The following is a 57,671-nucleotide window of genomic DNA, read 5'->3' as shown; positions in this document are numbered from 1 at the left end:
TTGTTTATATTCGAAAATCAACACGCTATGATAAGCAACGAAGCGTAGTGATCATGGGAGAAGTAAATTATCCCGGTACATATGCCATCCAAAATAACAGCGAACGAATCACTCAGCTTTTGGAACGTGCAGGTGGTCCAAAATTGAACGGGTATCTTCCTAATGCTATATTTAGAAGAGCAGGGGAACGAATTGCGCTTGATATTCAACAGGTTGTAGCAAACCCATCTCTTGAAAGCAATATTATTCTGGAAGAGGGTGATACCATATATATTCCTGAACGTTCGGAATTGGTTCGTATCGAAGGTGCTGTTCTTAATCCCTCTATTGTAAATTTCTCAAAAGGATTTAGCTATTCAGATTATTTGTCACAGGCAGGAGGCTACGGTGATCGCGCCAGAAAAAGCCAAGTTTACATTACGTATGCTAATGGTTATACAGAACGTACCCGTAAATTTTTGTTTTTTAATATACGACCCAAGGTACAACCCGGCAGTGTCATAACAGTACCTTATAAGCCTAAGGATGATCGGCGTTCCGATCTCACCGGCCCCGTGATCATGTCTTTCTTCGGAACCGTAGTTATTGCCCTCGCCACTTTGTTAAGAAATTAATAAAATTTGTGACCAAAATCAAAATTGAAAGTCACTATTAATAATCATTGATTTCTAAAATCAATTTATGCAAGATTCAACGCCAAATAGAACCCCTGTTATTAAAAGAGATGAAATTGAGATCAATATTCATGATATAATCTCATTCTTTAGAAGCAACATTCGCAGGATTATACTTTGGGGAGCAGGTTTTGGAGTTTTGGGAGCCATTTATGCTTTTACTGCCCAAAATGAGTTTGAATCAAAAGCCGTTGTTTTACCCGAAATTGCTTCAAGCAGTGCATTAGGGAAGATGGGAGGTCTGGGTGCATTGGCAGGGTTGGCCGGAATAGATATTTCCCAGATGAGCAGTACAGAAGCCATACGGCCCGATCTTTATCCCAGTATTACCCAAAGCCTGCCGTTTGCCTTATTTATGCTTGAGCAAAAAGTTTATGTCTCAAACTTACAAAAAACGATTGCTTTACATACCTATTTTGAGATACTGGAGGAAAGTTGGTTAAACAAGTTCCTCGGTTCAAAGGAGAAAGACAAACCTAAATTAGATCCCCGCCAATTTAGCCAAGCGGTAGAAATCACTAAAAAACAGGAAATATGGGTTAAGCAGATTCAGCAACGAGTTATGACCTCCTTTGATAGAAAAACAGGCATCATTACGATTAATACCAAAATGCCCGACCCGGTCGTAGCTGCCACAGTAGCTCGTTTATCTGTTGAATATATAAAAGAGTACGTCACTAACTATCGAACAGATAAAGCACGAAAACAGCTCGTGTTCCTACAAAAGCAAGTCAATGAAGCTAAATCAAGGTATCAAAATAGTGAGGCCGCTCTGGCAGGCTATCGCGATCGTAACAGCTTTTTGGTTATGAACTCTGCAAAAGTGGCCGAACAACGTTTACAATCAGAGTTTATGTTGGCCCAAAATGTATATAATGGGCTGGTACAGCAATATGAACAGGCTAAGATACGGGTGGAAGAAGAAACACCTGTTTTTAAAATGTTGGAACCTCCTAAAATTCCTTTGAAAAAGAGTGAACCGAGAAGAGGCGTAATTGTTGCAGTGTTTAGTATTATAGGTTTTTTTCTGAGTATTTTGATAAAAGTTGTCCAACAACTTACAGGTTCAATAAAAAAACAGTAATCAGGGCAAGAATCATCACATAAATGTTTGTCTTTGTGAAGTTTGAACTAAAATAACACTTAATATTTATTACTTCTGCAAACAGATCTCTTTGTTTCAGAAAATATATTAAAGTCGATTTATAGAAATAAGTTATTCACACAACGCATGGATATAGTTGAGAAAAAAAAAGTAAATTTATTTATCGTTGGGGCGGCTAAATGCGGTACTACATCATTATATAATTACCTAAGCGAGCATCCATCAGTCTTTATGAGTCCGGTAAAGGAGCCGCATTTCTTTTCTGAAGTATATCAGGAAAAACCCATTAAAATAATAAAAGAGAAGAGATACCATTCAGTGGTAATCAATGATTTAGATCAATACAATAGCCTATTTGATGATTGCATAAATGAGTCAGTTATAGGAGAAGCAAGTACTTCTTATTTATGGGATACAAATGCCGCTCAACGAATTTATAATTATAATCCTGGCGCTAGGATTATAATTATGTTAAGAAACCCTATAGAACGCGCTTTTTCTCATTATGTAATGCAAAAGTTTACAGGCATGGAAAATTTAAGCTTTTATGATGCATTACAAAAAGATATTTCAACAAGCAATAAAAAATGGGGGGTTGATAATATTTATATTGATTTAGGAATGTACCAAAAACAAGTAGAGAAATATACAAGCATTTTTCCTAAAAAAAATATAAAACTTGTTTCATTCCAAAAGTTCAAAATGTATACTAAAGATGAGTTTGATAATATTTGTGATTTTTTAGGAATTGAAAGGGGGTTCGTTACTCAATTTACAGTTTACAATGAAAGTAAAAAAGACAAAAATTTGCTAATCACCAGTATTAAGTCGTTTTTAAGAAATAAAATCAGTTATGACTGGATTCCTGATTCAATAAAAGTAAAAATTAAAAAAAATATAACTAACAAAAATAACGAAAATATAGATAAGGCTGCTTTCAAACTACTGAGTGAAGTTTATGCATCTGAGATCAGGTATTTATCAAGTGAAGGGCTCATTTTTTAAAAACATTGGCGCGTATGAAAATTTCTTATGCATTTTTTTTTCAAAAAGCTCTTCAAATTCAGTCAAATAAGAGGTCTTTTTCAGCATTAACTACAGGCGTTGCAGGGATTTTATCTAAGGCGTCCAGTTTATTAGTACAGATAATTACAATACCATTATTAACAAGCTATTTAGGCAAAGAACAGTTTGGAATTTTATTAACATTTATTTCTGTTACTTTATTTTTGGGAGTAAGCGATTTAGGATTAGGCATAAATCTCCAAAATAAATTACCGGTTTTGGAAGCCAACCAACAAAACGATGAAGCTCGTGATTTAATTTCTGCATCGTTCTTAATCATGTCTGTTTTTTGCGTATTTATAATTATAATTTTTCTGGGATTATATTATTTTATAGATTTTTTTGATTTTTTAAAATTTCGAAAGGACGCTACAAATTATACAATTGTACCAATTATTGTTGTTTGTTTTTCATTAACAATGCCTTTTTTATTAATTAACAAAGCGTATGCTGCTAAATTCAAAGGCTATATTAATGAAGTATTCAGTTCTATATCATTTATTTTAATACTATTTTTATTATGGTGTGCCGTAAATTACAAATGGGAGATAATTTTCATTGCTTTAATTTATCAGGGAATACCTTTAATAATGGCTATCATAAGTTTTATTTATTTTTTCGCATTATATAAAGAATTAAGCATAAATTTTAAAAATGTATCTAAAAAGTTTTTTGCAAATACATTTCGAGAGAGCGTAAAGTATTTGCTTATTCCTTTCTCAATAATGCTTATCAATGCTCCGGACAGTTTTTTTATTGCCAAATTTATTGGAGTTGAAGAAGTAGTTACATACAATATAGTTTTGAGGTTTGTATACTTATTTACATTCCCAGTCATTTTATTAGTAAACCCTTATTTATATAGTTACAATGATGCTTTTGCTAAAAATGATATTTTATGGATCAAAAAAATGAATAAAAACATCATATTGACTCTTTCCGGAATTTGTATTCTTTTTTTTACAATATTATTTTTCTTTGGTATTGATATAATTAGGCTATGGGTTGGTAAAGCCACAATTATAAGCCATGAACTATTGTTAGTAGCCGGTATGTATATTATATTTACTATTTTCAATTCTTTTTTTTCTATAATTGCCAACACTTCTCCTTATTTATCATTGTTCATTCGAATACTTCCTTTTTCAGCCATAACATCTCTTATTTTCAAATTCATACTATTACAATTTTATCCTACCATTGAATCAATTTTTCTTGGAACGATGATTTCAATGATTTGTATCTTTTTTATACCGCTTAGTATTCGAATTAAAATACAGCTATATGGTTAATCATCTTTCAATTGAAAAAGGCAATGAGCATTTAATACAGTGTCCATCATGTAAAAGTGAAGACATTTTAAAGATTGGAAAAGTTCCGGAGGCTTTTTATTTTGGCACGAACATATTTCAGGTGCCAATTAATAGCGGTTACCTTTGTAAATGTAATCATTGTTCTTTATATTTTAAGAATCCTTTATTACAAAAAGATTACATTGATTATCTATACTCCATTCAACCGGAAACTCTATGGTTGTATAAAGAAGAAAGAGTAGACTTTGAGCTTTTAGTTAACTATATTACCAGCAAAAAACCAAATAGTAGTATTGGCAAAATACTTGATATTGGTTGTTTTGACGGTGCATTCTTAATTAAGCTAAAGAATCGCTTAAACAATAGTTCTAACGAGTATTACGGAATTGAACCTTCAGAAAAGGCTGCTACAGTAGCTAAAGAACATGGAATTAAAATTATTGGCAAATTCATAAGTGATTTAAAAGAGTACAACAGTTATTTTGACACAATTGTATTAATAGATGTTTTTGAACACATAACCGATACTGTAGAGTTATTTCAAGCTTTAAATGATGCACTGCTTCCCAATGGAAATATTATAATTTTAACCGGATGGGTTGACAGTATCCCTTTTAAAGAATATCAAAATGAATACTACTATGTTTCTATGCCTGAACATATTTTATTTTTAAGCAATGCACATGCTGAATTTTTATCACAGAAATTCAGTTTCAGTGTTTCTTCCAAAAAACTATTTAGCCATATTGAGCTTCAAAAAAGCAAATTATATAGCATCAAGATTTTGATTAAAAATTCAATATTTTTATTTTTAAATTCAATCCCTGCTATTTTCTTTATTTCAAAAAAGAATAAATTCATAAGAAAATTACTTCAACTGCGTGGGTATGGACTTATTGATAAAAAGCAGAGGCCTGATCATATAATGATTGATTTTGTCAAAATAGGCAAAAAGCAATCAGCTTCAAATTCTTAAAAGCCTTATTTATTTTAAAAATTTACAAAAAAATCAAGCAAACTACTAAAACAAAAATAGTAATTTCATGTTAAATTATTTATTTCAGACAATAGTGTTTTATAGATTTCAAGATATTTTTTTATGAAAAACAAAATCAAATATTTTTTAAGGTCAATTAAGAATTATACTACTTCAAAGGTTTGCCCTTATTGTGGAAGTACTGTTTATTCAATTATTGATAGGAAATATTTAATAACAACCCTTAATGAATGCAAGAATTGCAAACTCTATTATCGACACCCTACCGATACTATATCTTTTAACAAAAAATTCTATCAAGACGATTATGAGCAGAAAGATGGTGTAACAACTGATTTACCTTCAGATAAAGAACTAGAAGTATTATTAGAACAAAATTTTGTAGGTATCGAAAAAGATTCATCATCAAAAATAGAAATAATAAATAGTTTTTTCCCTAAAAGCCCAATAAATATAGTTGACTTTGGAGCTAATTGGGGATATACGAGCTATCAATTCAAAAAAAAAGGTTGGAATGTGCAATCATATGAAATTTCTGTACCGCGTGCGCAATTTGGAAATAAATTGGGACTTGATATATTTACCTCTGTTTCAGAATTAAAAGCTCCTGTAGATGTATTTTTCAGTTCCCATGTAATTGAGCATTTACCTGACATTAAGAGCATGTTTCTTTTAGCTAAACAACTGGTAAAGTCAGACGGCTTATTTATTTGCTATTGCCCAAATGGCTCTAATGAATTCAAAGAAAAAGAGCCTGAGAACTTTCATAGGCTATGGGGAGAAGTTCATCCTAACTATTTGAATGTAGTTTTTTTTAAGAATGTATTTAAAGATGTTCCTTATTTAATTGGAAGCAATTCTTCATCTATTGAAGAAATTAAAAAATGGGATATGAAGAGCCAAAACATTCTTGATGTTTCGGGAATTGAACTTTTTATTTACGCTCAAATCAACAATTATTCTTTTTAATGAAACTTATTATCTCGCAAGGCCTTACTAAAATTCATTTAATTGAAACAAGCATCGCTTTAAAGAGGCAAGGCGAAGTTAAAATAAAATACTTAACGGGTTGGGTACCTCGATATATTCCCGCTAAAGTTGTAAATTTTATTGGGAATATGGTTGGTAGGCCACAACTTTCAAAGCGTTTACTTGTACGAACTCCTAAAGAATTATCAAGCAATGAAATAATAACCAATGCACTACCTGAATTCTTATATTGGGGGCTATTGCCTTTCCGGCATATTTCTTTTTTTTTCAAAGATCAACTGGAGTCGTTTTGTTGGCGATTTTGGGGGTATTGCACCATAAATCATTTAACTGATGCAGATATTTTTCACGTACGAAGCGGTGCCGGACAAGGGGGAGCTATTCAAAAAGCTAAAAAGAATGGCATAAAGGTAATTGTTGATCACAGTATTGCACATCCTAAAGCCATCCGATTAAGCCTCCAGCAAGAGTACAAAAAGTTCAATAAAAAAGCCTTGGTTTCAGAAAATCATCAGTTTTGGAAATTAGTGCTCAAAGATTGTCAGGAAGCCGATTATGTTTTAGTAAATTCAGACTATGTGAAAGAAACATTCCTTTTAGAGAATTTCCCATCTTCAAAAATTAAAGTTATTTATTGGGGTGTTCGGAAGGATTTTTTTAAGCTTAAAAAAGATTATACAATAAAGGATAAAATAATTAAATTACTGTTTACCGGTACGTTCGATTTACGAAAGGGAGCAGCTACACTTGTTGATGCTCTTAATATATTAACATCAAGAGGATTGATTTTTCTATTAGATGTAGTGGGGCCTTATGCTGAAGAAGCAACTTCTGTCCTAAAAAATTTACGCCATCCCAAAAATGTTATTTTGCACGGTGCACTTCTACAGGATGATATAAAATCCTTTTTGACCAATGCAGACATCTATGTATTCCCTACTTTTGCTGAGGGTTCAGCTCGCTCTGCAATGGAAGCAATGGCGGCAGGATTGCCTGTCATTACAACTAATAATTGTGGTGTACCTATTATTGATGGTGACAATGGGCTACTTATCCCCATTGATGCTCCTGAAATTTTGGCTAACAAGATTGAAAGCCTGGCCTTGGATTCACATTTGCGTGAGAAATTGGGTACAAATGCTGCTAAGACTATTCAGGACAATTATACATGGGAACACTATGCCAAAAATTTAAAACAATTCTACCAAGAAGTAATAAATGAAAAAATACTTTGATATGGAAACATATACTCCTAAAGTTTCGATTATTACTGCTGTGTTTAATGGTTTTCCATTTCTTGAAAAAACAATTAAGAGTATTCTTTCACAAAGTTATTCCTCAATAGAGTACATTATCATTGATGGTAACTCATCAGACGGTACGCTGGATATTATAAAGAAATACAGTTCTCAACTAACCTATTGGGTAAGTGAGCCTGATAAAGGCATTTACGATGCCTGGAATAAAGGCCTTGCTAAAGCCGGGGGAGATTGGATTGCATTCGTTGGTGCCGGCGATATTTTGCATCAGCAGGCAATTGAAACTTATATAAATGAATTGGCGCTAAGTCGAAAAAAAGTAAATTATATTTCATCCGTTGTCGAAGTTGTGGATTCTCAATATCGACCCAGACAAAGTATTGGTTCAGCGTGGGAGTGGTTAAAAATGAAAAAATTCATGAATATTGCTCACGTAGGCTCTTTGCATTCTAAAGAATTATTTTTGCAGTATGGACTATTTGACATTTCATATAAAATTGCCGGTGATTATGCATTTTTTCTAAAAATAGGATGCAGATTAAATGCTCTTTTTATTGAGAAAACATTGGCACAAATGGTGGACGGGGGCGCAAGTACGGATCAAAGAGTTTTTGCAGAAGTTTTAAAAGCAAAAATCATTAACAAAATTGCGCCAAAATATATTTTATATTTTCAGTATTACATTCAACTTATTCGGTATAGTGTTAAGTCTATTGTTTACAAAACGACAGGAATTGCCATTCAACTAAAAAAATAAATGTTACACCCAATTACCGGCATACTGGTTAGTATTATTTCCTTTGTTATTGGCATTGGTATACTTTATTTTTATTACACAAAAAAAATTACAGTCATTGAAGCAGTTGTATTTGCTTTTGCGACTGAGACATTTAATATTGAATTTATTGGCCCTACCATTGGCCCATCTTTCTTTGTTTCTTATGCTTTTTTTTTCGAAGCAATATATCTTTTTTTGATAAAAAAAATAACTTTTTCCAAAGAATTTATTATTCTTTTAATACTTCCTTTGATTGCAAGTTTATTTGGTTTGCTTTGGCATATGTACAATCCTCAAATTTTTGCTGCTCCCTATACTAACAGTATACAATTTTACACCAAACCTATTTATTTTTATATAAAGAATTACTTGCCTTTTTTTAGTATGGGGTATAAGATTTATCTTGACCGATCTAATCTGAGCTTTGCACTTTTTAATCGCGTCATTACCAGAGTTGCAATAGCATCATGCGTGATAGGTTTATTACAGATATTATTTGTGAAATTTATTGATGAACCCAACCTTTCAAGGCTTATAGGGTCCCTCCCACGTTACAGGAATGCCAGCAATGAAATGTGGTCTATTCCAAGAGTTTCTGCGTTATTTAATGAACCCAAAAATTTTTCAGCGTTTATTGGAATTGCTCTTCCCATTATTTTTTTTGAAAAGCGATATACCTCATTCATATTTGTCCTAACTGTTGCTGTTTTGAGTTTATCTCAAACCTTTTGGGTTATTTTTATATCTGCCGTTTTTGTTTTCTTTATTTTCAAAAATTTATTCAGTATTCGAAAAATCATTTTAAGCTGTATTTCGTTGATTATTGCTTTTTTTTTGATCATATCTTCTGCAAAATCATTACTTGTTGAGAGTTATTTAAATAACAGAGAAAACCTATTATTATATTTAATAGCAGAACGTGCTGTTTCAAGATTGGAAGTTGATGATATTACTCAAGACAATGAATTCTTAGGAATGCCTTTACAAAGAGACATGGAGTATCCGATCTATAAATTTATTTCAGATTACCCAATATTATTGCTTACCGGTTATGGCCCCGGCAATTTTTCGTTTGTTGACCCTAACTACTTTTCAGGGATTATGGGAGATTATATTTATAATGAAAGGGCAGAAAAATTTATTACTTACAATGTAAACATGCGTTGGTACTATTGGATAGTTGAAACAGGCATTATTTCTTTTCTTATCTATTTTATGGCTCTGACTAAGGCAAATTCAAAGGTTAAATTTCAAAATCAATATTATTCATTTTTATGGCTTGCGTTTTTTTTTACAAATATTGATGCTTTCATTATCATGTATTATCTTTTAATCAGATACGAGGAATGAAAGTATTACATATAATAGAGGGATTAGATAAACGATTGGGAGGGTTGCCTTACAGTGTTTCAAATATTATTCGGGTAGAAAAAGAATTAGGATACTGCAGTTTTGTCCTCTCTATAGAGGAACATTCCTATGAGTTGGATACTGTAGAATTCAATGAGGAAAATTTATTTTTATTCTCTTCTTCTTTTCCTAAAAGATTTTATCGAAGTAAAAACGCAATTGAATGGCTTAAAAAAAATATTTCTAATTTTGAATTGTTAGTATTCCACAGTACTTGGAATGTTTTATGTCTTGAAAGTTCTATGGTAGCCCGAAAGGCCGGTGTACCTTATATTGTATGGCCTCATGGATCTTTAGATCCGTTTGATCTGCAAAAAAAGCAGCTTTTCAAAAAAATACTTGGCCCGCTTATTGTCAAACCCTATCTGGAACATTCAAAATTTATCTGTTGCACTTCTGACAAAGAAGCGCAAATGCTTGTAACCTATAGCGCATCCTGTCAAATTCACTCTATTCCTTTGCCCGTTTTCAGCATTTCTCCGTCCAGCCCCTCCAGTTTAAGTGTGTCATTTAGAGAAAAATATCAGTATAGTGACGATGATTTTGTATTTTTATTTTTATCTCGAATCAATTACAAAAAAGGGTTGGAGGATTTACTAAACGCCATTTCTCTTCTGCCTGACCTCTATAAGCAAAAAGTTAAATTGGCAATTGCGGGTACAGGGGAACCTCTGTATGTTGAGAAAATTAAAGAACTTGTAGTTAAATTAAAGCTTCAGGAAGTTGTTTCATTTTTAGGGCAACTATCCGGGTATGATAAAATAGCTGCTTTTTACGGATCCGATACTTTTGTGCTAACCTCTCAAAACGAGAATTTCGGCATTGTCATTGTAGAAGCTATGCAGGCAGGGTTACCTGCCTTAGTTTCAAATAATGTGTATATTTGCAGTTCAATAGAGGCTCACAAGGCTGGTTGGGTGTGCGAATTGAATGAAATTTCCATAGTACATGCCCTAACAACCATCATTGAAAGTGTTCCACTTATGATTGATTTTCAAAAGAATGCATTTCAGCTTGGTCAATCATTTAGTGTTCCACAATTAAAAGTAAAATATAAAAATTTGTATGAGTCTGCTGTTAAATCGTCTAATTAGAGCGCTGGAATTGATACGGGTCAAAGGTGTCTCCAAGTACTTTTTAAAGTCTAAAGTCTTTTCTATTTCCTCTACTAAACTTGTTGAGAGTATTGCCAAATATACCCCTGACTTTAACAGTATTCTGGATATCGGCGCAAATCATGGACAGTTTCTGTTTGCAGCCAGAACTCGCTTCCCCAATGCTGTTATTCATTCCTTTGAGCCATTACCGGAACTGTTTGATAACCTTCAAAAAAAGACCGCCGGCTTGGAAGGTATCTATATCAATAATACAGCCCTCTCAAATGTAGAAGAAGAAATTGCTTTTTATGAAAGCGAGTATTCTCATATAAGTTCTGCATTAAAGGTAAGCGACAATAATACTAATCCTAAATACAAAGAAAGCAAAACCAAAGAAATAAAGGTTGCCTGTACTACCCTGAATACCTACGTAGGTTCTATTTCTTTAAAACGGCCAACTCTATTGAAGATAGACGCTCAAGGGCTTGAAAAGACTATCTTGGAGGGCGCTAATAAAGTACTGGGAAAAATAGATTATATTGTTCTTGAACTGGCATTTGAAAAGTTATATGATTCTCAACCTATTTTTGAAGAAATTCATGATTTATTATCAAAACAGGGATTTGCCCTTGTTGCCCCTATGGATTTTCATACCGGGAGTGATAATAAAATAATAGAAATGGATGCGCTTTACAAACGAATCACCCATGGATAAACTTTTAGTAACCGGCGGCTCAGGTTTTATCGGCACAAACCTCATAGACTATTACCTTGGCAAGAACTTTGAGGTTTACAATTTGGATATCAAAAAGAATATGAATCCAAAGCATGATTCATTATGGCTTCAGGTTGATCTATTGGATTTAAATAGTCTAAGGAAAATTATCGCGGAGATCAATCCCGATTATGTCATTCATCTTGCAGCACGAACAGATTTGGGCGGCACCCACTTAGATGATTACAGAGTAAATTTTGATGGAACCGAAAATTTAATCAAAGCACTCCGTTACTCAAAGAATGTAAAGAAAGCAGTGTTTGCCTCAACGATGTATGTCTGCAAAGTGGGCTACCAACCTGTTCACAATGAAGATTATTGCCCGCATACCATCTATGGTGAGAGTAAAGTAGTGATGGAAAAAATGATACGCAGCAATAATCTTCCCTTTGAATGGTCAATTGTAAGACCAACTTCAATCTGGGGTCCTTGGTTTGGAGAGCCTTATCGAAGGTTTTTTGATATTGTATTAAATCAAAATTACCTGGATATCGGGAAACATTCCTGTACCAAGACCTATGGTTACGTTGAAAATACTATATTTCAAATTGACGCCATTTTAAACAATAAAAGTACGCTTCAAAAAACCTACTACTTAGGTGATTATGAACCTATATTTATAAGTGATTGGGCATACGAGATTGCTGAGATTGCGAAAGTCAGAAAACCTTATAAGGTTTCGTATGGATTAATGAAAGGGCTTGCGATGACCGGTGATTTCATTAAATTAGTGTATAAAAATTTCCCAATGACTCGGTTCAGATTAAATAATATGACCACTGATAACATATTCGATCTTACTCCTACCCGAGAAATTGTTGGAGAATTACCGTTTATACGCATAGATGGTATTAGGAAAACAATTCAGTGGATTAAAAATTATAATTAACACCCTGCCTTATAACTTGTTATTTTTTATTCTGATAAAGAAATAGAGCACAAAAAGTACAAGATTCTTTATTATTTACTCGCATAATATTCATGATTAGCTTATGTAGAAGTAGGGATTAAATAACTAAATCAATTCTAACTATTCTGATGTGCACTAATTTATCCGGCTTTCTACTATGACCTACTTTAATATCGTTACTATACTTGGAGTAAAATTTGTTAATGGAAGTGTGGACAAAGTTTTTGATTATTTAAATGAAAATGGAGGTCTTTTAACTGCACCGGCAGCTCCTTCTATGCTATCTTTAACAACTGATCATGTATATTATAATGCCTTGAAAAATTCAGACGTTGTCATTCCTGACAGTGGATTTATGGTTCTTTCATGGAACCTCATTTCCAAGGAAAAAATTGAAAAGATTTCAGGTTTAAAGTTTATTAATTATTTTATCAGTCATTTAAACAAACTTAGATTTAATTCCCTTTTTTTGGTTAATCCGACAGAGTTGGATACAATGATTAATAAACAATTCTTTATTCAAAGAGGATTGGCCATTCCATCAGATAATTTATATACTGCTCCTTTTTACAATGGAAATATTGAAGATGATATCTTGTTATCAAAAATAGAAGCTAAAAAACCGTTCTGGGTTCTAATTAATATAGGAGGGGGGACTCAAGAGCAATTGGGACATTATCTACGCCGAAATTTGAGCTATCGTCCGGCAATAATTTGCACAGGAGCCGCTATTGCATTTAAAACAGGGCGCCAGACTCATATTCCGAAATGGGTAGATAAATTATATTTAGGATGGCTTGCCCGTTGTATTTCTAATCCTAAAGTATATATACCAAGATACATGAAAGGATTTAAATTACTGCATCTTATTTTAAAATACGGCTCTAAACCCATCAATTGATCTGGATTTGATAATAATACTTTTTCAATCTAAGAACACTACACTAAATCATACTAAAAAGGGTGATAGCCGATAAAGCCATCACCCTTTTTAGTATGATACTGCAATTAGAGGGTTATTTCTTCGCCTCTAACTCTTTAATTTTTTTATCCAATTCAATGATATGCAGTGTTAGTTCCTCTATTTTCTCCATAAACATTTTACTTACCTTAGCAACATCAATACCTTCTTTGGTTATTTCATCAGCCGAAGGCACATTTGGCAAATGCTTATGAGCTTTGGTATACTTTTCAACTTCGTCCAAAGGCATCAGCTTATAGCTTGGCTCAAAAACATAATCCGCCCAGTTTGCTCCATCCGTTCTGAGTGCAACTTTAAGTTTCTCGGTCAAAATACCATCCTGAACGATTAGACGATATCCGGCCGGAGTTGGCATTGGCGTACCTGCATCAAAATCACCAACCGCTAAATAACCGGTTGTTTTTGAATTAACTTTTACCCAGTTAGTACTAAAGTCTCCTTTAATTAAAGGATTGGCTGTATTACTATTAGCAATGTATAATTTATTACTACCCGTTTCATTAAACCCAGCTTGGGTTCCGATAGCAATATTACCACTACCTGTTGTAGTTTCTAAAGCCCTTGCTCCAATGGCAACGTTATTGCTGCCATTACCGGTATATAAAGCTCTTCTACCTAAAGCAATATTTCCACTTCCTGTGGTATTTGTAAAAAGGGCAAAAGCACCTAGACCAAAGTTTTCAGAACCTGACGTATTTACCTTTAAAGCCCCTGCTCCAAATGCGATATTATCAATACCACTTGTATTTTGATAAAGCGCTTCTGATCCAAAAGCTGTATTGTTAACACCGGTTGATTGATATAAAGCGGCATAACCAAATCCTGTATTGTTCCCCCCGGTATTATTGGCTCCGGCATAGTAACCTAAAAAAGTATTCTGTCCCGGCTCAATTCTACCTGAAGGTGCGCCATTAACCTTAAATTTCAATGCAAAGTTATTGGTAGTACCGATAAAATCAGTAGCGTCCACGGCGTTTCCCTGCTTATCCCAAGCCCCTACTGAACTTGCTTCTCCTGTACGTGCACTGGAAGGTTGCCAAGCAGTACCATCAAAAGTGTAAGTACCTACTACCTGATCTGTTTGGAAAATAATCAAACCCGCCGCAGGATTTTTGATGGCATCGCGTTGTGCTTGGCTCATCCGAGGTAACAATAGACCTTTCGAGTTAGAATTCAAGTCTAACAGGGCAGAAGGATCAGGCTTTGTAGTGCCAATCCCTACGTTGTCTGCTTTCTGTGCCAAAACAGCCCCGCAACTAAAGGCCAAAGCAAGAGTAAGAATTTTTTTCATGTTTAAATATAGTTTTGTTTTCGTTTCTATTTCACACATCGAAAATAAGGGATAAAATCAGAACCAAAAAATGGTTTACTCTAAAATTATCTAACGGTAGCATTTTGTGCCGATGTGCAGCGTTAGATATTGGTATTCTCTTTCTATTTTTGCAAATGAAATTTTCATTCCCAATGATACGCTCACAGAATCGGCAGTTTCTACCTTATATTATTTCATTATGTGCTATATACTTATGTGGAATGGGTTGGGGAGGAGTTGTTTTTGGGCAATGCCCTTTTCCATCTCAATTTGGTCCTCAATGGGTTGACGGAAGTTTTAGTATAGCAGGTACCGAAGTAGGTACTCAATGTACAGGTCGTGCAGTACAGGTTACCACCCCTGCCAATGTAACAAAGGCCCGCTATATCTACGACTACAAAAGTAAAGCGGATACTTCTAAGGCAACTCCCCAGACTTCTTTTACCTATACTCAACCCGGTTCATATGCCATTGTTCAAATGGGAGTTATTAATGGAAAACCTTCATTATGGTGCAACTCAGTACAGGTATATTCTTCCTCCAAGCCTACTTTTACTTTATCGGATGGATGTGGAAATTCAACCAAATTAATGATCAATACTACAGGGCTCGCATTCGGGCAATATCTTATAGATTGGGGAGATGGTAAGCCTGCCCAGCTTTTCGCCCCGGGCCAACCCTCTCCTACTTACACCTATACAGGTCCGGGTGCTTACCAAATTAAAGTAACAGGTGAAGGTACCTTGGCTTTGGCAGGTTGTAAAGCCGTAAGCGACCCTCAAACGTTTGAAGTACTGCAAGATCCGGTTTCCATTACAAATGCAGTTACTACAGTAGTAGATAATATATATGGAAAGATAACTATAACACTCCCCAATACTGTTAAAACAAAAAATTATTCTTTCAATAGGAATGGCTCAGAAATACTACGAATAAGTAACACTTTAATAGATTCTACGACAAATACCTCTCAGGGGTCAGTTTGCTACCAAGTGTCCTATACCGATATTTGTGACCGTAGACCCACCAATCAACCTACTGTCTGCACTATTTATTTAGAAGTAGACGGAGAAACATTGAAGTGGACTTCACAATCGCCTTTTATTTCAGCAGTAGCTACTTATACTATTGAAAAAATTGGCGACAACGGACAAGTTTTGGCTACTTATCCAAATAATAATGCAGCAGAATGGCCTATAGATATCAATGATAATGACCCCACAGTAATATATCGCGTTCGGGCCACTTCTACCGATGGACAAAGCAGTATTTCCAATACCATTGTCTATGCGCGCGTCCCTAAGTTATTTGTCCCTGATACTTTTTCACCTAATAACGATTCAGTCAACGACACATTTGAAATAAAAGGACAAGCCATAACCATAGGGCAAATAACCATTTATGATCGTTGGGGAAATGTCCTCTATTCTACCGATAGTTGGACAAAAGCATGGGATGGCAGCGACGCCAATGGGCGAAAAGTCACCCAAGGCGCTTATACGTATAGAATAGATTATACCGATGTTCAAAACAAATCATATTCCAAACTTGGTACTGTTTATTTGGTTAGGTAGCTCGTAAAGGGAATCGTTAAACTTAAGGTGCTGCATGATCGAACAAATTTCAGCTATTGTATCGGGTGGAAATTAAGCATTTCAAACATACCGTTAGATAATTTATGGTTCTTTTTGTTGTTGGTAATTCAAAAAAAGTCTTAGCTTTACTCATCGAAACATCAAAAGCACTATATAATCTTTTTTGTATGAAAAAGCAATTACTTATATTATCAGGAATTATCTGCGCCCATGCCGGTCATGCACAATTCTTCTCCTCGGCTGAAGTATATATCGGTTCCGGAGCAGTAGTTGCTATAAACAGTGAAGTCATTAACCATGGCAGCCTGAAGTCAGAAGGTACGCTTCATCTTCGTAAAGGAATGGCCAACCAAGGTGAAATGGCACTGAATGGACAAGTAGTTTTAGATGGCGAAGGAACTCAATTGCTTCAAAGCAAGAATGCAATAAACGTAGGTTCACTCCTTTTATCGCAGGCAGGCAAGGTAAATTTACAAGCTCCATTGATTGTACAAAATCAACTCAGTTTTGGTAAAGGGATCATAGAAAACAATGAAATGTTTCCACTTGGCTTAGCAGACAACGCTCAAATTACAGGAGCTTCCAATCGCTCACACGTAAAAGGATTTGTTCAAAAATCAGGCGACGATGCATTTAGTTTCCCCGTTGGAGATGGGAGCGAATTACATTCATTTGCCATTTCCAAACCAACAACTTCAGATAACATTTTAGTAGGCTTCGTAGCTCAAAGTCCACGTCGGCTTTCAACTAAACAGGCAGATGAGGTAGAAGAAATAACCGGAGGCACTTATTGGTCTGTTCAGAACAGCAATAACTATAGTAATCTGCAGGTTAGTGTCGCCGCGGAGCAAGCCAACAGTCAAATCCTTCAATTACGTGACAATCAATGGAATATAACTGCCGGAAGTGTTGAGAACAGTGTTGTTTCAGGGCAGGCAGTATTGACTGGAGCGTCCTATTTTACAGTTGGCACGCAAATTGCGGAAGTATCTGAAAAGGCAGAAGTAAGTGTCTATCCAAATCCAAGCAACGGCGCATTCGATATTCGTCTGAAAGGATTTGCACCTAACGAAAACATTTCAGTTGACATTACAGATTTGAACGGACGATCATTGGTAAGACAGGAAGGAAAAGTAAAAGATTTTACAACCAAATATTCACTTGGTGACAGAGCCACGAATGGCAGTTATTTTTTACGAGTTCTTCGTACTGAGAAAAATCAAAGCTTTATCCAAAACCTGCTGATTACTAAGTAAATTCTCTTGGCTGTCTAAGAATATATCAGCAAATAAGCAAGCCCAAGAGCAACTCTTGGGCTTGCTTATTTGCTGATAGGGCATTTAGCCTTGTATTTTCTCCAAACGATTCGCATCTTCTTTTTTGTAAGCATCGTTTTTAATATATGCGATAATGAAGCACCGTTACTCTGTTTTATTTTTACCAATCCATTTGTTGATAGATTTTATCTGTCTCAATGCCTCGTTTTGGTTATCTTATCAATTTATACTTAAGGGAGCAAGCATAAACGTTCACCCTGAATATATATTACTACAAGGATTATATAATCTAATTTGGCTTTTGATGATTTTATTTATCAAGCCGTATCGGTATTCCCGTGTTCGCTTCCATGTTTTTAATCTGATTGAGCAATATGCTACGCTGGTTACTATCCATGCCGCACTCTTTGCTATTTGTTGGATACTTTTGAAAGACCAAAATTATTCTCGGCTGCAACTGCTCTATTTTTATCTCATTTTCTTTGTGGGCGGCAGCCTATGGCGAGTATTTGGCGTAGTTACTTTAAAAATATATAGGGCTACCGGGCACAATACCCGCAACTATGTCATTGTAGGCCACGGAAAATTATCTATTGCCATTAAGCAATTTTATGAAAATCATCCCGAAATGGGGTATCAGTTCTATGGATTTTTTGATAGTCTTACACAAGATAATCGCCTTTATTTGAGGGGGGATTATGAACGTCTGGACACATTGCTTTCGTCCGGGAAAATAGATTGTGTATATTGCTGTGTACCTTACATAAAAAGCGATGAGCTTGATAAGTTGGTTAATAAATCATCTACAAAAGATTATCAGGTAAAGTTAGTAATTGATTTTGTAAGTTTTCTTGGCCGAAAGTCCGTTATTGAGTATCACGATATGATGCCCATCATAAGTCTTTCCAATCAAATGTGGGAAGATGTTAAAATAAAGTGGCTTAAGCGAGTTTTTGATGTTAGTTTTTCTTTATCAGTATTACTTTTTGGTTCTCCTATATTTTTGATGGTTGCAATTATCACAAAGTTTACATCAAAAGGTCCCATCTTTTTTTCTCAGGCACGAACGGGTAAGTTGGGGAGGCGATTTATGATATATAAATTTAGGAGCATGCATGTAGGGGCATGGCAAGGGCACGCCAATGATGATTTTGATGCTCGAATCACTCCTTGGGGAAAATTTATGCGAAAAACACGTTTAGATGAAATTCCACAATTTTATAATGTTTTGAAAGGAGATATGTCAATTGTGGGTCCTCGCCCTTTGGCTGACTATGATGTGAAGACTTTAATGGAAGTAGCTTCTGAGGAATTTAAGCAAATTTTATTAGTCAAGCCCGGTATTACTTCAATTGGTCAGGTAAAATTTGGCTACGCAAGAACAGCAGATGAGATGAAAAAACGCTTACGTTATGACTTGATTTACCTAAAAAAAATATCTTTCTTTTTTGACTTATGGCTTATTATTCACACAGTAGTTGATATGGCAAAAGGAAAAGGCAAATAAGCGTCGACGTTGGGACTATTGCTCAATACATAACCTTGATTTAATAAATTGACAACCTTTTACTGTCTTTATTTTATTAGGATTTTCGCGTGGGTTACTTGGGCAGAAAAGGCCTGTTTTTCAGACAGAAGCAATATCTCAGCAGGGCTTTACGGGTAGTTTTTTTAGGGTAGCTTGATTTCAATTCTTTTCATTAATCACTGCTGAAAAAAAATTTCTCAGTTTAAAAATGTGGTTGGAAAACTAAGCATTGCTACCGATTTGGGAGGGATGTTTAGAAATCAATTTTTTTTTGCCGGCATTCAAAAAACATGGTAATAATTTTGTTTTAACTCCTCATTTTGTATCGAAATACTATTTTTTGGCTAATCCACTGCCCAAGCCGGTATGAATTTGAGGCATTTTTAATAAACAAATAATAAGTCAGTATGTTTCTTGCAACACCAATCACTGCAAATGACAGTAAATTTTCAGGTTTCTTTATAGACAACTTCAAATACAGTTTTTGGGTCTTGCTTTGGTTATTTAATTCGGGTACAATAAAATCAAAACCAAATTGATTGGAAAGAAAAAGCAATCCAACGTGCAGAGCAAATTGAACATTACGCTCTTCTGCATATTTAATAATCGCTTTAAAATCTATTGAGTTGCTCGTTTTGAGAATTGTAAATGCGTCGGGTATCCATCGAATAGAAGGTATCCCTCCAATAGTGCCATGAATTATGGTATGAAAAAGCTGAAAAGAATCTGATAAAATAAAAGTTTGATCGCTCCCCGTCAAGGCAAATGTCTGTCGAAATTCCGATTTTTTTAAAACGCATTCATCCGTATAATATTGAAAAAAGAATGCGTGCCAATGTAAGTCTATATCTATGCCTCCTTCATCAAAACAATGCACTGCATGTATGAGATGTTTGTATTTGAACTCAATCGGGTCAGGGTTATTACCGAATTTTTTTAATATTTCAATGGCAGGCTCTAACTCTTCCCAAGGCACTAATATATCAACGTCGCCCATGGGTCTTACACCAATATCTTTATAATAATGCAATGACATGGGAATTCCTTTGAGCAGCATAGTAGAAATTCCCGCCTCATTACAGGTCTGAATTACCTTTTGGGCTCTGTGCAATAATTTTTGGTTCCGCATCCAAGTGTTTCGGTAAGCATCTCGTAAAGCAGGTAAGAGTGGGTCTTGCGTATGTTCTAAATTTCTGTATATTAATGGAAGTATTCTCTGAGAATCGCCGTCTATATTTATAAAAACTGTATATTTTGCCTCTTCTTTGGTTACGTTTTCAAGTTGCCAGTGTCTTTTCCAAAGCATCCAATAGTGATGTGCTTCCGGCGGCGCAAATAATGCAGCTTTTAAAAGCCAAATTTGATCTTCACGGATTCCAAGCATTTTTTTTGCTTCTACGATAGTCATACTCGTTGTTTAAGGGACAATATAACCAAGATACTTTTTGAGAGACGTTTTTTTTTGATTTTATTTGTTGGCAATTCTTAACTTTCAATGTTATCCGTTAAATGATATTCGAATAACTTTTTCCAAATTAACTGATAACCCACCAAATGGGCTACAACTGAGTGAAAAAATATTTATTAGTATTTACCCTGCTCCTTCTCGGATTTGTGTTTTTTTCGTTTGGTGCATTTTCGCAGGATTCGACGAAAAAGAATTATATCCAACAACAAGTATCAATTTCAGGATACGGTACAACTGCCAATATGCCATTTTGGATGCGCGCCAATCAATATGCTACAGCACCAATATCATCCGGGATTACAATTCAGGCAAGCAAAAAAGACCTTATTAACTTACCTAATAAAACTCATTGGCGAGTTGGGTATGGAATTGATATTTTGGCTAATATTTCTGCCAAAAACCAACTGATTTTACCGGAGTTATATGGGCAATTAAGGTATAAGAAGTGGGAGCTGTATGTAGGTCGAAAACGTGAAATTTTCGGTTTATGTGATACCCTGCTTGGCACCGGCTCTTATATTTGGTCCGGCAATGCTCTGCCAATGCCAAAAATTCAACTTAGCGTTGTTGATTATATACCACTTAAGTTTACCAATAACTCTATTGCTTTAAAAGGAACCTACGCACATGGTTGGTTTGGTGCAAGCGACTATGCTTATAGATACTATCTGCATCAGAAATCCTTTTATGCTCGTATAGGTAAGCTTTCATCACGACTGAAACTTTACGGTGGCCTTAATCATCAGGTACAGTGGGGTGGCAAAACGTATGATAATATCGGGACAGTTAATAACCAAACCCTTCCAAGCAGTTTTAATGATTATCTATTAGTGATAACAGGGTCTTTATTAGGTAAGAGGGGAGGAGCAAATGCTTTTGACTCCACAAACAGAGTGGGAAACCATTTGGGTTCTCTTGATATTGGAGCAGAATTTGAATTTCGTCGAATGAGCCTTTTCGTATATCGACAAAACTTATATGAAGATGGCTCTTTAGCAAGATCACAAAATACAAATATTGGGGATGGGCTTCAGGGGGTTTCTTTAAATATTCTCTATCCTGAACGAACAAAAGGGAAAATCAGCCTAAAAAAAGCGTTGTTTGAATTACTGGTCACTACAAGTCAAGGTGGAAAAATATTCGATATAGATCAGGGAATTTTGGGCCGTGACAACTACTTCAATCACCAACAATATTACGACGGTTGGTCTTATAAACGAAAAATTATCGGTACTCCTTTCATTACCAATTACAAAGACACAAAAGTTCAGGAACCCTTTAACAGCAACGAAATTGCCAGTAATAATAGGGTCATTGTCTATCATTTAGGTTTTGAAGGCTACTATGGAGAAAATCTGCATTTTCTGAGCAAACTTTCTTACAGTTTGAATTATGGCACATACGGTTTTCCTTATCCAACGGTTCCTAAGCAATTCTCGGGTTTATTTCAAGTAGATGGCCAACTCAATTTGTGGGATGGCCTTGAATGGACTGCTGCCGTTGCTTTAGATCAAGGAGAGCTTTATAAAAATACATTTGGCGGAAAAATAGGCATTCGAAAGTCTTGGTCAGGTAAAAAGTAGTATTCTCTTTCTATGAAAATTTCTGTGGAAGACCAAATGAACAATGAGGTAACATTACTTCATTTACCTCAACGCATTGTTTCACTCGTGCCTTCACAAACCGAATTATTATTTGATCTGGGGCTGGAGTCGGAAATTGTTGGAATTACGAATTATTGTATTCATCCTGCCGATAAAGTAAAATATAAAACCAGAATCGGGGGAACAAAGAACATTGTTATTGAGGCAATTAAAACACTGAAGCCGGATCTGATTATCGGTAATAAAGAAGAAAATCAGCAGGAAAGCATCGAAAATCTAAAAAAGCATTTTCCCGTATGGATGTCAGATATCTTCTGCCTTGATGATGCTGTTGATATGATTTTGACAGTTGGTGTCCTCGTTGGAAAAACATCAGAGGCTGAGACTATTGCTTCAAGTATTCAAGCATCCTTTTCCGGACTTCAGTCTGTTACTACTCAATTTAAAACCGCAGCCTACTTCATTTGGCGTAAACCGTATATGGTTGCTGCTTCTCATACGTTTATCGACGATATGCTTTACAGGGCGGGCTTTCAAAATGTTTTCAGCACATGGGATCGTTATCCTGAAATAACTGCTGCACAGCTGAAAGAAGCTCAGCCTGAGTACATTTTTTTATCTTCCGAGCCTTACCCATTTAAAGAGAAGCACATCACCGAATTTCAGGATATATGCCCCAAGGCTCGCATTTCGGTGGTAGATGGAGAACTCTTCAGTTGGTATGGGAGTAGATTGCAGCATTCCGCTGCTTACTTTTCAAAGCTTGTTCAATTAGGTTAAAATCATTCAGCTCTCTATTTTGTACAAGTTATTCTCAATTAAGTTATTATTATTGCAAGAACTAACTGTACCAAGTTAGTTACCCAATCCTAACTTCTTAACTCTTACTCTTTATGCTCTTATTGTACGTCCTGCTGGGCATTTTAGCACTTATCCTTTTAGTAGCTTATTTTCATTTGGATACCTTTATTTCCTTTGTGATTGTCAGTATCGGGCTTGGCTTGGCGTGTGGCATGAGCGTCACCGCGATCAGTCAATCCCTCGAAAAAGGCATTGGAGGCACTCTTGGATCATTGGTAATTATTATCGGTTTTGGCTCCATGCTTGGAAAGCTCGTGGCCGATAGTGGCGCCGCTCAACGGATCACCACCACCCTGATGAATATTTTTGGATTAAAATACCTGCCTTGGGGATTGGCATTGGCCGGCTTTATCATTGGCCTTCCGCTGTTTTACAATGCAGGGTTTGTGATTGTCATTCCTCTTATTTTTACCATTGCGGCATCTACCCGATTACCCATGTTGTATGTAGCAGTTCCTATGCTGTCGGCATTATCGGTAGCGCACGGTTATTTGCCTCCACACCCCTCTCCTACGGCCATTGCGGCGCAGTTCCATGCCAATGTGGGTCAAACGCTTTTTTATGGCATGATCGTAGCGATTCCGGCCATTATACTTGCCGGGCCCGTTTTTGCAACAACACTCAAAAAATACAACCCAAAACCTGATGCGTCTTTGTTTCAAAACAAGCAATTCAGCGAGTCAGAAATGCCGAGTCTGGGTGTCAGTTTGGGTGTATCCCTGTTACCGTTGTTCTTATTGACCTTAATGCCTTGGTTGAAGGGATATTTTGCGGAAGACAGCATTCTCTATAAAACCTTTGCCTTTTTGGGAGACCCTTCTATCTCAATGCTCTTTTCTGTACTTGTTGCCATCTATTTTTTGGGGATAAAACGCGGCAGGACCACCAAAAACGTCATGAAATCGCTTGAAGAAGCTTTCAAGGGTGTTTCTATTATTTTGTTGATCGTGGCAGGTGCAGGAGGATTTAAACAAATATTGACCGACGGCGGGGTCAGCAAATACATTGGCGAATTGTTAGCAGGAGTTGATGTATCACCACTTATTTTAGGATGGGCAATTGCCGGGGTGATTCGGATCTGTGTGGGGTCAGCAACAGTAGCAGGCCTGACAGCGGTAGGTATCATAGCACCCTTGGTTCAAAGTCAGGGAGTAAAACCTGAATTGATGGTATTAGCCATTGGCTCAGGTAGCTTAATCTGTTCACACCTTAACGACGGAGGATTTTGGTTGTTTAAAGAATATTTCAACCTTTCCATTAAAGAAACGTTACAAACCTGGACGGTCATGGAAACCATCGTGTCAATCGTAGGTTTAGCAGGAGTTTTGATACTGGACCGGTTTGTGTGACAATAAAAGTGCCCCGGTTTTCATTAACTTGTGTACCACATAGAATACAAATAAAAAAGCCTCGCAATTGCGAGGCTTTTTCGTTGGCGGACAAGGACTCGAACCCTGAATAAAAGAACCAAAATCTTCTGTGTTACCATTACACCATCCACCAATTCTGTTTTGGTGGTGCAAAAGTAGCCCTTTATCGGTTACGTGTCAAGTCGTTTTCAAAAAAAGTCGGAACAAAAAACAACAACTTTACCTTTGGAATTGATAATCAGGGAGTTTATAGCAAATAAAAAATTAAACTTTTTTAGTCTGTTTTACACTCCTGCCGTATTTACCTCAGAGGCTATTTTTTTTACCAAGCCCTGTAACACCTTTCCCGGACCGCATTCTACAAATTCTGTAGCACCGTCAGCCACCATAGCACGTACCGATTGTGTCCAACGAACGGGTGCAGTAAGTTGTGCGATCAAATTTTCTTTGATGGTTTCTATCTCCGTCGCCGCCTGTGCATTTACGTTTTGGTAAATAGGGCAACGCGGCGTTGAGAAGGCGGTAGATGCAATGGCAGCAGCTAATTCTTCGCGGGCAGGCTCCATAAGCGGCGAATGGAATGCTCCTCCAACCGGCAATGGCAATACACGTTTAGCACCGGCTTCTTTCAATTTCTCGCCGGCTAAGCGTACGCCTTCGTGCGTACCTGAAATAACCACTTGACCGGGACAGTTAAAATTGGCCGCTACTACAACCTCGCCTTCGATTGACGCGCAAATCTCTTCGATTTTAGCATCGTCCAAGCCTAATACCGCCGCCATCGTTGAAGGGCTTATGACACAGGCGCGTTGCATGGCATCCGCACGTTTGGCTACCAAACGTAACGCATCTTCAAACGCTAAGGCTCCTGCGGCTACCAATGCCGAAAATTCGCCCAATGAATGGCCTGCGACCATGTCAGGCTGGAAATTTTCAATCGTGGAGGCTAAAATAACCGAATGCAGGAAGATGGCAGGTTGAGTTACATCCGTTTGTTTGAGTTCTTCGTCAGTACCTTCAAACATTACTTTTGTTATTTCAAAACCCAAAATTTCATTCGCTTTATCAAACAGCGCACGAGCTTGGGCATTATTTTCGTATAAATCTTTGCCCATACCGCTGAATTGGGAGCCCTGGCCGGGGAAAACGTATGCTTTCATTAAGTTGGTCATTGAGTGAATTATGAATTAATGACTGCAAACTTACTCACTCACTCCATCACAAACAATTTTTTCTCTTCAGGTGTCGGGATACGACATGCCTCTGTTTTGCCAAAGAGACGATACCTGTTTTTGGCAATAAGATCGTAAAAGAAATCACGAATAAAACGGGGTACAAATCGAAAAACAGCCAACCAAGCCCATCCTTTCAGATAACGTGCGATCTCCAGCGCAGCGGCCGATTTCTCGTATAATTTCCCGTCTCTCAGTAAAAGTACAGAGTCAAAATCACTCGTTTGACGATTACTTTCTTTTAATATTCGCTGTCCGAACGATGATTGAAGCGAGGCAAATCGAAAACGATGTGCAGGATCGTGGTCAATGACGAAGTTGATGGTGGAATTGCAAAAATTGCAAACACCGTCAAAAAGGATTACATCTGACATGGCTAATGAATGATTACGGCGTGGCCCTTTGATTACTCATAACACACCCGAAATCCTACCGTAGGCTTTTTAGAAGCAGGTGCTAAGCCATAACGAAACGTTAGGGGTTTGGGTTCGTCGCCAAAAGAACGCCCTCTTACTACTCTTCCACTGCCCTGAGCAGGGCCGGCGGGGTTATTGGGGGGGCTACCGGCGTAATATCCTTTGTCGTACCAGTCGGCGCACCATTCGGCGGCATTGCCGCCAATATCAAAAATCCCTTGTTTATTGGCTTTTTTAGTCCCTACGGGCTTCGTACCACCTCCATCGGTGTTGCCCATATACCAACCCGTTTCTTCCGTAGCAGCGGCATTTTTATTAGCTCCTCCGCACGCTGCGTATTCCCATTCGGCTTCGGTTAAAAGGCGTATTTTCTTTCCTTCCTGTTTTGAAAGCCATTCGCAATAAGCTACAGCTTCATTCCAGGATACTCCTACAATAGGATGTTCCTCTTGCCATCCCCAACTGGGCACCGGCGGCATTGCTCCTCCTGTGGCCTTCGTAAATGCTTTATATTGGGCTACCGTTACTTCATGCTTTGCTACATAAAAGTCTTTTATCGTTACAGCATGTACCGGACGTTCATCAATAGCCCCTTTGTCATCGCCCATCGAAAATGTGCCGCCTTTTACCAACACAAAATCAGGCACTTTAGTAGCGGTTTCCGATTTTAAGGGTGTAGCATTGGAATTTGTGTTCTTTTTAGTGATCGGCGTGGGATCAGGGGTTACTGTAGTATTATTTTTTTTCAGCGCTTTCTCCGTTTTTTGAAGTTGGCTCTTACAATAAGGCTCTTCATTTCGGATGCGCAGCGCCCGTTGGTAATTTTCTTTGGCACATTGATAATCCTGCTTATTAAAACACGCATCTGCCCGTTTTTTATAATCATCAAACGTTACTTTTTGGGCAAAACCAACGCTCACCAAAAGTATACAGCTCAAAAGAAGGAGTAAACGAGTCATTTTTGCTTTTGCCGATTAAATAAATTTCACTCAAAAACGTGATCTATTGTTGAGCGCGTTGCTGTTGAAGCTGTTGGAGTTGCAGGTCAAGTTGTTGTTTTTCCTGAACCAACTGGCTGTATTTGGCCGTAAGTTGTTTCCATTCATCGTCCTGTATCGTTCGGGCATTTCCCAGATCTTTTACAAAAGCCTCATAACTTTTCAACACCGCACTAAACAGCGGTTTGTTATAATGCAATTGAAGTTGGGTAATAAACCCAAATATGGTTTGCAATTGACCCGCCGAAAGGTTTTGTGATTTGGTAAGCCCTCGGATATAGTCGTCTAAACGGCCGGTTTCGACCAGGAAATTTTTAATCTCCGTTTCGGTCGACTGGTTTCGTTCAAGCGCCAGTTCAGGAATTTTACGCAAATTGAGGTAAATTGAAATGCCCAACAAAGCAACAACTCCTGCGTAACAAACCCAGAAGTATAAGATGCGGGAACTTCGTATTTCACTATTGAGGGATTTCATATTTTTTAAAAAAGTGGGATTTCAGAAGCAGAAAGTCATAAATGAGAAAATTAATTGTATTTCATGAACAACTGCTTTACACTCTTAACCTTTATTCATTCAACTTTTATTTGGTTGGAGCAACGGGCGGAGGTGGTGGAGGTTGGGAAGAGATGATCATGATCTGCTGACGAATGAGCTGATTCGACTGCGTCAATTGCTCAATTTGGTCTTTATACGCCTGCTTTTTTGTCACAAGGTCTTTTTGATTGGTTACCGCTTCTTCGTTTACTTTGATCAACGAATAATAATTCCGGATCACTCGTCTAAAAACCGTATCCAACGACGTAGCCGCCGCAGGACGTTTTTGCATTTCGCTCAACCGCCCTTGCAAATTACCTTTTGTTTGTGCCAAAATACTTTGATCTGTTCCTTTGATCGCCAATTTGAATGAACGATAAAGTGTATCCAGCAACTGAGCGTCGGTCGTAAACTGCGCTTCTGTTTGGGAAGAAAGCGCCGTTTTTCCCGCCGAGCGCGGCTTTAGGAAACGATAGCTTATGGCTGTCAACAATACAAAAAACAGCAAACTAACCAGAAGATATTTTAAGAAAGGACTCATGCTTTAGTCAATAGTTGGCAATTTACAGGCACTGAAAACTCTTTGTTAAACGATTTACTAACGATATTGCTCACGGCCTCGGTAGCCGCCGTCGCTGTCGCCCTTGTAAACGTATTCCAATCCGCTCAATTCGTTAAAGATGGCATTTAGATTATCCAGAAAATCCTTGATCAATGTAAACGTAGGAACCACATCGTTGTGATTGTATTGGATCTTGACCAACAAGTTAAGCTTTGCTTCAAACGATGCCTGAGTTACCCCAAATCGTTGCCCAAAATAGTTGTACATGTATTCTTTGTTGCGCTGAGGTAAACACCGCAAGGTGCCCATAAATACCCGGGCAAAGCGCGCAAAATACTCCACAAAATACGCAGGCGATGATTCATTGAGGATCAACCGATACTGGTCGTAGGAATCAGCAATGTGCAAAATTACCTTCTGGGCCAATATCCCTACATTTTTTGACCAATCATCCTGCGCTTTTAGATAGACGTTCTGCACGGTGGTTTCGGCATTTTTGTCAATCTGCCCGATCAAGGCGTCAAAATGGTCATAATACCACATCAATGTTGGATGTGAGCCGATATTCATGCACGGCGGCACATATTCCCACTCCGACAGCAAATTAAATTGTTGGTTTACTTTTTTAAGCTTTCCTACCACTAAATGATGAATACCGGAGGTGTTGTGCCTGATATGCTCCGCCGTAGCCACCGCCAATCGAATTGACGGCATCCAATAAGGCAACCGCAAAGGGGATTCTCTGGGATCAGGTTCGCCAAACGGCACCACACCGGTAGGGTCTATAATAAGTAATACATAAAACTCCGTGCTGCGCTCATTGAGCAATTCGTTCTGAATGCTTGATAAAGAACACGTTAGTGAGGGCTGGCCGGCATACGCAGGAAATTCAATGCGGACACCGCCGGGGGTTACAGCTCTGCAAAACGGAAGCGTGAGCTCATTACCGTTTTGACTCAGTTGACAAACCTTGCCGTCGTCGGAAGGCAAGAGGCCATACGTATGCGCGTTTAAGTGCGTACGGGCAACATCGCACATTGCGTCGATTGCTGCCAAATCACTGCCCAACAGGTGATCTTTCGTGATCTTCATCCCGTCCACCCAGTTGATCGGTAAATGCTTAGAAGTTGGAGTTGCCATACGTACGTTTAATCAGTATAACTACGTGCATTGATCGGTGTGCTCGTGGTTACGTTGTTTTGTATAAATGTTTTTTCAGGATCAAGGTATTTTTTAAACAATCCCCAAAACGAGGACGTGTAAAAAACCCAACCAACGGCCCGCCCCGTTTGAACATCTTCAAACAGAATAGGATTGTTGGGGTCAACTTTGGTGTTGTATAAATTCATCATATAATGGAGCCATTCGCCCAAGGTTCGGTCTTTGGGCGCTTCAAACTCGTGTCCTTCCCACGTAGGGTCATTGGGTTTTTTACTGATTCTGACTTTTACCCGCATAGTATTACGCAATTCTATCCCCGGCACTCTTGACGTGACCGGATAATACCACTTTTTATATACATTGGGCGGAATGGCTGTCCAAAAATCATACGATTTTATAAATAAATAGGGCAATAAATACCGTAAAGCCCCCAACGAAAGATACGGGCTCAACATTCCTGTTTGTTTGGAAATGAGAGAGTAAGAAAGAATAAACCCTGCCATTCCGAAAAACATGAGCGAGACACACAACCAAAATCCCGGCGCAAACTCTTTGCGCAAAAGCCAAGACGAAAAGGTTTTGTAGGCCGTCAGTAAAAAGACAACTCCTAAGATCAATGCTCCCGTTTCAAATACAATAAAGCCCAATGAAAGCGATGATATTTGACTGACAATAGCGCCTAATGCAGTAAACAACGCAAAAACGATGAGCGCATGCATCAACAATTTTTTGGAAAAAATGGCTGTTGATTTCAGATAAGCAACAATTCCTAAATTGGCTATTCCAAAGACAATGTTTCCAATTAAAAGTGTAAGTATTGTTGACGACATTCCTGCTATTGATTGATTCTTTAAAACTTAATTTACACTGACAAACCTAAACGTTGATGATGAGTCATTGGCGCATTTTTCACTAAAAATACTCATAAAACCGTAGTAAATCCTAATAGAGCACCCTGACCCTGTGGATTTAATTGAAATCCTTCCGTTGATCTTGGGGTCAATAATTCCAAGCGCCAATCCAGCTCAATCGGAATCAGTAAGCTCGCCAGAAAATCAACGATTTCTCTACTTTTACCGTTAGGTACATACTCTTTCATTTTGAATGCGTCCAACGGTCCTATCGTAACTTTCAAACAAAGCGGTTGATCGCCCAACGAAGGAGTTGCAATAACGGTATCTACTCCCAACGACGCTTCTCCCAAAGGCATGAACGATGTTTCTACGGGCAACCATTGAAATAGGGATTCGTAAGTAAGTTCAACGGGTTCGCCCAACATTTGCTCAAAACAATCCTGCATCCAAACCAAATTACCGGCCGCTTTGTGGGCAATGGTTGTTATTTGAAACAACGAGGCCTCTTGGTTGTCGGTCAGTGCCAAATCTGCACTTTCAGGCCAAAAAATGGCCAAAAACTCCTTCAAAAATCCCTTATCCTGACCCGCTAACGCTTGTTTTTCAAACTGCTCGATCCGTACCCGCTGATGCGTGATGGCATTGTCGAACGGTAAAAAAAACTGTCGGGCTTCGTCTTCCTGCTGTTCTTCTTCGGCGCGGATCTCATCCCATTGCTCATCTGTTTTGTTACGCCCCGTGGGGCGGTGGAAAAGGCGTTCGGGCAATGTATCGTACAATCCATCGCGGGGTGTATTGACCCGATACCAGGAAGTACCGCTCAGTTCGTTGAAAACTTCTTCTATATCTGCAACATCCCGTTCGTAAAAATACGCCGACGAACGTTCGGGATAAATAACGATTTCTTCTTTCCGACAAAACCCACTCTCAATCAATTCATCAACGATTGCTTCCACCCGCAGACGTCTGACGGGTAGTTGATCCAGCACTATTTTGAGTTCTTCGGTCGGCATTTATCAGTGGGGTTGTCTTAGAAAAATACGGTTTATCTCTACTTTGGTAAATGTGAATACCGGGCAGACGCAAGGCCTGCCCCTACGATGAGGTGCCGTTTACCAATATTCGAATGGGCAGTATCCCTGATGATTGTTCTTCCAAAAGATGCTTGATTCGTAAACTATACTCAGACCATTGTTCAGGCGGCAGCGGCTTTGCCGGATTAGGAATCAGATTAATGTCCAACGTCCGTTGTAAGCCTTGGTATTGAGAGGCTCCCATGGTGAATCCTTTAGTTATCTCTACCCGTTTTAACTTATCTCCCAGTTCTGCAAAACAAACGGCTTTGTAATCTTCCATCGTTACAGCACGCCCGCGAGTAAGAATCGCTTTTTTAAAAACAGGCAAGTTATCGTCTCCCTGAAGCGGTCGTTGGCCTCCTTTTGTGGTGGTGAGCAACATCGTTACTTCATCCGTAAAGGCAATATTGCTACGGTCACGCATCAATCTGGTGCCAAAAGCGAGGTTGTTTGCCGCATCAGCTTTGGTCGTCCAATAGCGCACATTGAGCCGTCCGCTTTTTTCGCCGGTTTTGGCGCTGATGAACCAATTTTGGAAATTATCTTTCTTAATGATATTACTGATCCGTTCCAGTCGTTTGCGAATTTCCTCTACATCACTTTCTATTTCACCCCTCCCCAGCGCCATAAACATGGCTCCTTCGTCACGAAGCAGGTCTACCAAATACGACAATATTTCGGAAGCATCCCGTTCGTCAAAGCGAGCAACACCTCCCTGACGCAACAAATATTGATTGTTATTGTCCCGATTAAATTGCTGCACATTGGCCAACTTTATCCCCGCCGGAGTCTCTACCTCAATCATATCGAGAAAGAAATCGGTCTCTTCGGTACGAATAGGAAATACATTGAATAATGATCTTAATTCCTGAAAATTAGTAACCGCCCGGCGATTCATCACCGGAAAGGCGTTCACATCCAAGTACATCCGCGAAAGTATCTCAGGCGACAATCCTCCCGGAAACTTGATCTTTATCCAAAATAATTCCTGTACAAAATACCGTTGAAGTTCATCAGGGCGCAAAAAGGTGCTGATGGCCTCGGGATATTTTTTCTTTTGATTTTGGATCGGGATCTCCTGTCCCGTTTGTCTATTACGGCTGCTGATGCTCAATACATGGGCATCATATTGGCGTTGGATGGTGCGTTCGATCCGAGCCGAAGCCCCCAATTCATTGGAAAGACCATCAAAAGGCTTTTTATTGACCAATCCATGCGAAACCTGAAGTTCTTCCGTATCGGTAAACATCCGGACATCCAATAAACGACTGAGGTGAGTACTGCGCGAAGGGTCATTACGCCAATCAAAAAAGAGCGAAAGATCATCAAGTGTTTCCAGATCTTCATTTAACGATAGTCCGATCCAGACTTCATCCGACGGCAACGCCTGATCCATAAAGAACTCACGCGGCGCTCCTCCCATGCCCATTTCCCGAATACGACTTTGGATGATCACCGTATTCAATCGCAAATTATGCAACGTGTATTGACCCACCGACGAGAAGAAGAACTCTTTGCCCGCCATAGCGCAATTAAATGTATGCTCGGGTAATACATCGAAGAAAGGATCAAGGATACCCACTTTCATCATGGCGTGAGCGGGCTGCGGCCCCGTAAGCACCTCGGGAGTAAGCAAATGCGCCAACCGCTGAACTACCCGGCTACGCGAATTATCCAGTTCGTGATGCACATTTTCAAGGCCTGTCGCAAACGCTCCCAACAGCATTCCCACCAGAGGGTCGAAACTCTCAATGGCCAGATCGCTTTCGTCATAATGCCACAAACGCGCAATTTCCCGAATCATTTCGCTTCGGATGTGCTCACGCGTTTTATATCGTTTGGGTTCCATTTTTTCAGTTTACCGGTAAATATCTATCCTACAAGTTCCCATAAAGCATTGCCCATATATCTTCAAAATTCATTCTTACCCAAGCTCCTTTATCATCCAAATCACTGTAGTTAAGGTCTATGCGTGGAGTATATGGATTATCATCATAGTCGATCCCTTTAGTGCCCGCATCAAATTCATCACTGTATTTTGAGAAATATTTACGCACCGATGCCGGCATTGGCGGAAGGCTCTGAGTAGAGGTGGCCGTTTTTAGTTGATACATATATTCATACATTTCCCTTCCTCCGGGTTCAATACTCCAATCTACCCAATCCAATTTACCCATTTGGATCATAGGGCGATTTTGACGCGTTGAAATCAGGTCTTTCAATTCATCAATTTTACTCACGATCCTGCTGACCATTGGTCCTATATAAAGATTGTTATACAGTGAAAAAACGCCCGAAGCACCCAAGAGGGTGCCTCCCGCGCTGGCAATCGTCGCCGAAAAGCTCACACCCGACAATGCCGTATCCATTGTCGTTTTTCCGCCCCCTAAAAATGATTTTGCGCCATCGCCTATCTGCCAGATGGCTATGAGTTTATTGAGTATTTCCAACGAACGTAAAACCTTACCTATTCTTTTGTTTTGTAATTCAACCATAAATGAATTAGGGTTTTTCCAACCGTGCATGGTAGCCTGCGTTCGTAAAGTAGTTCCCAGATAACTGATTTCTCTCATGGTTGTTGAGGCATCTGCAACCCAACTTTGAGCTACCAGTAACGAATCCAAAATCGTGGCATATTCAAACGCAAGTTGTTTTAAATGGCTTTCATTGCTTTTCCTGAAATCTGAACGCTGCATTTCTTTCATTTCAGGGAGTGCCGCCTGCGACTTTCTGATAAACTTTTGAGTATCATCGTAGGTTTGGCGAATGTTTGCCAGTACTTCACTTTCCTTTATTTTATCGGACTCCTCCATTGCCTGATCAACTCTATCCGTCCATGCCCCAAGCCATTCGAGTTCTTCATCACTGACAGCATCGCCGGGATTTGATTTAAGCAGCGGTGCAATACGCGTCTCAGCCTCCACAAGAGTTTTTGCAACAATGAGTGGAATAGCTTTAAAATTCTTGGTATACTCAGTCGCCTCGGACAGCAATAAATCACGCTTTTCCCTATAAAAAGCGATTACTGATCGGTTTGTTTCATCAGCAGGGCCATCACCAAAAAACTGTCCCATCTCATTTATATATTGTTTGCCTGAAGATTATGAATACCTCACCAATCGAAACTTCATATCTTTCAATCGCTCCTGCGTCTGAACGAGCGTGCTTGCTATAATGATCTGAATATAACGGCAAATACGCGGGCTTCCGCCTTCTACTTTTTCTTCTACATCCGTTATGTCAATGTCTACTTTATTGATTATAATTCGTTGTTCAAACTTTTTCAGGTACTCTTCTACTGAACGTTTAATTTGATCTTTACTGGGTGTATCTCTTAGCTGACGAAAATCATAGCCGTGAATAATACACCCGTAATTATGGTCAAAATGAAATTCTTTCGGTTTAGAAGCAAGGTAAAGTGAGATATTTTGCGCAATAGACTCTTCCACCGAAATCTTTTCGGTGAATTGACGCTTCATCAATGAGCCAAAAGACGGCGGAACAGGATAATATTCGTCGGCCATAGTACAGGATCAGTTAATTTCTACCATTGCGCCTTTCAACGTTGCTTTAGGGCCACCTTTGAGATCAAGGTTGGCTCCCGCTTCAACTTTGGCATCAGCGGTGGCTTTTATCGTAATGTTTTTTCCATCCAGGTTTAAGTCGGTTCCTGCTGAAATTGACATTTTTTTGCCTGAACCCACTTTTACTTCTTCTTCTGAATTCACATCAACGGATTTTTTCCCTTTGATATTCACTACATCAGAACCTGTCATATTGATTTTGGAGGCGTTCATATTAATGGTACCCGCACTGATATTGACAGTACCTTCGCTTTTGATATTGATATGAGAGCCTCCGTCAAGCGACAATTCGATCTTGTTTTTATTTTCTTTATTAAAGATCTGAATTTTCTCTTTGCCATCAGTATCATCAATGATAATATGATTCCCGCCTCTGGTAATAATTCCTTTGATATGATTATCCGCTTTGAAGAGTTCATCGCCGGGTTTGCGTGGTCCGGGATCATTCGCATACATACTTCCACAAACGTAAGGCAGGTCAGGATTCCCAAATTCAAAATCCACCATTACCATATCGTGTACTTCAGGAATAAAATAGCTTTTTGAGAGACTTGTCATCATACTCGACACTCGGATGAAAGGCGTCGTTTCGCCTTCCGGTTGCCATCCGAACTGCACTTTTACCCGGCCCAATTTCAACGGATCATCGGTTGATCTTACCTGCGCAATGTGCGGCCGGGCTACCGGAGTCACAATCCTATAATCTACAGGAGGAAAAGTACTGTCTTGCGGTACAGCCTCAAAATTGGCCTGATACACCCCGCGCGCATCCACAAAATGATTGAGTCGGGTCACCACAAATGTCCCGTAATCAATGGTATCTGTCCGCACGCCATCTATAAATACAGGCTCGGTGATGGCCACCAGCCCGCCTATTTTCATTTCCATTTCGGGACTGCGTCCCGTAAACACGGCCAATTTGTTGGCCTGTTCGCTTCTTTTAAGTTTTACGGCTGTTTTCAGACTATTTTCATCGGCATGGTCGGTGAAATTAATATTGACCAATGGGTCAGTAAAAACCTCTTTTGACCGATCAAAGGTCATTTGAGAGAAGGAGCTCAGCCCCTCTACCTGCTCACTTGCTGAATCTGCCTCGAATAACTTAAATGCTTCATAATTAAAATAAGAAGCCTTAAAATTGAGCGGCGTCACACGCAGGCCGTATTCCATGTCAAACAGGTTCGTACCGTGCGTCAATGCAACCGTAGGGGAAGTTTGTCGGGCGCCTTTTCCAAAAATAAAGTCACGCCCATCGTAAAACATCCATTCGCCAAACTCTTCAGCCAGTCGTTGCAGAAAATGGAAGTTATCTTCTTCATACTGAGTCACGTACGGTATAGGAGCAGCATGTTCAGGTGAAAAGACGGCTGAAAAATCAAATGGGGTAAGCACGTCATTCACAATATCGCCTAATGCTTTTTGGGTAAATGTACGTGTAGTTACGCCGGCCGATAATTGAATGGTGGGGCTCAGCCCTGAGATCAAATAGGTGCTGGATTGACTTTGCCCTTTGACCAATCGCACCGAAGTAACGATTCCCGAAAAAATCTGAGTTTGTTCCGTTACACCCAATCGACCTTGTCGAAGCGTGATCGCGGCCTTCTTTCCCACAAATTTATCCGCCAATTCCCTTAGTTTTATAGATCGGTTGGCGAGCATATCCGGCGATACACTGATTTCAAAATCGTGGTGACTTTCAAACCGTTGACCAATTCTTAGGTGATTGACGCGCCGAATGGTTTCACCGTTGATGGTGATTTCAGTGCTGGCAGTAAAAGTGTTGGTGAGGGCCATGATGTAACATGTAACTTGCTGAAACTTAAAAAAAACAGATAATCGCTAAAAAAAGGCAATTGTGCCACATTGACGAAACTTGAAGTCGCGCAATGTGGCACAAGCCGGGGCCTGAGATTACTCTCTCTTCAATGTTAATTTTTGCCCGTTGACATCCAGGTCCCGTGAGCAAATGGTAAAAGTCTGTGTACCGGTACCCGCTCCCGCAAGGTTAAATGTTTCGCTGAAGTTCACTACGGAAGCATCATTGAATTTAATGGTACGGAGTTCTTCGCCTTTTTGGTTTACGAATTTGATTTCGCCGTTGATGTCATCTTTATGTTGAAGTGTCATCAATTCTATGATCTTAGCGTTGGCGTTACGGGTTTCGATGGTTACGTCGATATTGCCTCCAAATACTTCAGAAGTAGTTTCGTTGGTATGAGGATTTACGTGTTGATGAAACGAGTATGAGCAATGTAATACTTCGAAATCAGTACCGTCGATTTTGATTGTTGCCTTGTGTGCCATTGTAGTAAGTGTTTTGAATTTAAATGTTTAAATTGAAAAATGATTGATTAATTTCTTTATTATCAAAAATGTATTTGCTTTATTGACATTACAAAGGTATTGACCGATTATCAAGGATTTTATCGTGGAATTACGTGATTTTAAAATCGGGTAATTTTACCTGCATCCGCCAATTATACGTTCATGAATGAAGGCAGTACAACTACTCAGACTGTTTGTATTGTGTAAAAGTGAAAAATTGAGTGATCAAAAAGTTATTGTCCTTTGTATAATCTCTGAAACAGAATGATTCCTATGATCGAGATTACCAATATAACTTTCTGAATTATACCAACGATTTGGTGCTTGTGTGCGTCAATAAATGCAACGGTCGTGTGGTTTTGATTGTCGATTTGCCGTTGTGCTTTCAGAAAGTTTTCGATCAGAAAAGCAAACAACATGATGGATAAAAAATAGAACAACACACACATCACTACCAAAACTATTCTGACGATCAATACTTTGGAACGCGCGTCAATGGGTTTACCCGTATCCAGCCCTTCAAAACTGCCATGCACATGGTAATAATACAAACTTCCAACGATCAACGGCAGGACAAACAGGGCAACGAATGAAATAAGAGCGCCAATACCATAAAACCGATAATCAAGCAGTCGCTCATTCATGCGTTTTCAGACGGTTTTGAAGTTTTGAATTAAGAGTTGTAAGGCTCTTTTATTGATGGCCCAGGAATCAAAATCCTGCACTTTTGCAAAACCGAACATCTCTACATAGAACCAATTATCTGAGTTGTGTGCCAGGTAAAAAGTAAGGTTGTATTGGGTAGTATTCCGATACGTAAAATTGATACTGTCTGCCACGGTATTGAATCCTTCAAAGACCGACGCATTCTGAAAACGAATGCTGTTGAAATCAAGTCCTTTGTCAAAATAGGGTTTTAAATATTCCCAAAGCACCATTTCCGACGTTGGGTATCGTTTCATACTTACTGCGTTGATGGTCAGTGCGCCTGATACCTGATTTTTAAACGTTTTGGTAAAGCAGGCCCGCATTTCATCCATTGTATCGTTGTGATGATGGACTTCGTGCCAGGACGTGGGTAAGTACGTGGCAAAATCGACCGGATAGCGTTTGGTGACCAATTTCAATCGTTCTGCCAATTGATACTCAGGTGTGTATAAAGGCCGGAAAGTAGACAGAATGTAATAGAACAGGTCAGCATTTTGGTAATAATAATTTTGATTGCAGGCCATATTCATTGTTACCACAAACGCGCCGTTGTCCATCCATACTTTATAGCCCGTCCGCCGTGTTATCCATGTCTGTCCATCCGGAAACCGCTTCGAAAGCAGCAGATCCGGTTTGTCGGTATCATTATCGATCAGGCGCTGCTGTATAATTTCTTCCCCGCCTGTCGTAGCTAAATAGCTGTAATAGTCCGTCAGCGAAATTTCGTGTTGAATGGCGCCGGCTTGGACAATGATCTCAAGCATTTGGTTTTCAGGCCTATCTCTAAAATACCCCAGATCTACAAACGGAACGGCCGGCACGGGAGGATTGGGATCCGACTTAAACAGAAACAAAAAATCAGGGATGAGAACAGTACATTTCAGCAGGTTATAATGATGGTCATTATTGGTCCACTCCTGAAATCTGACACCACGAATGGCCGCTGCATTAAGCTCCGTTGGAAAATATACATCCATTGCTGTTTCTGTTTTAACCTCCGATCAATACCGTTGGAAACCCTTTTATAATTGTTCCCGGTGTTAACGGAACACCGACCCCCGGCGTACCGCCGCCACCTCCACCGCCGCCGGAAGGAGCAGCTTTTTTCCCAATACTGAGATCAAGTCCCAGTTTAGCGCCGATCACGGCTTCAATGTCAATCATTCCGGCCAAGTGATAGCGGTCATCAGCGGCATCATGGTAAGCGCCTGCATTGGCCGCCGCTCCCACCGATCCTACCGATCCCCCCAGCGTACTTCCTACGTTGAAAGTGTAATCAGTGAAAGGGATGTTATACACGCCGGTAGAATCCATTTGTCCTTCAGCTACACTTGCCTGGAGACTTCCACCTATGCCCACCCCGGTTCTTCTACCGTCAGTGCCTAAGAGTATATCACCGCCGGCCTGAGCATTAAAGAGTCCGCCTTGGCCTCCGACCTTATTTCCCTGTGCATCCGTAACACTTCCCTGAGCGGTTACTACTGAACCTTGGGCGCTTGCCCCGATAGAGCCTTTTCCAATGTGCCCTTCTACCGTACCGGTGAGGCCATCTGCCGAACCGGCAACCGTTGCTCCGCCCACGGTGGTTTTGCCTTCAATGTGTTCTCCCGAACCCTTGGCAATTCCCTGAGCGCCATCTTTATTACTATATCCCGAGACTTGCCCCCATAGAAAACCCGCATCGCCATCGCCAACCACAGCCCCTTTTTTATCAAAGCTTCCCGGTACACCGGGTGCGGGCGGGCCAGTGACAGCCGGCATTCCCACCCCTGATACTCCTGCCACTCCACAGCCTGTCGGATCATTTTCGCGAGCGGCAAAGGCGCCATTGATCTTTACGGTCATGGAGGCTTTCATCACGTTACCCATGATATGGGGCTTGGGGCCGTCAAATCCGGGACAAATGAGCGGGTCTCCTACTCGCACCGCAAGCATCCCACCAATTTTTACCGTTGTGGCGCCCATAGGTCCCAATGTTCCTCCATGCCCCGCAGGGTCTCCAACGCGTGCTGCAGGCTGTCCCATTTGAAATCAGTGTTTGTTTGGGGATGATTCCGTGATCTTATGAAAAGGCTCAATCACGAAATATTTTTTATTGTTTCAGTTCAGAATCCCAGTCGCCTTTGGTACCTGTCATGTTGATGGCAAATACTTTGGCGGGAAAAAACGGTTTCAGATCCATGTTCACGATAACGTGCGTAGGCTTCTGCGGGTGGCGTTTTACTTCCAGATTACGATAATCTTCGATGATCTTGCCAGGTCCGCGAATCTCCGCTAAGAACTTGGATATCTGCTTTTTGATGTCTTCTAACATCTTGTTGTCGATGTTTTCGAACGTGCGACGGTTCAGGAAATCCTGCATGATCTTACCGATCCAGTCAAACACACGCACTACGCTGTACGTTTGCAAACCGACATTGTCGCCGTCAAAAAGCGTTTTGGCCGATTGAGGCACCACCCGCCCCCATTCATAGATCAATGGAATCAACCCTCTGTTTTCGAGTTGCGCCACTTCATTCTTACGCATGGTGAAGCGCGTACCGCTGGCCATTTTCAATTTTCCGTTGGCTAAACCGGCCGAAGGTTGGGCAATGTTTCCACCCCAAAGCAAGCCCGCCAGTGCCATTGATGGCGGTACAAATAAATGTTCGTCTTCGCCGATGTCGGTATTGGCTTCGCGACCTACCACCCAGTTGCAGGGCATCATCACATGCGATTTGTAGGCATCTGACCCGGTCAGTTTATCGCGGTCAAACATCGCTTCAACGTCTTCAGCGCTGTCGAGGTGGCGATAATCGGTGATCATCATCACTTTGTTTTGATAGGCGAGTTCGGCCCATTTATCGACGATGATGTTTTTCTTTAACCAACCCGGTACAACGATCAATGAGTAATTGTTGGTCAAGTCAAAACGGTCATAATTATCGCGGAGTTCTTTGGCCAATTGCTCAAAAATACCGGTCGGATTACTAAAACCATCCGTATCGGTGGTCATGTCATTGCCGGCATCGAAAAGCACTAAGTTCTTTACTTTTTCTTCGGCCGTATTTTCAAAGAACAGCGCCAATGAGCGGTACGAACGTTCGAGTTCTTCGGTTTGCGCCAGGCAGTTTCTGAGGTTGGCTTTGAGGGTTTCACCGGCCGAAGCGGCTTTTTGTTCGGCATCAGCGATCATATCCGCCACGTTGTCGTGCGATGTGAGCAGCTCAGCAAAGGACTCAAGGCGCTTTTTAAGTTTTTTACGGTCTGCTTTATTATCTTCTTCCTCCAAAAACATCGCCTTACGCGCCTTTTTGGTCGGATCCATATTTTCAGTTCCATCAACAATGGTTTTGATGAATTCAAAGCCACCGTATTTGGCCAATTGCTGTACCGTCTGGGTTAAGGGACGGGGAGCTGTTTTTTCTTTGACGAGTTCTTTTGATTGAGGTACTTTTTCTTCTTGTGCCATGGAGCATATCTTTTACAAAAGTGGATCAATTTGGTAGGGGTATGTAACGTATGATTTTATAAGTTACATCCTAAAAAGTAAATGTTATTCGCCATCGGCGTCAGCGTCTTCCAATTCCTGGATCATCGCGTTGAGTGCTTCTACAAACGCCGCTTTTCCTGCGGGGTCAGCCAATAATTTCTGGAAAGGCTTGTTGGTCATCAGGCGTTTGATCATCGTTTGAAAATCATCTTCTTTGCCTTTCAGTTCCTGTAAGAAGCCGCTTTGTTCGATCATTCCTTTGACCGTAAAGGCGCTTACGCTGGTAAAATTCAGCGTTTCATTTACTTCCTGCCCATCTTCTGTGGTATGACTTACATCAACCTGCGGTTGAAAATGGTCAAATGCATCCTGGAGTTTTTGAATGCCTTCCACGGGTGCTTGGCTCATAGAATCAGCGGTAAATTTGCTGATGATGGCCGTTTTGTTGTCGTGAAGAAGCTTGATTGCTTCGCTGGTTCCTTCGTCGATTACGACGCCGCCCAACTGGGGTTTTTCGATTGCCATGGTTAAGGTTAATTAGGTTATGCTTTATTGACATTACAAAGGTATATACTCAACTTCAAGGATTTTATCGTGGAATTACGTGATTCTAAAATCGAGTAATTTTACGTGCATTTGTTGGTTCTACGTTCTTGGAATAGGGCGATAAAACCACCAAGTGCCACTGACCGAAATTCCGTCACCATTCTGAAAGTACAGAGTATTTTGCTGTACACGACGCGATCCATTGACATTGCATTCATATACGTCAATGACCCCATCGGCCCAAACTGCTTCTACAATTGCGGAATGATGCGGGCGGGTCTGATACGAACCATCTGACTCAGAATAGCGATAATTTCGCAATTGAATGATGTCGCCCGGCGCTAAATTGGCCAATGTTGTGGGCGTTCCCCATACATAATCGGCATTGGCGGTTACTCCGCTTGCGCCCATTATGCTGTTGGAGGTACGAGCGCCGGATTCCCGCAGCGTCGTTTCGACCATTGTCCAACATTCTCCGTTTCCGATTTGTATTCCTACCCGACTTGATATCCAAGCAACAATTGTCTGATTTACCGGCATGACTGTATAGTTAAAATTAGTTTAAAATTTTTTTTCGCTTGCCTTTAATACAGAACAAAGGTACCGGCTGAACTTCAAGGATTTTATAGTGGAAACACCTGATTTTAAAATAGGGTAATACTACGCGACAACGGTAAACTTACGTTCCTGATTTTTTTATCACCAATTACCTTTCAATTGCACAAAGCCCTGCACTCCGCTCAAATCCGCGACAGGTCCTATTTCTGTAGTAAGGTAAATGTTCCCGTCTATTTTTTTCTCTATGAATAATTCAGGTTGAACGTTCTGAAAATTCATTACCGTTGCAACCCTGAAATTGCCGTTATCGTACAATTGAACACCCGCCCGTAAATTAGAACCGATTTTTTCAAGTGCATCCAACCCTTTGTCCTGAAGACCGCCCCCACCGCCGGTAGCACCCCTTGCCAGATTCATTATGTCAAACCGGGTGCTGAGGCTTAGAAAAGGTGACAGATTAGTATACCTACTTAAATGCAGACTTGGCACCAAACTCGGCAGCAGATCAGCGTTTAAATGGCGCATCATGGCGGAAAGTGAATAAAAATTGGTCGTGCCATCCACAATACCGCGTGAATCAACATGCACATCGCAGTTACGTTCATTTATCTGAAAATGGATGGATGAACCTACCCCCACCTGTCGATACCCAATTCCATCCGTCACCAGTGCCATGACACAACCTGACACTGTTTGTCGATCATCGCGTCTGAAATTAGCGCTTGCCTCCAATGTAGTTATCAACCCTTTATAGTCAGGGCAGATAAACTTCATGCCAAAATCGGGACCAATTTCATATACTTCTTTTGTTCCCCCTTTTTCTTTCACTTTGTAGTGATAATTGCTGAGATAAATGCCCGCTTTTTTTAGCTCGGCTTCAATTCTTGCAATCAATTCATCTTTTTGCGCATCTGTTAAATCTTTTTCTTTGCTGAAGACTGCCATTTGAAAAAGTATTTAGAGGTGGATAATCTTTTAAAACTATACTCGCTGAAAAAAATGACCGGGTGGTATAATTAAGGTTCTTTCACCCATTCAAATTCACCGTTTTCGCCCACTTTGAGCGTGACCACACTGCCCTTGCCGATCTCTCCCGACACGATCATCCGCGACAACGGCCGACGAATCCGGTTGCGAATCACTCCCCGAATCGGCCTCGCTCCGTATTTGGGCGTAAAACCCTCCAATGCCAGCGCCTTGCGCGCTTCCGTTTCAATGTGCAGTGTAATGCCCTGCTTCTCCAGCAATACAATCAATGGTTTTAACTGAATATTAAAAATATTGACCACCGCCGTTTCCGTGATCGGACTGAAGGGAATGATCTCCGTCAAACGCCCCAAAAACTCGGGACGAAAATTCTTGGCCATCAGATCCATAATGTCGTTGGAAGCCGGAATTTTCCCCTGTCCGAACTGCTGCGTGATCCATTCGGAACCAATGTTGGAGGTAAACAGAATAATGGCGTTGGAAAAATCACCTTCCCGCCCAAGGCGGTCGTGAAGCATTCCTTCATCCAAAATCTGTAAGAACAGGTCAAAGACCGAAGGGTGCGCTTTTTCGATCTCGTCAAACAACACAATGGCAAACGGCTGCTGCTTGATCTTGGTCACCAACAGGCCGCCTTCTTCGTAACCCACATACCCCGGAGGTGCCCCGTACAGCACCGCCGCCGAATGTTCCTCTTTGAATTCCGACATATCGAAACGAATTAACGCTTTTTCGTCGTTGAACAGAAAATCCGCCATCGTTTTGGCCAATTCTGTTTTTCCCGTGCCCGTGGGACCCGAAAAGAAAAACGAACCGATGGGTTGGCCCGCCCGGCTCAAGCCCGAGCGGTTTTCCAAAATGGCATCCGAGATCACTTTGATGGCGTGGTCCTGGCCCACCACCCGTTTCTTGAGATGGTCATCCAATTGCAGCAGTTTCTCCCGCTCCTTGGATTGGATTTTCCCCAACGGAATCCCTGTTTTGTGCGCTACCACGGCCGCAACATCGTGCTTTTCGACTGTTTCTTTTTTCTGCCCGCCCAATGTTTCCAATTGCACCAATAAATCCGTCAGGTAATCGGCGACGGCTTCGGGCAATTCCATTTGGTCGAGTTCGGGTTGTTCTTCGAGCTGTCCCAACAGGATCGGACTCAGTCGGTGTTGCAACTGACGATCAAACCAGCGTAGTTCCTGCGTGTATAAGATCGGATCACCGTCGGCGTGCGATTCGCGTAAGTGGGAAAGTTCACTGCGTAAAAAATCAATTTCGCGCTGCGTGGTTTCGGACATGAGTTTCATGGCCGCCATGGTGCGGTCAATGAGGTCAATGGCCGCATCGGGCAGGCGGCGGTCTTTAATATATCTTCTTGCCAAACGTACGGTTTCGTGAATGGTACCGGCCCCGACCTTGATCTGATGATGGTTTTCAAAAAGGGGCACGACTTTGCCCACCATTCGGCCGGCGGTGGTTTCGTCGGGCTCTTCAACCTTGACGAGTTCAAAACGGCGGCTGAAGGCTTCGTCGGGTTCCATGAATTTACGAAACTCGTCGAGGGTGGTGGCGCCGATAACGGTCAGTTCGCCGCGGGCGAGTTCGGGTTTGAGCAGATTGACGAGTCCCATGGCACCGCTTTGGGGATCCATCAGCACGTGAATTTCGTCGATAAACAGCAGGGCCCGTTCGTGCTGTTTGACTTCGGCAATAATATTTTTGAGGCGGTCTTCAATTTCACCTTTGTAAGAGGCCCCCGCGATGAGCGCACCCATATCGAGTTGAAACAGCGAAGCTTTTTGCAAATGTCCCGGGACCTGTTCGGCCACGATGAGTTGGGCGAGTCCTTCAACGAGGGCGGTTTTACCCACGCCGGGTTCGCCGACGATGATGACATTGGGTTTGGTGCGTCGACCGAGGATCTCGACCATCATGCGGGTTTCTTTGTCGCGACCGATGATGGGATCGAGTTTGCCTTCACGCGCTATCGCCGTTTTATCTACGCAGTATTTTAATAAGGCCTGAGCAGAGGCATTGCCTCCAACGGAAGTAGGAGTTGCCCCTTTGGCAGCAGTTGTTCCATTGGAAGAAGGACTCACAGCGCTTTGTATGCCCGCCGCAGCCATTGCTTTTTCCAGAATATCGGTTTCTGTAAGCGGAAACGATTTGAGTTGGTCTTTTTGAAATCCCACTCCGGGGCGCGCAATAGCGGCCAAAGCAGCCAATGGCGACACCTCATCCTCTCCCAATTTCATACGGATCACATCGGAAACCTCAAACACAGCCTGCACCTGTGCATCGCCGCGAATGGCATCGCCCGATCGCGCCGATTTAGGATATTTTTCAACCCGAATATCAGCCCAATCACGTAAATAATGAATATCTACGTCCCACGCAGCCAGTACGCTTGATAAGCCTACATCGTTGTGTAACAATCCTTTGAGCAAATGCCCGGGCGAAAAAGTGCCGTGTTGGTTCTCTTTGGCTATGGATTGTGCGATCTGAATGGCACGTTTTAAATCACCGCTAAATACAAGGGTAGACAACATATCAGGGGTCTTAAAAATAGTGTATCAAACTTAACCAAAGGTGCAGGTAATAGCAAGGTGTTTTGAGTTAACGGTAGTTGATTTTGAGTTAACGGCCATTCGTACCCATGAGAAAGTTCCTGATCAATAGCTATGAAATGCGTTATTTACTATAAAACGGTCATCGGTTAGCCTTGCAGCCTGATTGATGCTGAAAATTGCATCACCAATTGTTCAAAAGACCTTCAAAAGATTCTATACAATTAAAATTATCCTGCCTTTTTCCCTCCTGCCAATACAATCCTTAAACGGTTTTGAGCAGATAAATGTCCGTCCAAATCTCTCGGAATTCAAGTGAATCTTATCAAACGGTAGCGAATTTTTGATTTTATACTAATCCAATAATATATCTTTGACTAAAAACTTACATTTGCTCCCGGCAAGCGAGCAGCCCAAGTACGAAGGTTTAAGCCGTCCGGAAAAATAGTTCTGACAGGCCCTTCAAATACAAACGTTGAAATTCCTCCCCCACCAAATTGAGTATTCATACCTGCACTTATAGGTACTCCCCAAACTTCGGCCAATCCATGCAAAAGCCTATAGCCCTTTTCTCCACGTCCTACGCTGCACCCCATTAATTGCACACTTCCATAGGGCGAAAAAATAGGGCGCAGTTCGGCAAAGACATTTTTTACAATTTCAAAGCTCTTTGTAAAAAATAAACCTCTGACATCAGAATAATGTCCCCCCCTTGTACCTGAAGATAAAACCTGAACACCGGGTGAGCCGTGGCCATGTAATCGCAATAGAAGTACATTTTTCAGTTCAGCAGTATTTCTAATTCTATTTAAGGCGTTTCGTGCGCCTCTTGACATTCCATAATTCACAAGCGGCTCACCTCCCTCCTCTCTTATATCATCACCTTCCTTTTCTATATCTCTATATACGCCGTGTATATCTATTTGTTCAGTAGCATCTACCGAATCAATAATTTGACCATGCCGCTGATTAAGACGTTGCCAAGTTTGTCCGTCAATGAATCCGGTCGGGTTTAACCCCCGAAGCCTCTGGAAGTGTTGTACAAATTCTTTTGTTTTATTCCCAAAGGTTCCATCTACCACTATCCCACCTTCACTGCGCAAGGCACGATTGAGCAATAGTTGAGTTACAGCTACTATGGGCAAATTGTCTCCTTTTTTTAGATAGATCATGTTCAGTCAGGAAACTATCGGTGATGAAACAGCACTTTAGTCAGCGGTTCTTCTTTCACTTCCATAAGGTCGCTGATGAGCCATCCGGAGTTCCCGTTTTCACGCGTAAAATCTTCCAGTTTCATGACCCAACCTTTGATTCCCGTCAAAAAAACGGTAACGCGTTCACACTCATTGAATTTAATAAGGCGGCTGTCTACCGCGAAGATAAAGGCACTCAACGCATCGAATCGAAAAGTAGAATCGGCATAACTGCGGAGCGGAACACCGGCGTGCAGTTCATTGGAAAAACTCAGGAAATTGGTTTCGTGCGCATTGGGCAAAATAGTACGCTGTTCTATTTTTTGTTCCAATTGTTCCATAAACGGGTCTGAAGCACCCTGCAAAACCCACTGATGCTTCTCATTAGTTACTTTACGACGAAACAACAGATCGGCTAAACTATGATTTCCAAAATACTCTACATTACAGGAGGTAATGCAATAGATCTGATCGTCAAATTTATTTAAATGCAGCGGATGCTTTTCATTACAAACCAGTTGCAGGAAGCGTTTAAGCTTTTCTCGGTCGGGGCTTTTTTGCCAGCGAGTATCTTCAGAATTTACCAATTGTTCCAAATAGGCAACGCGTACACTCGCTGTTTTGAGTGAGTCCGGAGCTTTTTGGCCATTGGGAAGGCGGACCGCGTTGAAACGATCAAAAAAATCATCCAATTGTTTCACTTCCCGAACGTGCGAATCGGGCGATTTTATACGCTTCACCGCCGATTGCGTCCACGCCGTTGAGGTGGTCACTCCAATAAACAAAAGTATAAAAACACGGAGCATGGGCAGTTAAGTATAAAGTATAGACGCAGACTTGACTTCCTCAAAACATTCGTACTTTTTCGCAAAATTCGGCACTAATTGATGGGCTTTGCCGCTTTTTTGGTTTCAGTTACTTTAATATTCCCAAATTTGATGATCCACCGGTTTTGCTTGTAAAAATCCTCATCCATCAGGTTTTGCAGCGAAACATCTATATCCTTGGTGGTCTTGTCTTGGTAAATGATGTTTCCTTTTTCGTCTTTCCCCTTAAATTCCTGTGAAAAAGTAGCGGTTGTATAATAGCCACCATCAGCCCCTTTGCGGTAATCGCCGACATACGTAGCATCATAAAAGTTAATTTCCACCTGTTGGTATTGCAGTGCTTTCAACCTTCGGAAATAATCACCAACGGTACGGGAAATGACAGGGGTTCCTTTTTTACCCGACGAAACCTGCACCAATGATCCGGGCTGGAACAATTTTATGGCTTCTTTGATGGCTTTATCCCGATTTTCGTCTGATTGGGTCTTGTCTGATATAATCTGAATGTACTCCTGTAGGCGCAGCACCTGTTGTTCAGTTCGTTTTTTAAATTCACCATCCAGTTCGTCACGGCTTGGGTCTTTTATTTCTCCTTCATACGCCGGCTGCGAGCCGGTAGTTGGGGGCTTAGTAGGTTGAGGCTGTTGGGCGCAGGCAATTCTACCGAAGAACAGCAACCCCAAAATTACACTAAGCAGGTATATACATTTCATTGATTGTCATTTGTTTGTACTGCCCAACAACTCGGGGTTGATGGTTGTCTCTGCCTCTCCTACTGATTCGTAGGTTCTGAAATTGCGCAAATTGATTTTGAGTTTCAGGCCTGTATTCATCATTTCAAAGGTGCCTTCCATCAAAAACTCTTCGTTGGGGACGGCCTTCAAAGGGTCCCATTCTTCGGCATTTATCCATTTTAACTTTTTGAGAGCCAATGAATTCGCCAACTCGCTTTGTACTTTATAAGCATTAGCTCCTTCACTTTTACCATCTTTTCCCATAAAAGGCTCAGCCACCAGACGTTTTGCCGTAGCCGGCAATTTACTTTTTAGGTTATCCACCAATCCATTCAGCGCCGAGGACAACGACATCAGATCATTTTTTTCGTTGGCAACCTTATTTTCCCATTCTTCGGTGGTAGCAAAATTGGCGATCGTGGCAGGGTTCTGTACTTTTTCAACTCCTTTAATGAACAATTGCTTACTGTCCCATTTACCGTTAGGCTGTCGGTAGCGGTCAAAAGTAATCTTAATTTGAAGTACATTTTCCTGCGTGACCGTAACGCCGGAGAAATCTTTGCTTTTTGACTTTCCGGTAAATTTTTTGGGCACGTAAACATCTATATAAGAAACTCCTTTATCGGAAAACAATATGGGCGAAAATCGCGCTTTATCTAATTGAAAGTCAACCTGATAACTATCATACCACAATGCCAGATTGTTGAGGTAGCTTTCTGATTCGAAAGCCTCCGGGAATTTGCCTGATCTGATCAATTCCGCAGGGACAATGTCGTTGGTGAGACTTACTTTATCTCCCTTTTTGAAACAGGTCCGGATCAACTCTTTCTGGTAATTGCTTTTGGCCTCGTTGTCTTCGTATTGGTCACCCATGTAGCGCAAATTGAAGAAGAACTTATTGTCCAACAACTCCCCTACCTTGGCGGTCAAATTGAGCGTTTCCTCCGCACTTGGAATCGATACAGTTTGTTTTGCAGATATCAAAACGGGCGCTTCCACTTCCATTTTATCCAATAATTTTCCCTGCGTATTTTCCAGTCGAAGCGTAAACTTGGCCAAATTTCCTTTCAGCAATTTGGGCGATACACCCAATTTCAATTCGTCACCGGCCGTTTTATTGGATTCTAAAAGAACCATCTTTTTGGAAGCAGGCACTGACAGCCCGAAATTAGAAGGTGCCTGTACGATCCTGACGATTAAATCTTTGGATGGCTCGTCTGATTCGTTGATCACGTTATATTTCAGCGTTGGTTGTGAAAGTAACGTAATAAATCCTTCGCGTGTACCTTCCCATTTGGTCGATCCTTTGTCAAAATGAACCAAAGGTGTCGTGGGTTCCTGAACGGGCACCGATAGTTTTTCGCTGAAATTATAGGTACCGCTGCCTTCCTGTACACTTACACCAACAGTAGCCGTGGCGGCGGTAAAAGTAGAAGGAACAAAAAATTCACATGGAATCGTCACGGTTTCTCCCGCCAAAATAGTTGTTACACCACTATTGACCGGTGTTAGGATCTGATCATTCAACGTGAGCGAAACGCGCGGTTTTGACAATGTTCCCCGACCTTCGTTTTTGAGCATCAGTTTGACCGCTTTCACGCGGCGGCCTTTTTCCAATATCAATTTAGAATCGTTGGAAGCAACCAGCCCTACCATTTTCAGCAGTGGTGCCGGAGGGCTGAACGTTCCGAAATTGACGGGTATCTCATCCCACACCGTGCCCGATTCACTTTCCAGTTTCAAGACCAATGCTACTTTGCCATCTGTGAGCAGGTTATTGGTACGAATTGTCAGTTGGGCCGTTCGGCTGCTTCCTCCCCGAACATCACCCACCGCCGTCAATGGCTCAAATTCAATGCCTTTGACCGGTGCAGAAGCTGAAATTCTGATTTTCCCATTCTCAAAACGTCCTTCGCCATCGTTTCGAACGGGAATCTTGAGGGTTAGCGTTTGTCCGCCTTCTACTGATTCGGCGCTTTTTTCCAATTTATCTTTCTCAAACAATGGTTTTGCCTGCGGAATAGTCGCCAATTGATGACTTGCCAACCATTCAGGGTCAATTTTTTGCAGGAATTCAATCGCTCGGTCGGTTGGTTCGTCGCGGTAAGATTTCTCTAAGAGTTGCTTGGCGTCCTCTTTTTTTCCCTGTAAAAAATAAATAATACCAAGTTCACGATTTGGGAAATAAGCGGCCACGCCATTACGCGTAGCGATGCTTTTTTTGTCGGAACCGGAGCCTTGCAAGGCTGCCTTTAAGTATTCAATGGCTTCGGGCCAGTTTTTCGATTGGCTCAGGCTCTCTCCTTTCTTGTAATATGTTACGTAGCTCTGCCCGCTTGCCACCATTGAGACAAAGAATAACAGTATTCCAAAAAGGGCTTTTAATGAATTCATTTCAAAAAATAGCTTCTACCAAGTGAACAACCAAGTCTATTGAAAAATAGCTTTGTGTATATTGATTCGTTATTCCGGCTGTTGTTTGCGGAAGTTTTATTTGCTGGTATCCCGCATGGATTTTAAAGCGGTCAAAAAAGAGCGTGGCTCCGCCGCTGAACCCTTTGGCTTTGCTGCTCGTGCCATCTTCGTTCAGGTGCGTTTGGATTCGATACCCTCCCATCAAACGCAATTCTACCTTTTCGGCATTGACGAGCAAAAATTCCAACCCGCTTCTTAGTTGATAATGATTTTCGGTACTGATCACGGGCGGCCGGGGCGTTTGAATTATCAATGGAATTCCTCTGCTCGGGTCCAAACTATTGTATTGGTTATATTCGTAAAAAGTCTGCGCAATTGCATGGTTTTTATAGGGCAACCATTCGGCATCTGCGGCAAGCATCAGCAATGGAAAAAAGGGAATACGGTATGAAAGCCCTGCCCCGATCGTAAACGGCATTTTATATTTTTGTTCGTAACTCCGAAGCTCACGAGCATCCAGCGACGCATCGGTTACGGTGCCGCTGTATGTAAAATTATTGCGAAGATTAAAAGGAGTCGTCAAGCGAACGCCCATGCGTAACGGAACATTTGCCTCATAAAAATCAGCCATAAGGCCTGTGACAAAATTGACGCCACTGATGCCATACTTGCCTTCTCCGGTGCGATTCAGGGAGCTTTGGGCGGAAGTATAATTCAGTTTGTTACCAATACCAAACCAATAATTGGCCGTAACGCCTACTCCAACATATCTATTCAGTTGATATGCTGCGCTCAACGATAGGTTACTGATATTCAGATTGTTTTTTATCGTTTCAGTTGCGTCAGCCACTGTTCGGTTAATGGTGTATTTGTTAGCGTCCGTAACACTTTGGTAGGCTACTCCCAACACCAGATTACGATCAAGGTCTCCAATACGATAATGTCTTTTACCCGACAATCGGGAGGCAGAAAAAGGCATCACAGCCCCGATAAAAGTAGCTCCAAAATTGGAAGTAGTTGCAGAACGAGTTGCATCAATAGGCACTTGCAGCATATTATTTCTGCCGGAAACTAATAGATGCGGTCCTATGCCTTCGGCCATTTCATCGTCGTAATTGAGCATTGCAATTCCTGCCGGATTCCAATACATCGCAGTGGCATCGTCGGCAACGCCAATAAAAGCTCCCCCCATAGCCATTGCCCGACTGCCTACTCCTATTGCATTAAGGTTAAGATTCTGGGCCATGCCTGCATAAGACAAAAATACCGTCAGCATCAAACTGAGGTAATTTTTATCTCCGAATCGTATCACTGAAAAGCCCATTGGTAAGTACTTGGTAAATTTGTTTATTACATAGGGTAATTGAATACAGAATCATTTTGGAATCAATGTATATTCATTGACCGTATTTCCTGTTTTATCACTAACATATAATCTGTTTATTTTCAGCTCATTATCTGATATTTTATCAATAAAGAATTGAATTCCTTCTTTGGCACAATCTACCCCTTCGCTACAGGTAGGCTCGGGGCTTAAGTCAAACAGTACAAGTCGAATATTTTGGTCAACGCGCCATTTGCCCGTAAAATCAAATCGATCTCCTCCCTGTCCGATATCCGTAAATTGTAAAGCATCACGGCTGCTCAGGTCCAATAAAAAACCGTCGTAACTGAACAGGTTTCCTCCTTGTCCTCTCTCATACACTTTCACGCGTCCGCCGCCACCCTGCGGAATATGCACCGCTTCCTTCATTATCCACGCACGATCCATTTGGGTGCTGACATCCTTTTTTTTGCAACCAAACAATCCGATCAGCAGCGCGAAAATCAATCCCTGTATTTTCATGGTTGACATCAATCTTTCCTGATTTTAAACGTATACCGACTTTTATTGCGAACTACTTCCAATACATACTGTCCCGAAGGAAGACTGTTTATATCCCAATAGTGTTGTAAGGTACGGAAAGAATAACGCTTTACCTCACTTCCATTCAAGTCAAATAAGCGTAATTCCGTTAAATTACTAAGCGGTAAATTATCCCTGAGCTCAATGGTCAATTTATCTGACATCGGATTGGGGAAAACACGAACTGCCGGACGACCCAGGCTATCTTCCTCCACGGCCACCACGCGTTTGAGCGCGATCTTTGCACTTTGCACACCGCTCAACGTACCGGCTCCACAGGCACCCGTTACTCCCTGAAAACTGAACGTGGTTTCATTCTCGATACGAAAACTCAGGGTCGTATCGCCGGCGTTGCGTACGGTGCGCGTTCCACCGCTGAAAGTAAGTGTGAATGGCCCACTGCCCTGCACCCGTACCCGAACATTGAGATTATCACCTGCTTTTCGAAACACTACCGATGTATCTCCCCGCGGGCTCAGCATCTGCGCCGAGGCCCGTTGCAGCACCGTTAATGCACTACTTTGACCACGAACAGTTGCGGAAATTTCTACTAAAATACGATAATTAGTCCCGGAAGGGGTTGCATCGGGAATGCGAACTGACAACGGACTACCCGATCCACTCCCTAAACTGTTTCCAATTTTCTGTCCGGAGGCATCCGTCAAAAAAACGTTGAATGTTCCTACGCCATTACTCGGTTCTTTGCCAAATGTCACACTTACATTTGAGCCGGGGCATACCGAACCGGGATTAATGGTTACGTTCGTCACACCCGTAACGGGTTGAGTAGAAACTGATATAGCTATTTTTCCGGTCGCTTCGCACCCGGCAGTTGTTACCTTTACCGAATATTCTCCGCTCATTGTCACGGCGGCATTGGCAATTGTCGGATTTTGTTGTGCAGACGTAAAACCGTTCGGTCCTGTCCAAACGTATGTTCCTCCGCCTTCGGCAAAAAGTTTGATCGTTTCGTTTACAATGTACGATGACTTTTCTGCCCGAGCGTTAGGTACCGGAATTGGATTGACCGTCACTTTTACACTGTCGCGGGCCGTTCCGCACGAACTCATTGCCGTAACGATGTACGTACCCGAAACGGGCGATGTGAGCGACGGTCCGCGCGTTGTATTGGAATACCCACCGGGTCCTTGCCAATTATAGGAAGTGAATCCATCCGTAGCTCCTAAGGTCACGTTCGTACCGGCACAAACACTGAGCGGTTTTGTTGTGTTGGCAGTAGCCGCAATGGTGGGCGTAGAAGTAACCGTTACTTTGATCTCTTCACGGGCACTTTCACAACCGTTTGATGTTTGAGTAACGTAAAAACTTGTTGTACCGGCTACCGTGGTGGTAGGCGTAGGCGGAGTCGTAGCGGCAGTTCCACCCGTAGCGGTTGTGTACCATTTCAGATTTATTCCGGTGGCAGAAAGAGGAGCAGCGGTTGCGCCTGTGCATATTGTTATCGGCGGCGAAACTATCGGCTTTACTGAAGGTGCTTCCAGAATGAGCGTGTCAACACTGGGTTCTGACAACAGTAACCCGCCCGGTACACCGGAGGCCGCGGCTTCAACATATACTATATAAGTCCACTTGGCAGTGCCACGTCCTTTAGGAATGGTTGCCGTTATGGAATTGGTTGCTCCCGCAGATCCTCCACTCGATGTACCAAGAACGACGGATTCCGGATTTGCGGATGACAGTAATTTATATTTAACAAAAAAAGCGGACCAAATCGAATTTGTAGGTGGTGGTGTCGCATCAAATGTCACCGTAAATGTTCGATCTCCGGTTCCATCAATGTCCAAACTGCAAAACTTTTTTTTATTCAAACGAACATTCTTTATTTCCGGTTTGACGGGAATATTCCCGTTGGCGTCCAATACCTGAGCATAGGCATCTGCCGTACAGGGACTGTTTTTGTTTCGTTCGTCTTTCCACAAAAAGAATAAGGCATTGCTGTTCAAAACCACCATTCGGCCACCGGTTTTACTTCCGGAAGCATTGCTCACAAATTTCCCGTTATCTCCCCATTCCCGCACGCCTTCCCCTGAAGTGTTATCAAATCGAATTACCTGTCCGTAGAGTTCTCCGTTATCACGGTTCTCTCCCATGAGTAAATACTTTTCAGGACTGTCGGAGATCTTGATTCCTTCAAACGTTGGGTCGCCGCCGTGGTTTCTGGTTGTTATTTGTGTTTCGGCACTCGCGGTTGCACTGCCCAAAAAACGACGAATTACCTGACGGTTTCCCTTTGTATAAATAATGTTGAAATTGAGCGTGAATGCCCCTCCTGTCGTTTTGACAAGGCCGATTTGGTCAGCCGAGCCAATGTCCACATTTCCGACAACCGACCCCAACGCAGGATTAAAACGATGTGCTTTAAGGGTTTTGGACAATCCGGTTCCGGAAGCGGTATATACACATAAAGGATTGTTGTCGTCCAAACTTGGCTGTACACCCAAATTTTGAACATCGCTGAATGATCCTAAATATTGGGCATTACCGCCCCATTCTTTGGTAATTGATGTACCGCCAAGGGGATATTTGTACTTTCTAACCGCAACAGTGGTGGCTCGGTCGATAAAGGAAACAAAAATTCGATCACCCTGTGCGTACACTTTAGGATTGATCTGATCACCGCCATCTCCTTCTATGTAATAGGCGGTGGGGGCAGTGCGGTTGGATGCATCCAAGATGGCTATTCTTAGATCCGTCAGCGTTACAAGGCTACCTCCGCCCCCTCTGTTGGCATCGGAAGGGTTGTTTTTTTGGTGCCATGTTACGACTACTTTATTGCCGCCATCTCTGATAAACGTGGCATCAAACGGTAAATTCGGGGCACTTGTATCGTAGTTATACCCTAAATTCAATCCTCTGTTTTGATTACTATTGTTTGGAATTTTTGTTGAGCCATCTGCAAACGAAATGATCTGGTATTGCAAATAGGTTGTTAAACCTCCTTGAATGGTGACGTTGGATGTAATAGTAAAAATCGCAAAAACATCGTCTGAACCGGAAGCTCTCAGTAGTTTCATTCCGGCAAAACCTTCTTTTTGACAATTACTGAACGTGTAACGAAATATTTCTTTTTTGGCAAATGCAATGGTCCCATCCGCTCGGTAGCGTTGGGCATACATTATGGAAGCATCACTGACACTCTCGGCCCAGGTAACGACTACACTGCCATCGTCGCCCGCCACTGCGCCATATGCAAATGTGTGCATAAAGCCTGCACTGACGCGCGTATTTTGGTTCAATTCAGTACTCCATTGCGCCCAACAGCCAATCCGCACTCCCATCAATAAAAGTAAAAGCCATCTTCTCATTATTTTTATACGATCATGCCTTTGGCACAAGAGCAATTGCAATTTACACAAAACCGAAATCAAGCAGTGGGTTTACCGGCTACTTTCTTATCAAACGGTCAAAAGGTATATTTTTTCAGAATGTATATCCCCGATTTTTTATCAGTCTTTCCTGATTTTAAACGTGTATCGACTTTTATTACGCATTACTTCCAACACATAATAGCCTGAAGGAAGACTGCTTAGATCCCAATAATGCTGTAAGGTACGGAAAGAAAAATGCTTTACCTCACTGCCTTTTATGTCAAATAACCGTAATTCCGTTACGTTTGTAAGTGGTAAATTATCCCTGAGTTCAATGGTCAGTTTGTCCACCACCGGATTGGGAAATACCCGAACCGCCGGGAGGCTCAAGCTATCCACTTCAACGGCCACCACGCGTTTGAGCGCGATCTTTGCGCTTTGTACTCCACTCAACGTACCGGCTCCACAGGCACCCGTTACTCCCTGAAAACTGAACGTGGTTTCATTTTCGATGCGAAAACTCAGGGTCGTATCGCCGGCGTTGCGTACGGTGCGCGTTCCACCGCTGAAAGTAAGTGTGAATGGCCCACTGCCCTGCACCCGTACCCGAACATTCAGATTATCGCCCGCTTTGCGAAACACCACCGACGTATCTCCGCGCGGACTCAGCATCTGCGCCGACGCCCGTTGCAGCACCGTTAAAGCACCGCTTTGCCCACTGACTGTTGCGGAGGCTTCTACCTGTAATTTATACCCCGCACCCACCGTTGTTGCATCAGGAATACGCACTTTAAGGGGGCTGCTACTGCCGGTAGCCAAACTGCTTCCAACTTTTTGCCCGCTTGCATTGAGCAAAAACACATTGAAAGTGCCGGCTCCATCTGAAGGTTGAATGGTAAAATTAACCGTTACTTCGGTATTGGGGCACGCCGTGGCCGCACTCAACGTAACATTCGTCACGCCTGTTACAGGCTTGGTAGCCACCGTAATGGTGAGTGAATTCTTTGCCTGACAGCCATTGGCTGATACCGTGACGGTATAACTGCCGCTCATGGCAACCGTGGCATTGGCGATGGTGGGATTTTGCTGCGTTGAAGTAAATCCATTCGGCCCGGTCCATGCATAGGTATAGCCTGTTCCGGCAGGTGCCTTTAACTGAATGGTTTCTCCCACAACATAGCCGGTACGATTGGTGGAATCAGTGGCTTTGGGAAGGACATTGATCGTAAGCTGAACGCTGTCTTTGGCGGTGCCGCAGGAACCCGTTCCCGTTACTGAATAATAGCCCGACGCAGGGGAACTCACTGCCGGATTCTTGGTGGTAT

At 41.2% G+C, this 57,671-nt stretch carries 50 protein-coding genes and 1 tRNA gene (2 of these 51 running past the window's edge); 19 read left to right on the top strand and 32 right to left on the bottom strand.

Annotation, left to right across the window (positions count from 1 at the left end; translation table 11 throughout):
- The 13 genes from ACQY73_RS32610 to ACQY73_RS32550 all read left to right on the top strand — a co-directional run.
- Positions 1-614, top strand: the 3' end of a protein-coding gene (locus tag ACQY73_RS32610; RefSeq protein WP_428658508.1) for an SLBB domain-containing protein. The gene continues 1,633 nt to the left of window position 1, outside the view; the window shows 614 of its 2,247 coding nt (coding positions 1,634-2,247); its start codon lies off the left edge, out of view; it ends in the stop codon at positions 612-614.
- Between the two features lie 67 nt (positions 615-681).
- A complete protein-coding gene (locus ACQY73_RS32605) occupies positions 682-1,758 on the top strand; it encodes a Wzz/FepE/Etk N-terminal domain-containing protein (protein WP_428658505.1) in 1,077 nt (358 codons plus the stop codon).
- 147 nt (positions 1,759-1,905) lie between these two features.
- Complete coding sequence (locus tag ACQY73_RS32600; RefSeq protein WP_428658502.1) at positions 1,906-2,784, top strand: sulfotransferase family protein; 879 nt, start codon at positions 1,906-1,908, stop codon at positions 2,782-2,784.
- A 14-nt stretch (positions 2,785-2,798) separates the two neighbouring features.
- Positions 2,799-4,136 carry an oligosaccharide flippase family protein gene (locus ACQY73_RS32595; RefSeq protein WP_428658499.1) on the top strand — a complete coding sequence of 446 codons (1,338 nt, stop codon included), beginning with the start codon at positions 2,799-2,801 and terminating at the stop codon, positions 4,134-4,136.
- Positions 4,129-5,133, top strand: coding sequence for a class I SAM-dependent methyltransferase (locus ACQY73_RS32590; protein ID WP_428658496.1), 1,005 nt, complete (start codon positions 4,129-4,131; stop codon positions 5,131-5,133). The genes ACQY73_RS32595 and ACQY73_RS32590 overlap by 8 nt, the downstream gene beginning before the upstream one ends.
- A 123-nt stretch (positions 5,134-5,256) precedes the next feature.
- On the top strand, positions 5,257-6,123 hold the full coding sequence (locus ACQY73_RS32585) for a class I SAM-dependent methyltransferase (protein WP_428658493.1): 867 nt from the start codon (positions 5,257-5,259) through the stop codon (positions 6,121-6,123).
- A complete protein-coding gene (locus ACQY73_RS32580; protein ID WP_428658490.1) occupies positions 6,123-7,379 on the top strand; it encodes a glycosyltransferase family 4 protein in 1,257 nt (418 codons plus the stop codon). The genes ACQY73_RS32585 and ACQY73_RS32580 overlap by 1 nt, the downstream gene beginning before the upstream one ends.
- Complete coding sequence (locus tag ACQY73_RS32575; RefSeq protein WP_428658487.1) at positions 7,363-8,160, top strand: glycosyltransferase family 2 protein; 798 nt, start codon at positions 7,363-7,365, stop codon at positions 8,158-8,160. Before ACQY73_RS32580 ends, ACQY73_RS32575 begins: the two co-directional genes overlap by 17 nt.
- Positions 8,161-9,531, top strand: a complete 1,371-nt coding sequence (locus ACQY73_RS32570; RefSeq protein ID WP_428658484.1) for a hypothetical protein — start codon at positions 8,161-8,163, stop codon at positions 9,529-9,531. It abuts the gene before it with no gap.
- Positions 9,528-10,685, top strand: coding sequence for a glycosyltransferase (locus tag ACQY73_RS32565; protein ID WP_428658481.1), 1,158 nt, complete (start codon positions 9,528-9,530; stop codon positions 10,683-10,685). The genes ACQY73_RS32570 and ACQY73_RS32565 overlap by 4 nt, the downstream gene beginning before the upstream one ends.
- Entirely contained in the window at positions 10,657-11,403 is a 747-nt protein-coding gene (locus tag ACQY73_RS32560) for an FkbM family methyltransferase (RefSeq protein WP_428658478.1), read from the top strand. The genes ACQY73_RS32565 and ACQY73_RS32560 overlap by 29 nt, the downstream gene beginning before the upstream one ends.
- The gene (locus tag ACQY73_RS32555; protein WP_428658475.1) at positions 11,396-12,352 is read left to right on the top strand and encodes an NAD-dependent epimerase/dehydratase family protein; all 957 of its coding nucleotides are present in this window, start codon (positions 11,396-11,398) and stop codon (positions 12,350-12,352) included. The genes ACQY73_RS32560 and ACQY73_RS32555 overlap by 8 nt, the downstream gene beginning before the upstream one ends.
- A gap of 178 nt (positions 12,353-12,530) precedes the next feature.
- Positions 12,531-13,274, top strand: a complete 744-nt coding sequence (locus tag ACQY73_RS32550) for a WecB/TagA/CpsF family glycosyltransferase (RefSeq protein ID WP_428658472.1) — start codon at positions 12,531-12,533, stop codon at positions 13,272-13,274.
- 115 nt (positions 13,275-13,389) lie between these two features.
- Here the strand turns inward: ACQY73_RS32550 and ACQY73_RS32545 are convergent, their stop codons facing one another.
- Positions 13,390-14,646 (bottom strand): hypothetical protein, encoded by a 1,257-nt coding sequence (locus tag ACQY73_RS32545; protein ID WP_428658469.1) that lies wholly within the window; start codon positions 14,644-14,646, stop codon positions 13,390-13,392.
- Positions 14,647-14,819: 173 nt separating this feature from the next.
- Here ACQY73_RS32545 and ACQY73_RS32540 point away from each other — a divergent pair, with 173 nt between their 5' ends.
- The 3 genes from ACQY73_RS32540 (at position 14,820) to ACQY73_RS32530 (ending at position 19,046) form a co-directional block, all read left to right on the top strand.
- The gene (locus ACQY73_RS32540) at positions 14,820-16,241 is read left to right on the top strand and encodes a gliding motility-associated C-terminal domain-containing protein (RefSeq protein WP_428658466.1); all 1,422 of its coding nucleotides are present in this window, start codon (positions 14,820-14,822) and stop codon (positions 16,239-16,241) included.
- A 104-nt stretch (positions 16,242-16,345) separates the two neighbouring features.
- Positions 16,346-17,518: a T9SS type A sorting domain-containing protein gene (locus ACQY73_RS32535; protein WP_428658463.1), complete on the top strand. Its 1,173-nt coding sequence runs from the start codon at positions 16,346-16,348 to the stop codon at positions 17,516-17,518.
- 154 nt (positions 17,519-17,672) lie between these two features.
- Positions 17,673-19,046: a sugar transferase gene (locus ACQY73_RS32530; protein ID WP_428658460.1), complete on the top strand. Its 1,374-nt coding sequence runs from the start codon at positions 17,673-17,675 to the stop codon at positions 19,044-19,046.
- Between the two features lie 328 nt (positions 19,047-19,374).
- Here the strand turns inward: ACQY73_RS32530 and ACQY73_RS32525 are convergent, their stop codons facing one another.
- Entirely contained in the window at positions 19,375-20,475 is a 1,101-nt protein-coding gene (locus ACQY73_RS32525) for a nucleotidyltransferase family protein (protein ID WP_428658458.1), read from the bottom strand.
- Between the two features lie 161 nt (positions 20,476-20,636).
- Between ACQY73_RS32525 and ACQY73_RS32520 the strand changes: the two genes are divergently transcribed.
- The 3 genes from ACQY73_RS32520 to ACQY73_RS32510 all read left to right on the top strand — a co-directional run bounded on the left by ACQY73_RS32520 (position 20,637) and on the right by ACQY73_RS32510 (position 24,349).
- A complete protein-coding gene (locus ACQY73_RS32520) occupies positions 20,637-22,118 on the top strand; it encodes a capsule assembly Wzi family protein (protein WP_428658455.1) in 1,482 nt (493 codons plus the stop codon).
- 12 nt (positions 22,119-22,130) lie between these two features.
- Positions 22,131-22,919 (top strand): ABC transporter substrate-binding protein, encoded by a 789-nt coding sequence (locus tag ACQY73_RS32515; RefSeq protein ID WP_428658452.1) that lies wholly within the window; start codon positions 22,131-22,133, stop codon positions 22,917-22,919.
- Between the two features lie 113 nt (positions 22,920-23,032).
- Positions 23,033-24,349 carry a gluconate:H+ symporter gene (locus ACQY73_RS32510; RefSeq protein ID WP_428658449.1) on the top strand — a complete coding sequence of 439 codons (1,317 nt, stop codon included), beginning with the start codon at positions 23,033-23,035 and terminating at the stop codon, positions 24,347-24,349.
- A gap of 83 nt (positions 24,350-24,432) precedes the next feature.
- On the opposite strand, the gene ACQY73_RS32505 is transcribed toward ACQY73_RS32510, so the two are convergent.
- The 30 genes from ACQY73_RS32505 to ACQY73_RS32360 all read right to left on the bottom strand — a co-directional run.
- A tRNA-Gln gene (locus tag ACQY73_RS32505) sits at positions 24,433-24,503 on the bottom strand.
- 151 nt (positions 24,504-24,654) lie between these two features.
- Entirely contained in the window at positions 24,655-25,530 is an 876-nt protein-coding gene (gene fabD, locus ACQY73_RS32500; RefSeq protein WP_428658446.1) for an ACP S-malonyltransferase, read from the bottom strand.
- A 50-nt stretch (positions 25,531-25,580) separates the two neighbouring features.
- Positions 25,581-25,976 (bottom strand): thiol-disulfide oxidoreductase DCC family protein, encoded by a 396-nt coding sequence (locus ACQY73_RS32495; protein ID WP_428658443.1) that lies wholly within the window; start codon positions 25,974-25,976, stop codon positions 25,581-25,583.
- Positions 25,977-26,008: 32 nt separating this feature from the next.
- Positions 26,009-26,977, bottom strand: coding sequence for a formylglycine-generating enzyme family protein (locus ACQY73_RS32490; protein ID WP_428658440.1), 969 nt, complete (start codon positions 26,975-26,977; stop codon positions 26,009-26,011).
- 43 nt (positions 26,978-27,020) lie between these two features.
- On the bottom strand, positions 27,021-27,491 hold the full coding sequence (locus ACQY73_RS32485; RefSeq protein ID WP_428658438.1) for a hypothetical protein: 471 nt from the start codon (positions 27,489-27,491) through the stop codon (positions 27,021-27,023).
- Between the two features lie 106 nt (positions 27,492-27,597).
- The gene (locus tag ACQY73_RS32480) at positions 27,598-28,092 is read right to left on the bottom strand and encodes a hypothetical protein (RefSeq protein ID WP_428658436.1); all 495 of its coding nucleotides are present in this window, start codon (positions 28,090-28,092) and stop codon (positions 27,598-27,600) included.
- 57 nt (positions 28,093-28,149) lie between these two features.
- On the bottom strand, positions 28,150-29,253 hold the full coding sequence (locus ACQY73_RS32475; protein WP_428658435.1) for a hypothetical protein: 1,104 nt from the start codon (positions 29,251-29,253) through the stop codon (positions 28,150-28,152).
- 8 nt (positions 29,254-29,261) lie between these two features.
- Entirely contained in the window at positions 29,262-30,104 is an 843-nt protein-coding gene (locus ACQY73_RS32470) for a TssN family type VI secretion system protein (RefSeq protein WP_428658433.1), read from the bottom strand.
- 92 nt (positions 30,105-30,196) lie between these two features.
- The gene (locus tag ACQY73_RS32465; protein WP_428658431.1) at positions 30,197-31,141 is read right to left on the bottom strand and encodes a type VI secretion system baseplate subunit TssG; all 945 of its coding nucleotides are present in this window, start codon (positions 31,139-31,141) and stop codon (positions 30,197-30,199) included.
- Positions 31,142-31,223: 82 nt separating this feature from the next.
- Entirely contained in the window at positions 31,224-33,053 is a 1,830-nt protein-coding gene (locus ACQY73_RS32460) for a hypothetical protein (RefSeq protein WP_428658429.1), read from the bottom strand.
- 28 nt (positions 33,054-33,081) lie between these two features.
- Positions 33,082-34,278 (bottom strand): hypothetical protein, encoded by a 1,197-nt coding sequence (locus ACQY73_RS32455; protein WP_428658427.1) that lies wholly within the window; start codon positions 34,276-34,278, stop codon positions 33,082-33,084.
- A 27-nt stretch (positions 34,279-34,305) separates the two neighbouring features.
- On the bottom strand, positions 34,306-34,728 hold the full coding sequence (locus ACQY73_RS32450) for a GPW/gp25 family protein (RefSeq protein WP_428658426.1): 423 nt from the start codon (positions 34,726-34,728) through the stop codon (positions 34,306-34,308).
- 9 nt (positions 34,729-34,737) lie between these two features.
- On the bottom strand, positions 34,738-36,582 hold the full coding sequence (locus ACQY73_RS32445) for a type VI secretion system Vgr family protein (RefSeq protein WP_428658425.1): 1,845 nt from the start codon (positions 36,580-36,582) through the stop codon (positions 34,738-34,740).
- A 117-nt stretch (positions 36,583-36,699) separates the two neighbouring features.
- Positions 36,700-37,092, bottom strand: a complete 393-nt coding sequence (gene tssD, locus ACQY73_RS32440) for a type VI secretion system tube protein TssD (RefSeq protein ID WP_428658423.1) — start codon at positions 37,090-37,092, stop codon at positions 36,700-36,702.
- Positions 37,093-37,346: 254 nt separating this feature from the next.
- Positions 37,347-37,757, bottom strand: coding sequence for a hypothetical protein (locus ACQY73_RS32435; RefSeq protein ID WP_428658421.1), 411 nt, complete (start codon positions 37,755-37,757; stop codon positions 37,347-37,349).
- A 6-nt stretch (positions 37,758-37,763) separates the two neighbouring features.
- Positions 37,764-38,798, bottom strand: coding sequence for a hypothetical protein (locus ACQY73_RS32430; RefSeq protein ID WP_428658419.1), 1,035 nt, complete (start codon positions 38,796-38,798; stop codon positions 37,764-37,766).
- 13 nt (positions 38,799-38,811) lie between these two features.
- Positions 38,812-39,846, bottom strand: a complete 1,035-nt coding sequence (locus tag ACQY73_RS32425; protein WP_428658417.1) for a PAAR domain-containing protein — start codon at positions 39,844-39,846, stop codon at positions 38,812-38,814.
- A 67-nt stretch (positions 39,847-39,913) separates the two neighbouring features.
- Positions 39,914-41,272, bottom strand: coding sequence for a phage tail sheath C-terminal domain-containing protein (locus ACQY73_RS32420; protein WP_428658416.1), 1,359 nt, complete (start codon positions 41,270-41,272; stop codon positions 39,914-39,916).
- A gap of 84 nt (positions 41,273-41,356) precedes the next feature.
- Positions 41,357-41,818 carry a hypothetical protein gene (locus ACQY73_RS32415; RefSeq protein ID WP_428658414.1) on the bottom strand — a complete coding sequence of 154 codons (462 nt, stop codon included), beginning with the start codon at positions 41,816-41,818 and terminating at the stop codon, positions 41,357-41,359.
- 120 nt (positions 41,819-41,938) lie between these two features.
- A complete protein-coding gene (locus ACQY73_RS32410; protein WP_428658412.1) occupies positions 41,939-42,379 on the bottom strand; it encodes a hypothetical protein in 441 nt (146 codons plus the stop codon).
- Between the two features lie 159 nt (positions 42,380-42,538).
- Complete coding sequence (locus ACQY73_RS32405) at positions 42,539-43,342, bottom strand: hypothetical protein (RefSeq protein WP_428658411.1); 804 nt, start codon at positions 43,340-43,342, stop codon at positions 42,539-42,541.
- 71 nt (positions 43,343-43,413) lie between these two features.
- Positions 43,414-45,924: an ATP-dependent Clp protease ATP-binding subunit gene (locus tag ACQY73_RS32400; RefSeq protein WP_428658409.1), complete on the bottom strand. Its 2,511-nt coding sequence runs from the start codon at positions 45,922-45,924 to the stop codon at positions 43,414-43,416.
- Positions 45,925-46,319: 395 nt separating this feature from the next.
- On the bottom strand, positions 46,320-47,114 hold the full coding sequence (locus ACQY73_RS32395) for a peptidoglycan-binding domain-containing protein (RefSeq protein ID WP_428658407.1): 795 nt from the start codon (positions 47,112-47,114) through the stop codon (positions 46,320-46,322).
- A gap of 14 nt (positions 47,115-47,128) precedes the next feature.
- The gene (locus tag ACQY73_RS32390; RefSeq protein WP_428658406.1) at positions 47,129-47,941 is read right to left on the bottom strand and encodes a hypothetical protein; all 813 of its coding nucleotides are present in this window, start codon (positions 47,939-47,941) and stop codon (positions 47,129-47,131) included.
- A 74-nt stretch (positions 47,942-48,015) separates the two neighbouring features.
- On the bottom strand, positions 48,016-48,675 hold the full coding sequence (locus tag ACQY73_RS32385) for a hypothetical protein (RefSeq protein ID WP_428658404.1): 660 nt from the start codon (positions 48,673-48,675) through the stop codon (positions 48,016-48,018).
- A gap of 6 nt (positions 48,676-48,681) precedes the next feature.
- Positions 48,682-51,090 carry a hypothetical protein gene (locus ACQY73_RS32380; protein ID WP_428658402.1) on the bottom strand — a complete coding sequence of 803 codons (2,409 nt, stop codon included), beginning with the start codon at positions 51,088-51,090 and terminating at the stop codon, positions 48,682-48,684.
- Position 51,091: 1 nt separating this feature from the next.
- On the bottom strand, positions 51,092-52,435 hold the full coding sequence (locus ACQY73_RS32375; RefSeq protein ID WP_428658400.1) for an OmpP1/FadL family transporter: 1,344 nt from the start codon (positions 52,433-52,435) through the stop codon (positions 51,092-51,094).
- Between the two features lie 51 nt (positions 52,436-52,486).
- Positions 52,487-52,966, bottom strand: a complete 480-nt coding sequence (locus ACQY73_RS32370) for a hypothetical protein (protein WP_428658398.1) — start codon at positions 52,964-52,966, stop codon at positions 52,487-52,489.
- Complete coding sequence (locus ACQY73_RS32365) at positions 52,966-56,343, bottom strand: T9SS type A sorting domain-containing protein (protein WP_428658396.1); 3,378 nt, start codon at positions 56,341-56,343, stop codon at positions 52,966-52,968. Before ACQY73_RS32365 ends, ACQY73_RS32370 begins: the two co-directional genes overlap by 1 nt.
- Positions 56,344-56,484: 141 nt before the next feature.
- Positions 56,485-57,671 carry the 3' portion of a T9SS type A sorting domain-containing protein gene (locus ACQY73_RS32360; protein ID WP_428658394.1) on the bottom strand. 1,891 nt of this gene lie beyond the right edge of the window, so 1,187 of the gene's 3,078 nt are visible here — the last part of the coding sequence; the start codon falls outside the window, past its right edge; its stop codon occupies positions 56,485-56,487.

This window comes from Runella sp. (genome assembly GCF_965279615.1).
Taxonomy (GTDB): domain Bacteria; phylum Bacteroidota; class Bacteroidia; order Cytophagales; family Spirosomataceae; genus Runella.
This window is presented reverse-complemented; position numbering and strand designations above follow the sequence as displayed.

Excerpts from the sequence above, each read along its gene's own strand:
- ACQY73_RS32605 (WP_428658505.1), top strand. The coding sequence starts at position 682 with ATGCAAGATTCAACGCCAAATAGAACCCCTGTTATTAAAAGAGATGAA.
- ACQY73_RS32600 (WP_428658502.1), top strand. The coding sequence starts at position 1,906 with ATGGATATAGTTGAGAAAAAAAAAGTAAATTTATTTATCGTTGGGGCG.
- ACQY73_RS32595 (WP_428658499.1), top strand. The coding sequence starts at position 2,799 with ATGAAAATTTCTTATGCATTTTTTTTTCAAAAAGCTCTTCAAATTCAG.
- ACQY73_RS32590 (WP_428658496.1), top strand. The coding sequence starts at position 4,129 with ATGGTTAATCATCTTTCAATTGAAAAAGGCAATGAGCATTTAATACAG.
- ACQY73_RS32585 (WP_428658493.1), top strand. The coding sequence starts at position 5,257 with ATGAAAAACAAAATCAAATATTTTTTAAGGTCAATTAAGAATTATACT.
- ACQY73_RS32580 (WP_428658490.1), top strand. The coding sequence starts at position 6,123 with ATGAAACTTATTATCTCGCAAGGCCTTACTAAAATTCATTTAATTGAA.
- ACQY73_RS32575 (WP_428658487.1), top strand. The coding sequence starts at position 7,363 with ATGAAAAAATACTTTGATATGGAAACATATACTCCTAAAGTTTCGATT.
- ACQY73_RS32570 (WP_428658484.1), top strand. The coding sequence starts at position 8,161 with ATGTTACACCCAATTACCGGCATACTGGTTAGTATTATTTCCTTTGTT.
- ACQY73_RS32565 (WP_428658481.1), top strand. The coding sequence starts at position 9,528 with ATGAAAGTATTACATATAATAGAGGGATTAGATAAACGATTGGGAGGG.
- ACQY73_RS32560 (WP_428658478.1), top strand. The coding sequence starts at position 10,657 with ATGAGTCTGCTGTTAAATCGTCTAATTAGAGCGCTGGAATTGATACGG.
- ACQY73_RS32555 (WP_428658475.1), top strand. The coding sequence starts at position 11,396 with ATGGATAAACTTTTAGTAACCGGCGGCTCAGGTTTTATCGGCACAAAC.
- ACQY73_RS32550 (WP_428658472.1), top strand. The coding sequence starts at position 12,531 with ATGACCTACTTTAATATCGTTACTATACTTGGAGTAAAATTTGTTAAT.
- ACQY73_RS32545 (WP_428658469.1), bottom strand. The coding sequence starts at position 14,646 with ATGAAAAAAATTCTTACTCTTGCTTTGGCCTTTAGTTGCGGGGCTGTT.
- ACQY73_RS32540 (WP_428658466.1), top strand. The coding sequence starts at position 14,820 with ATGATACGCTCACAGAATCGGCAGTTTCTACCTTATATTATTTCATTA.
- ACQY73_RS32535 (WP_428658463.1), top strand. The coding sequence starts at position 16,346 with ATGGTTCTTTTTGTTGTTGGTAATTCAAAAAAAGTCTTAGCTTTACTC.
- ACQY73_RS32530 (WP_428658460.1), top strand. The coding sequence starts at position 17,673 with ATGAAGCACCGTTACTCTGTTTTATTTTTACCAATCCATTTGTTGATA.
- ACQY73_RS32525 (WP_428658458.1), bottom strand. The coding sequence starts at position 20,475 with ATGACTATCGTAGAAGCAAAAAAAATGCTTGGAATCCGTGAAGATCAA.
- ACQY73_RS32515 (WP_428658452.1), top strand. The coding sequence starts at position 22,131 with ATGAAAATTTCTGTGGAAGACCAAATGAACAATGAGGTAACATTACTT.
- ACQY73_RS32510 (WP_428658449.1), top strand. The coding sequence starts at position 23,033 with ATGCTCTTATTGTACGTCCTGCTGGGCATTTTAGCACTTATCCTTTTA.
- fabD (WP_428658446.1), bottom strand. The coding sequence starts at position 25,530 with ATGAAAGCATACGTTTTCCCCGGCCAGGGCTCCCAATTCAGCGGTATG.
- ACQY73_RS32495 (WP_428658443.1), bottom strand. The coding sequence starts at position 25,976 with ATGTCAGATGTAATCCTTTTTGACGGTGTTTGCAATTTTTGCAATTCC.
- ACQY73_RS32490 (WP_428658440.1), bottom strand. The coding sequence starts at position 26,977 with ATGACTCGTTTACTCCTTCTTTTGAGCTGTATACTTTTGGTGAGCGTT.
- ACQY73_RS32485 (WP_428658438.1), bottom strand. The coding sequence starts at position 27,491 with ATGAAATCCCTCAATAGTGAAATACGAAGTTCCCGCATCTTATACTTC.
- ACQY73_RS32480 (WP_428658436.1), bottom strand. The coding sequence starts at position 28,092 with ATGAGTCCTTTCTTAAAATATCTTCTGGTTAGTTTGCTGTTTTTTGTA.
- ACQY73_RS32475 (WP_428658435.1), bottom strand. The coding sequence starts at position 29,253 with ATGGCAACTCCAACTTCTAAGCATTTACCGATCAACTGGGTGGACGGG.
- ACQY73_RS32470 (WP_428658433.1), bottom strand. The coding sequence starts at position 30,104 with ATGTCGTCAACAATACTTACACTTTTAATTGGAAACATTGTCTTTGGA.
- ACQY73_RS32465 (WP_428658431.1), bottom strand. The coding sequence starts at position 31,141 with ATGCCGACCGAAGAACTCAAAATAGTGCTGGATCAACTACCCGTCAGA.
- ACQY73_RS32460 (WP_428658429.1), bottom strand. The coding sequence starts at position 33,053 with ATGGAACCCAAACGATATAAAACGCGTGAGCACATCCGAAGCGAAATG.
- ACQY73_RS32455 (WP_428658427.1), bottom strand. The coding sequence starts at position 34,278 with ATGGGACAGTTTTTTGGTGATGGCCCTGCTGATGAAACAAACCGATCA.
- ACQY73_RS32450 (WP_428658426.1), bottom strand. The coding sequence starts at position 34,728 with ATGGCCGACGAATATTATCCTGTTCCGCCGTCTTTTGGCTCATTGATG.
- ACQY73_RS32445 (WP_428658425.1), bottom strand. The coding sequence starts at position 36,582 with ATGGCCCTCACCAACACTTTTACTGCCAGCACTGAAATCACCATCAAC.
- tssD (WP_428658423.1), bottom strand. The coding sequence starts at position 37,092 with ATGGCACACAAGGCAACAATCAAAATCGACGGTACTGATTTCGAAGTA.
- ACQY73_RS32435 (WP_428658421.1), bottom strand. The coding sequence starts at position 37,757 with ATGAATGAGCGACTGCTTGATTATCGGTTTTATGGTATTGGCGCTCTT.
- ACQY73_RS32430 (WP_428658419.1), bottom strand. The coding sequence starts at position 38,798 with ATGGATGTATATTTTCCAACGGAGCTTAATGCAGCGGCCATTCGTGGT.
- ACQY73_RS32425 (WP_428658417.1), bottom strand. The coding sequence starts at position 39,846 with ATGGGACAGCCTGCAGCACGCGTTGGAGACCCTGCGGGGCATGGAGGA.
- ACQY73_RS32420 (WP_428658416.1), bottom strand. The coding sequence starts at position 41,272 with ATGGCACAAGAAGAAAAAGTACCTCAATCAAAAGAACTCGTCAAAGAA.
- ACQY73_RS32415 (WP_428658414.1), bottom strand. The coding sequence starts at position 41,818 with ATGGCAATCGAAAAACCCCAGTTGGGCGGCGTCGTAATCGACGAAGGA.
- ACQY73_RS32410 (WP_428658412.1), bottom strand. The coding sequence starts at position 42,379 with ATGCCGGTAAATCAGACAATTGTTGCTTGGATATCAAGTCGGGTAGGA.
- ACQY73_RS32405 (WP_428658411.1), bottom strand. The coding sequence starts at position 43,342 with ATGGCAGTCTTCAGCAAAGAAAAAGATTTAACAGATGCGCAAAAAGAT.
- ACQY73_RS32400 (WP_428658409.1), bottom strand. The coding sequence starts at position 45,924 with ATGTTGTCTACCCTTGTATTTAGCGGTGATTTAAAACGTGCCATTCAG.
- ACQY73_RS32395 (WP_428658407.1), bottom strand. The coding sequence starts at position 47,114 with ATGATCTATCTAAAAAAAGGAGACAATTTGCCCATAGTAGCTGTAACT.
- ACQY73_RS32390 (WP_428658406.1), bottom strand. The coding sequence starts at position 47,941 with ATGCTCCGTGTTTTTATACTTTTGTTTATTGGAGTGACCACCTCAACG.
- ACQY73_RS32385 (WP_428658404.1), bottom strand. The coding sequence starts at position 48,675 with ATGAAATGTATATACCTGCTTAGTGTAATTTTGGGGTTGCTGTTCTTC.
- ACQY73_RS32380 (WP_428658402.1), bottom strand. The coding sequence starts at position 51,090 with ATGAATTCATTAAAAGCCCTTTTTGGAATACTGTTATTCTTTGTCTCA.
- ACQY73_RS32375 (WP_428658400.1), bottom strand. The coding sequence starts at position 52,435 with ATGGGCTTTTCAGTGATACGATTCGGAGATAAAAATTACCTCAGTTTG.
- ACQY73_RS32370 (WP_428658398.1), bottom strand. The coding sequence starts at position 52,966 with ATGTCAACCATGAAAATACAGGGATTGATTTTCGCGCTGCTGATCGGA.
- ACQY73_RS32365 (WP_428658396.1), bottom strand. The coding sequence starts at position 56,343 with ATGAGAAGATGGCTTTTACTTTTATTGATGGGAGTGCGGATTGGCTGT.